At 59.7% G+C, this 57,266-nt stretch carries 51 protein-coding genes and 1 pseudogene (2 of these 52 running past the window's edge); 21 read left to right on the top strand and 31 right to left on the bottom strand.

Annotation, left to right across the window (positions count from 1 at the left end):
* From idnD to BJF97_RS23040, 3 genes are all read right to left on the bottom strand, one after another.
* Window positions 1-827, bottom strand: the 5' portion of a protein-coding gene (gene idnD / locus BJF97_RS23050) for an L-idonate 5-dehydrogenase (RefSeq protein WP_014226557.1). 223 nt of this gene lie to the left of the window's left edge; the window shows 827 of its 1,050 coding nt (coding positions 1-827); its start codon is at window positions 825-827; its stop codon lies beyond the left edge, outside the window.
* 7 nt (window positions 828-834) lie between these two features.
* A complete protein-coding gene (locus BJF97_RS23045; RefSeq protein ID WP_032694642.1) occupies window positions 835-2,199 on the bottom strand; it encodes an MFS transporter in 1,365 nt (454 codons plus the stop codon).
* A gap of 92 nt (window positions 2,200-2,291) precedes the next feature.
* On the bottom strand, window positions 2,292-3,059 hold the full coding sequence (locus BJF97_RS23040) for an SDR family oxidoreductase (RefSeq protein WP_032694641.1): 768 nt from the start codon (window positions 3,057-3,059) through the stop codon (window positions 2,292-2,294).
* Between the two features lie 337 nt (window positions 3,060-3,396).
* Between BJF97_RS23040 and BJF97_RS23035 the strand changes: the two genes are divergently transcribed.
* On the top strand, window positions 3,397-4,650 hold the full coding sequence (locus tag BJF97_RS23035) for an enolase C-terminal domain-like protein (protein WP_014226554.1): 1,254 nt from the start codon (window positions 3,397-3,399) through the stop codon (window positions 4,648-4,650).
* Between the two features lie 191 nt (window positions 4,651-4,841).
* Here BJF97_RS23035 and BJF97_RS23030 read toward each other — a convergent pair whose 3' ends face one another.
* From BJF97_RS23030 to BJF97_RS23010, 5 genes are all read right to left on the bottom strand, one after another.
* On the bottom strand, window positions 4,842-5,621 hold the full coding sequence (locus BJF97_RS23030; protein WP_032694640.1) for a heme ABC transporter ATP-binding protein: 780 nt from the start codon (window positions 5,619-5,621) through the stop codon (window positions 4,842-4,844).
* The gene (locus tag BJF97_RS23025) at window positions 5,614-6,609 is read right to left on the bottom strand and encodes a FecCD family ABC transporter permease (protein WP_032694639.1); all 996 of its coding nucleotides are present in this window, start codon (window positions 6,607-6,609) and stop codon (window positions 5,614-5,616) included. The genes BJF97_RS23030 and BJF97_RS23025 overlap by 8 nt, the downstream gene beginning before the upstream one ends.
* Window positions 6,609-7,427 (bottom strand): heme/hemin ABC transporter substrate-binding protein, encoded by an 819-nt coding sequence (locus BJF97_RS23020; protein ID WP_032694638.1) that lies wholly within the window; start codon window positions 7,425-7,427, stop codon window positions 6,609-6,611. Before BJF97_RS23020 ends, BJF97_RS23025 begins: the two co-directional genes overlap by 1 nt.
* The gene (locus tag BJF97_RS23015) at window positions 7,424-8,464 is read right to left on the bottom strand and encodes a hemin-degrading factor (RefSeq protein WP_014226550.1); all 1,041 of its coding nucleotides are present in this window, start codon (window positions 8,462-8,464) and stop codon (window positions 7,424-7,426) included. Before BJF97_RS23015 ends, BJF97_RS23020 begins: the two co-directional genes overlap by 4 nt.
* A gap of 71 nt (window positions 8,465-8,535) precedes the next feature.
* A complete protein-coding gene (locus tag BJF97_RS23010; protein ID WP_032694637.1) occupies window positions 8,536-10,905 on the bottom strand; it encodes a TonB-dependent receptor domain-containing protein in 2,370 nt (789 codons plus the stop codon).
* Window positions 10,906-11,120: 215 nt separating this feature from the next.
* On the opposite strand from BJF97_RS23010, the gene BJF97_RS23005 reads away from it, so the two are divergent.
* Together BJF97_RS23005 and BJF97_RS23000 are read left to right on the top strand one after the other, a co-directional pair.
* Window positions 11,121-11,405 carry a SelT/SelW/SelH family protein gene (locus BJF97_RS23005; protein WP_004853555.1) on the top strand — a complete coding sequence of 95 codons (285 nt, stop codon included), beginning with the start codon at window positions 11,121-11,123 and terminating at the stop codon, window positions 11,403-11,405.
* A 76-nt stretch (window positions 11,406-11,481) separates the two neighbouring features.
* Window positions 11,482-11,832 carry a nitrous oxide-stimulated promoter family protein gene (locus tag BJF97_RS23000; RefSeq protein ID WP_014226548.1) on the top strand — a complete coding sequence of 117 codons (351 nt, stop codon included), beginning with the start codon at window positions 11,482-11,484 and terminating at the stop codon, window positions 11,830-11,832.
* Window positions 11,833-11,897: 65 nt separating this feature from the next.
* Here BJF97_RS23000 and sitD read toward each other — a convergent pair whose 3' ends face one another.
* The 9 genes from sitD to BJF97_RS22955 all read right to left on the bottom strand — a co-directional run bounded on the left by sitD (window position 11,898) and on the right by BJF97_RS22955 (window position 19,611).
* The gene (sitD, locus tag BJF97_RS22995; RefSeq protein WP_032694636.1) at window positions 11,898-12,752 is read right to left on the bottom strand and encodes an iron/manganese ABC transporter permease subunit SitD; all 855 of its coding nucleotides are present in this window, start codon (window positions 12,750-12,752) and stop codon (window positions 11,898-11,900) included.
* Complete coding sequence (gene sitC / locus BJF97_RS22990; protein WP_014226546.1) at window positions 12,746-13,594, bottom strand: iron/manganese ABC transporter permease subunit SitC; 849 nt, start codon at window positions 13,592-13,594, stop codon at window positions 12,746-12,748. The genes sitD and sitC overlap by 7 nt, the downstream gene beginning before the upstream one ends.
* Window positions 13,591-14,412, bottom strand: a complete 822-nt coding sequence (locus tag BJF97_RS22985) for a manganese/iron ABC transporter ATP-binding protein (RefSeq protein WP_014226545.1) — start codon at window positions 14,410-14,412, stop codon at window positions 13,591-13,593. The genes sitC and BJF97_RS22985 overlap by 4 nt, the downstream gene beginning before the upstream one ends.
* Window positions 14,409-15,326 carry a metal ABC transporter substrate-binding protein gene (locus BJF97_RS22980; protein ID WP_032694635.1) on the bottom strand — a complete coding sequence of 306 codons (918 nt, stop codon included), beginning with the start codon at window positions 15,324-15,326 and terminating at the stop codon, window positions 14,409-14,411. The genes BJF97_RS22985 and BJF97_RS22980 overlap by 4 nt, the downstream gene beginning before the upstream one ends.
* 178 nt (window positions 15,327-15,504) lie before the next feature.
* Entirely contained in the window at window positions 15,505-16,467 is a 963-nt protein-coding gene (locus tag BJF97_RS22975; RefSeq protein WP_004124158.1) for a LacI family DNA-binding transcriptional regulator, read from the bottom strand.
* Window positions 16,468-16,523: 56 nt separating this feature from the next.
* Window positions 16,524-17,438, bottom strand: coding sequence for an ROK family protein (locus BJF97_RS22970; RefSeq protein ID WP_014839329.1), 915 nt, complete (start codon window positions 17,436-17,438; stop codon window positions 16,524-16,526).
* 188 nt (window positions 17,439-17,626) lie between these two features.
* Window positions 17,627-17,941 (bottom strand): PTS lactose/cellobiose transporter subunit IIA, encoded by a 315-nt coding sequence (locus BJF97_RS22965; RefSeq protein ID WP_014226542.1) that lies wholly within the window; start codon window positions 17,939-17,941, stop codon window positions 17,627-17,629.
* 23 nt (window positions 17,942-17,964) lie between these two features.
* A complete protein-coding gene (locus BJF97_RS22960; RefSeq protein WP_004134311.1) occupies window positions 17,965-19,287 on the bottom strand; it encodes a PTS cellobiose transporter subunit IIC in 1,323 nt (440 codons plus the stop codon).
* 9 nt (window positions 19,288-19,296) lie between these two features.
* The gene (locus BJF97_RS22955) at window positions 19,297-19,611 is read right to left on the bottom strand and encodes a PTS sugar transporter subunit IIB (protein WP_004104871.1); all 315 of its coding nucleotides are present in this window, start codon (window positions 19,609-19,611) and stop codon (window positions 19,297-19,299) included.
* 174 nt (window positions 19,612-19,785) lie between these two features.
* Here BJF97_RS22955 and BJF97_RS22950 point away from each other — a divergent pair, with 174 nt between their 5' ends.
* From BJF97_RS22950 to BJF97_RS22935, 4 genes are all read left to right on the top strand, one after another.
* Complete coding sequence (locus BJF97_RS22950; RefSeq protein WP_025106460.1) at window positions 19,786-21,057, top strand: PTS sugar transporter subunit IIC; 1,272 nt, start codon at window positions 19,786-19,788, stop codon at window positions 21,055-21,057.
* A gap of 223 nt (window positions 21,058-21,280) precedes the next feature.
* Window positions 21,281-22,618, top strand: coding sequence for a maltoporin (locus BJF97_RS22945; protein ID WP_004853540.1), 1,338 nt, complete (start codon window positions 21,281-21,283; stop codon window positions 22,616-22,618).
* Window positions 22,619-22,633: 15 nt separating this feature from the next.
* On the top strand, window positions 22,634-24,826 hold the full coding sequence (locus tag BJF97_RS22940; RefSeq protein WP_177341178.1) for a CBM35 domain-containing protein: 2,193 nt from the start codon (window positions 22,634-22,636) through the stop codon (window positions 24,824-24,826).
* 54 nt (window positions 24,827-24,880) lie between these two features.
* A complete protein-coding gene (locus tag BJF97_RS22935) occupies window positions 24,881-26,281 on the top strand; it encodes a glycoside hydrolase family 1 protein (RefSeq protein ID WP_032694631.1) in 1,401 nt (466 codons plus the stop codon).
* 189 nt (window positions 26,282-26,470) lie between these two features.
* Here the strand turns inward: BJF97_RS22935 and BJF97_RS22930 are convergent, their stop codons facing one another.
* The 7 genes from BJF97_RS22930 to hypA all read right to left on the bottom strand — a co-directional run bounded on the left by BJF97_RS22930 (window position 26,471) and on the right by hypA (window position 33,456).
* On the bottom strand, window positions 26,471-27,418 hold the full coding sequence (locus tag BJF97_RS22930) for an alpha/beta hydrolase (protein WP_032694630.1): 948 nt from the start codon (window positions 27,416-27,418) through the stop codon (window positions 26,471-26,473).
* A 117-nt stretch (window positions 27,419-27,535) separates the two neighbouring features.
* Window positions 27,536-29,608 carry a formate hydrogenlyase transcriptional activator FlhA gene (gene flhA / locus BJF97_RS22925; RefSeq protein WP_032694629.1) on the bottom strand — a complete coding sequence of 691 codons (2,073 nt, stop codon included), beginning with the start codon at window positions 29,606-29,608 and terminating at the stop codon, window positions 27,536-27,538.
* 231 nt (window positions 29,609-29,839) lie between these two features.
* Entirely contained in the window at window positions 29,840-30,850 is a 1,011-nt protein-coding gene (hypE, locus tag BJF97_RS22920) for a hydrogenase expression/formation protein HypE (protein WP_014839322.1), read from the bottom strand.
* Window positions 30,847-31,968 carry a hydrogenase formation protein HypD gene (gene hypD / locus BJF97_RS22915; RefSeq protein WP_032694628.1) on the bottom strand — a complete coding sequence of 374 codons (1,122 nt, stop codon included), beginning with the start codon at window positions 31,966-31,968 and terminating at the stop codon, window positions 30,847-30,849. The genes hypE and hypD overlap by 4 nt, the downstream gene beginning before the upstream one ends.
* Entirely contained in the window at window positions 31,969-32,241 is a 273-nt protein-coding gene (locus BJF97_RS22910) for a HypC/HybG/HupF family hydrogenase formation chaperone (RefSeq protein WP_004104861.1), read from the bottom strand.
* Entirely contained in the window at window positions 32,232-33,104 is an 873-nt protein-coding gene (gene hypB, locus BJF97_RS22905) for a hydrogenase nickel incorporation protein HypB (RefSeq protein ID WP_014226534.1), read from the bottom strand. The genes BJF97_RS22910 and hypB overlap by 10 nt, the downstream gene beginning before the upstream one ends.
* A gap of 7 nt (window positions 33,105-33,111) precedes the next feature.
* On the bottom strand, window positions 33,112-33,456 hold the full coding sequence (gene hypA, locus BJF97_RS22900; protein ID WP_004114752.1) for a hydrogenase maturation nickel metallochaperone HypA: 345 nt from the start codon (window positions 33,454-33,456) through the stop codon (window positions 33,112-33,114).
* Between the two features lie 208 nt (window positions 33,457-33,664).
* Here hypA and hycA point away from each other — a divergent pair, with 208 nt between their 5' ends.
* The 9 genes from hycA (at window position 33,665) to hycI (ending at window position 41,485) form a co-directional block, all read left to right on the top strand.
* The gene (gene hycA / locus BJF97_RS22895) at window positions 33,665-34,114 is read left to right on the top strand and encodes a formate hydrogenlyase regulator HycA (protein ID WP_004134329.1); all 450 of its coding nucleotides are present in this window, start codon (window positions 33,665-33,667) and stop codon (window positions 34,112-34,114) included.
* Window positions 34,115-34,196: 82 nt separating this feature from the next.
* A complete protein-coding gene (locus BJF97_RS22890; protein ID WP_014839318.1) occupies window positions 34,197-34,805 on the top strand; it encodes a 4Fe-4S dicluster domain-containing protein in 609 nt (202 codons plus the stop codon).
* Window positions 34,802-36,628: a formate hydrogenlyase subunit 3 gene (hycC, locus tag BJF97_RS22885; protein ID WP_032694627.1), complete on the top strand. Its 1,827-nt coding sequence runs from the start codon at window positions 34,802-34,804 to the stop codon at window positions 36,626-36,628. Before BJF97_RS22890 ends, hycC begins: the two co-directional genes overlap by 4 nt.
* Before the next feature lie 2 nt (window positions 36,629-36,630).
* Window positions 36,631-37,554 (top strand): respiratory chain complex I subunit 1 family protein, encoded by a 924-nt coding sequence (locus BJF97_RS22880; RefSeq protein ID WP_004104852.1) that lies wholly within the window; start codon window positions 36,631-36,633, stop codon window positions 37,552-37,554.
* A gap of 17 nt (window positions 37,555-37,571) precedes the next feature.
* A complete protein-coding gene (hycE, locus tag BJF97_RS22875) occupies window positions 37,572-39,281 on the top strand; it encodes a formate hydrogenlyase subunit HycE (protein WP_014839316.1) in 1,710 nt (569 codons plus the stop codon).
* Window positions 39,282-39,290: 9 nt separating this feature from the next.
* The gene (locus BJF97_RS22870; RefSeq protein ID WP_025107277.1) at window positions 39,291-39,833 is read left to right on the top strand and encodes a formate hydrogenlyase complex iron-sulfur subunit; all 543 of its coding nucleotides are present in this window, start codon (window positions 39,291-39,293) and stop codon (window positions 39,831-39,833) included.
* Window positions 39,833-40,600 (top strand): NADH-quinone oxidoreductase subunit B family protein, encoded by a 768-nt coding sequence (locus tag BJF97_RS22865; protein WP_014226531.1) that lies wholly within the window; start codon window positions 39,833-39,835, stop codon window positions 40,598-40,600. The genes BJF97_RS22870 and BJF97_RS22865 overlap by 1 nt, the downstream gene beginning before the upstream one ends.
* On the top strand, window positions 40,597-41,007 hold the full coding sequence (locus BJF97_RS22860) for a formate hydrogenlyase maturation HycH family protein (RefSeq protein WP_014226530.1): 411 nt from the start codon (window positions 40,597-40,599) through the stop codon (window positions 41,005-41,007). Before BJF97_RS22865 ends, BJF97_RS22860 begins: the two co-directional genes overlap by 4 nt.
* Window positions 41,000-41,485 carry a hydrogenase maturation peptidase HycI gene (gene hycI / locus BJF97_RS22855; RefSeq protein WP_032694626.1) on the top strand — a complete coding sequence of 162 codons (486 nt, stop codon included), beginning with the start codon at window positions 41,000-41,002 and terminating at the stop codon, window positions 41,483-41,485. The genes BJF97_RS22860 and hycI overlap by 8 nt, the downstream gene beginning before the upstream one ends.
* Window positions 41,486-42,003: 518 nt before the next feature.
* Here the strand turns inward: hycI and BJF97_RS22850 are convergent.
* Both BJF97_RS22850 and ascF read right to left on the bottom strand, forming a co-directional pair.
* Window positions 42,004-43,428 carry a 6-phospho-beta-glucosidase gene (locus BJF97_RS22850; RefSeq protein WP_032694625.1) on the bottom strand — a complete coding sequence of 475 codons (1,425 nt, stop codon included), beginning with the start codon at window positions 43,426-43,428 and terminating at the stop codon, window positions 42,004-42,006.
* Between the two features lie 26 nt (window positions 43,429-43,454).
* Window positions 43,455-44,897 carry a PTS cellobiose/arbutin/salicin transporter subunit IIBC gene (gene ascF, locus BJF97_RS22845; protein ID WP_032694624.1) on the bottom strand — a complete coding sequence of 481 codons (1,443 nt, stop codon included), beginning with the start codon at window positions 44,895-44,897 and terminating at the stop codon, window positions 43,455-43,457.
* Between the two features lie 256 nt (window positions 44,898-45,153).
* On the opposite strand from ascF, the gene BJF97_RS22840 reads away from it, so the two are divergent.
* From BJF97_RS22840 to BJF97_RS22825, 4 genes are all read left to right on the top strand, one after another.
* Entirely contained in the window at window positions 45,154-46,167 is a 1,014-nt protein-coding gene (locus BJF97_RS22840) for a LacI family DNA-binding transcriptional regulator (protein ID WP_032694623.1), read from the top strand.
* Between the two features lie 134 nt (window positions 46,168-46,301).
* The gene (gene hydN, locus BJF97_RS22835; RefSeq protein ID WP_014226525.1) at window positions 46,302-46,829 is read left to right on the top strand and encodes an electron transport protein HydN; all 528 of its coding nucleotides are present in this window, start codon (window positions 46,302-46,304) and stop codon (window positions 46,827-46,829) included.
* 12 nt (window positions 46,830-46,841) lie between these two features.
* Window positions 46,842-49,061 (top strand): carbamoyltransferase HypF, encoded by a 2,220-nt coding sequence (hypF, locus tag BJF97_RS22830; RefSeq protein ID WP_032694622.1) that lies wholly within the window; start codon window positions 46,842-46,844, stop codon window positions 49,059-49,061.
* Window positions 49,062-49,072: 11 nt separating this feature from the next.
* Window positions 49,073-50,086, top strand: coding sequence for a HoxN/HupN/NixA family nickel/cobalt transporter (locus BJF97_RS22825; protein ID WP_014226523.1), 1,014 nt, complete (start codon window positions 49,073-49,075; stop codon window positions 50,084-50,086).
* A gap of 185 nt (window positions 50,087-50,271) precedes the next feature.
* Here BJF97_RS22825 and BJF97_RS22820 read toward each other — a convergent pair.
* The 3 genes and pseudogenes from BJF97_RS22820 to norV all read right to left on the bottom strand — a co-directional run bounded on the left by BJF97_RS22820 (window position 50,272) and on the right by norV (window position 54,303).
* Window positions 50,272-51,257 (bottom strand): annotated as a pseudogene (locus tag BJF97_RS22820) (IS110 family transposase).
* Between the two features lie 470 nt (window positions 51,258-51,727).
* Complete coding sequence (gene norW / locus BJF97_RS22815; protein ID WP_032694767.1) at window positions 51,728-52,861, bottom strand: NADH:flavorubredoxin reductase NorW; 1,134 nt, start codon at window positions 52,859-52,861, stop codon at window positions 51,728-51,730.
* Window positions 52,858-54,303, bottom strand: coding sequence for an anaerobic nitric oxide reductase flavorubredoxin (norV, locus tag BJF97_RS22810; protein ID WP_032694768.1), 1,446 nt, complete (start codon window positions 54,301-54,303; stop codon window positions 52,858-52,860). The genes norW and norV overlap by 4 nt, the downstream gene beginning before the upstream one ends.
* 187 nt (window positions 54,304-54,490) lie before the next feature.
* Here norV and norR point away from each other — a divergent pair, with 187 nt between their 5' ends.
* Entirely contained in the window at window positions 54,491-56,035 is a 1,545-nt protein-coding gene (norR, locus tag BJF97_RS22805) for a nitric oxide reductase transcriptional regulator NorR (protein WP_025107285.1), read from the top strand.
* Here the strand turns inward: norR and gutQ are convergent.
* Together gutQ and srlR are read right to left on the bottom strand one after the other, a co-directional pair.
* Entirely contained in the window at window positions 55,998-56,963 is a 966-nt protein-coding gene (gene gutQ, locus BJF97_RS22800; protein ID WP_014226519.1) for an arabinose-5-phosphate isomerase GutQ, read from the bottom strand. The two genes, norR and gutQ, sit on opposite strands and share 38 nt — an antisense overlap.
* Window positions 56,956-57,266: the final stretch of a glucitol operon DNA-binding transcriptional repressor SrlR gene (gene srlR, locus BJF97_RS22795; RefSeq protein ID WP_004104826.1), read on the bottom strand. Its footprint extends 463 nt past the window's final position; the window shows 311 of its 774 coding nt (coding positions 464-774); its start codon lies beyond the right edge, outside the window; it ends in the stop codon at window positions 56,956-56,958. Before srlR ends, gutQ begins: the two co-directional genes overlap by 8 nt.

Raw genomic sequence — 57,266 nt, 5'->3', positions numbered from 1 at the left:
GGGCTTACGCCCATACCCACTTGTACAATCGTTCCGGTTGGGCGGGTGAAATCCACCGTTGATGCTATCGCCGCAGGTGCGCCGGAGGCTTCGAAGACTATGTCGAAGTAGCCTCTGTTTTGCTGATAATACGCGCTGCGCTTTTCATCCCGAGGATCCATCACTGCAGTGGCGCCCATCTGTTGCGCCAGTTCCAGACACCGCGGGCTTAAATCGCAGGCCACCACATCAGAGGCGCCTGCGCTTTTGGCCGCTGCCAGAATCAGGCAGCCGATAGGGCCTGCCCCAATCACCAGTACACGTTTTCCAATTAACTGGCCTGCCATTTTCACCGCGTGAATGGCAACGGCCAGAGGTTCGGAAAAAGCCATGACGTTGGCCGGCACCCGACTATCGTATGCAATACATTGTTCCGGCTTAACCGCTACGTATTCAGAAAAGCCGCCATTCACGTGCGGGTTAAACTGCGCGCTTCCCATAAAGCGCATTGAGCTACACATGTTTTGTTTGCCCGAAAGACACATCTCACATTGGTTACACGGGCAAGAGGGGTTGATAGCAACGGTTTGACCAACCTTTAAACCGCTCTCTGCCGGACATTTTTCCACCACGCCAACAAATTCATGGCCGATGACCATGGGGTGTTTCAAAATCGACATACCCGCGCGACCATGTTGATAATAGTGAATGTCTGAACCGCAGATCCCGCCGTAGGCCACTTTAACCAACACATCATGCTTGCCGTATTCAATATCGCGTGTTGCAAACCGCACGTCTTTTTCAGCATGTGCCAGACAGGCGTTACAGGTTATTTTCTCAGTGTTCATAATTACCTCAGGATTTATTATTTGTTGCCGGGTGCAATGCGTTATTATCGCGGCTATCTGGATTAGCCTCTCCGGGTAAAATAACTTCTATTTTACCTACCAGAAAGATATAGGCCAGCAGACCCAATCCGGCGACGGCGGCGATATACCACATGGCATATTGGAAATTTTGAGTGCGCTCAAGAATGATCCCGATAACAATCGGGCTGACGATCCCGGAAAGATTTCCGCATATATTTAAAAAACCGCCCATGGTTCCGAGGAAATTTCGCGGAATGACATCGCTCCACACTACCCAGCCTAAATTTGAAAAGGCATTGGCGAAAAAAGCAATGGAAAGTATCACAATAGCAATAATCGGCTGGTCTTCAAAAAAGTTAACTAAAGCAATAATCATTGTAACTAATAAACCAGCCATTACTGGTAATTTACGGGCAAAAGTTCTGGATTTTCCTTTTTTCAGCAGTAAATCACTGAGTGTGCCACCGCATAGCACTCCAAACATTGCCATAATATAAGGTAGCATGGCACCAACCCCTGCTTTTGATATGGAAAGGTGCAGCCCTTTTTCCAGATAAACAATAAACCAGGTGAGAAAAAAATAGAGCGTTGAGGAACAGGCAAACTGCGTAATGAACAGGCCCCAGACGGTCTTCCGGCAGAGGAAGAATTTAATATCCTGCCAGCCAATTTTTGTACTGACGGCGGATTGGTTCTCTGAGCCATAGCCGCCTCCAGCCTTGATGTAATCAAGCTCTGCCTGATTCACCGTAGTGCTGTGCTGCGGGTCGCGATAATATATCAGCCAGTATATGCCAAACAGTATTCCCGCGCCGCCGGATAAATAGAATGACATTTCCCAACCATAATTGGCGACGATAAAAGACAACGCTGGAGTCAGTAGAGCCAGACCAATATATTGTGCGCTGGAGTATATGGCGGTAGCTCTTGCTCGTTCATGATCCGGAAACCAGGTAGCAATAATTTTTGTATTAGAGGGGAATGACGGTGCTTCGGCGACACCAATTAACGCCCGGCAAGCTAATAGCATGACGAAGGATGCCGTCGCTGTCGAGAAAAGATGGTGGGACGAAAAGCCCATCATAAAAGTAAATACGCTCCATAAAATAATAGCGCCACCGTACAGAATGCGGGAGCCTATTCTGTCAAGAATATAGCCTACGGGGATCTGGCTAGCTGCATATGCCCAGGTGAACATAGAAAAAAGTAAACCGAGCTGCGTCGGTGATAAACTAAAGTCATCCTGGATATTTGAGCCTGCGACTGCAAGATTGGCGCGATCCATATAGTTAATAGCGGTGACAATAAATAACAATGTGAGAATAAAGAGTCGTGATCTTGAAGCCTTCATAATTATACCTGTGTGATATCGGCAGACCCGTATAGTAAATATTCAGGCACGCCGAAAATTTTAAAGGCAAAAATGCTGAATGCACCGCGATATTACAGAACCGCCAACCAGCCGCCGTCGACGTAAATAATCTGTCCGTTGATATAATCTGAGGCTTTCGAGGACAAGAAAACCGCAGTACCAATCAATTCTTCCGGGCGGCCCCAGCGCTGCGATGGGTTGCTGTTTTTCACCCAGCTATCAAACTGCTTATCTTCGATAAGGGCAGTATTCATATCGGTCAAAATATACCCTGGACCAATGGCGTTGCTCTGTATATTGAACTGTGCCCACTCCGCCGCCATGGAGCAGGTGAGCATTTTGATCCCCCCTTTTGCCGCCGTGTAGGGAGCGACGGTAGGCCGTGCAGCCTGGCTGGTTAGCGAACCAATATTGACAATTTTACCGCCGGACCGGCGGGCGATCATTCGTTTTGCCGCGGCGCGCGAGACCAGAAATGCGCTGGTCAGGTTGGTATCAATCACTTTTTGCCAGTTTTCCAGCTCCAGCTCTACCATCGGCTTGCGGTATTGAATCCCAGCGTTGTTTATCAAAATATCCACGTGAATGCCCTGTGCATCCAGTTTGCTAAAGGCTTTCTCAATCGCATCTTCGCTGGTGACGTCGAACGCCGCGCCGTGCGCGCTGTAGCCTTTACTTGCCAACACATCGACCGACTCTGCCAGCAGCGTTTCGCGAATATCGTTCAGTATCACTCTGGCGCCTGCCGCAGCGAGGCCTTCCGCATAGGCAAACCCCAGACCGCGCGCCGAACCGGTGACCAGAGCCGTTTTTCCCGTTAAATCGAATAATGCGCTCATTTTTATTTCCTCGCTTAATTTTACTTGTATGACGACTGTCTTATTTAAGCTTGATTTTTTGGTGAGGCAAAAGCAATAAGCTAAAAATAAATTTGCAATATAGATCACAAACACAACTCCTGTTTAAATGAGGTGTTTTATATAACTTATTGTATATATTGTTTTTTAATCTTTTTTGTTTGCTGGCATGATCGCGATCACAGAAATAAAGATTGAGGTTACGAGCCGCTAATCGTCGTGTTATAACAACGCAAAGTTGTAGGACAACTTACAAATGTGGCGATGATATTCGCTTACAGCATGGCAGGCAGTTAATTCTGTGAACTGAGGAGTTAAAGTGAGTAACCTGAAAATCACCAACGTGAAAACGATTCTGACGGCGCCCGGCGGCATTGATCTGGCGGTTGTGAAGGTCGAAACCAACGAGCCAGGCCTGTATGGCTTGGGCTGTGCGACGTTTACCCAGCGAATCTTCGCCGTGAAAAGCGCTATAGATGAATACATGGCGCCTTTTCTCATTGGCAAAGATCCCACGCGAATTGAAGATATCTGGCAGTCTGGCGCGGTCAGCGGCTACTGGCGCAGCGGACCGATTATGAACAACGCGCTATCCGGTGTGGATATGGCGCTGTGGGATATTAAAGGTAAGCTGGCGGGCATGCCGGTGTATGATTTGTTAGGCGGTAAATGCCGCGACGGCATTCCGCTGTATTGCCATACCGATGGCGGGGACGAAGTTGAAGTCGAGGACAATATCCGCGCCAGAATGGAAGAGGGATACCAGTACGTACGCTGTCAGATGGGGATGTACGGCGGCGCGGGTACCGACGATCTTAAGCTCATTGCGACCCAACTGGCGCGGGCGAAAAATATCCAACCGAAGCGTTCCCCGCGCAGCAAAACGCCGGGAATCTATTTTGACCCGGACGCTTATGCTAAAAGCGTTCCTCGCCTGTTTGACCATCTGCGCAACAAGCTGGGATTCGGTGTTGAGTTCATTCATGACGTGCATGAGCGCGTGACGCCGGTAACCGCAATTCATCTCGCCAAAACGCTTGAACAATATCAGCTCTTCTACCTTGAAGATCCTGTCGCCCCGGAAAATATCGACTGGCTTAAAATGCTCCGCCAGCAGGCCTCCACGCCGATCTCTATGGGGGAGCTGTTTGTGAATGTGAATGAGTGGAAACCCTTAATCGACAATAAGCTGATCGATTATATCCGCTGCCACGTCAGCACTATCGGCGGGATTACGCCAGCTAAGAAACTGGCGGTGTATAGCGAGTTTAACGGTGTGCGCACCGCATGGCATGGGCCTGGTGATATCTCACCGGTTGGGGTTTGCGCGAACATGCACCTTGATCTTAGCTCGCCCAACTTCGGTATTCAGGAGTACACGCCGATGAATGATGCCTTGCGCGATGTCTTCCCGGGATGCCCGGAGATAGACCACGGTTATGCCTACCTAAATAATAAACCGGGTCTGGGAATTGACCTTGATGAGGCCAAAGCGGCGAAGTATCCGTGCGAAGGTGGCATTCCGTCATGGACGATGGCGCGGACGCCGGATGGCACGGCTTCAAGACCGTAACCGGCTAATCACGAACGGAACGGACGTCAATGCCTTACTGACAACGTGCGCCCTTATGGAGTCCTCCGGGCGCGGCTGACGCCTTCGCCGGGCTACATACCGCACGAATTATAGCCCGACTAAGCGCAGCGCGAGCCGGGAAAGGATTATTGGCTGGCATCGGGCTATTCTGGCGCAACACTGCTATCAGTTCACGGCGCCAGATAGACCTGCGGAACGGCCGTATCGGGATGTTCCCCCATGCTGACCTCCGCGCCGTACCAGCGGCTGATAATCGGCTGCTGGATCACCTCCTGCGGCGTGCCCTCGGCTACCAGCTTCCCCTGATACAGCAGCAGAATCCGGTCGGCCCACAGCGCCGCGAGGTTCAGGTCGTGCAGCACTATGCAGACGTGCAGCCGGCTGCTGCGGGTCAGACGTTTGAGCAGGCGCAACAGGTGCTGCTGGTAATAGAGATCCAGCGCCGAAGTGGGCTCATCGAGAAACAGCCAGCCCTCGGGGGCGCCATCGCGCCACAGCTGTGCCAGACAGCGGGCCAGCTGCACCCGCTGCTGTTCGCCGCCGGAGAGGGAAGGGTAGCGTCTCCCGGCCAGATGATCGCAGCCGGTCTCTTCCATCACCCGGCGGATCATCTCCTCATTTGCTACGCCGCCCCACGGCGAACGGCCCATGGCGATAACCGTCTCAACCGGCCAGTCGGCGTGAAGCTGGGTACGCTGCAGCATCACCGCCCGCCGGCGGGAAAGCGTTTCTGCCGACCAGCTCTCCAGCGGACGGCCTTCCACCACCCGTTCGCCACCGTCGGGCGTTAAATAACCGGTCAACAGGCGCAGCAGGGTTGATTTACCGGCGCCGTTGGGGCCAATCAATGCCGTCATCCCACCGCCGCAGAGCTGGAGCGAAACATCATGAATAATCTGCCGGTTACCCAGACGCAGCGACAGCGAACGCGCGCTATAGCGGTTATCCATGGGGCTCTTTCTCCCGACGAAAAATCAGCCACAGAAACCACGGCGCGCCGAGTACGCTGGTCAACAGCCCGACCGGCATCTCGGCGGGGGCGGCAACGGTACGCGCCAGCGTGTCGGCCAGCAGCAGTAACATCGCGCCGCACAGCAGCGAACCGGGGACCAGGCCGCGATGGTCCGGCCCCAGCCACATCCGCATCAAATGCGGCACGACCAGACCGATAAAGCCGATAATGCCGCTAATAGCCACCGCCGACGCCACCAGCAATGCGCTGCACAGCAGCAGTAGCCGCTGCAGGGCGCGAACGTTGACGCCGAGGTAGTGCGCCTCTTCATCGCCCAGCTGCAGCAGGTTAAGCCGTGAAGCCATCGCCCACACCACGAGAGAGGCCGGGATCATCAGCGTGGCCGCCACCAGCAGCGTCGACCATTCCGCCTGCCCGAGGCTGCCCATCCCCCAAAGCGAAAGCTGGCGCAGCTGGGTATCGTTGCTGATCCACGCCAGTACCCCGACCAGCGCGCCGCACAGGGCGTTAATGGCGATGCCGACCAGCAGCAGGCGCGAAAGCGAGGCGTCTCCCGCCCGGCTGAGGATAAAAATCACCACCATCACCGCCATGCTGCCGATAAACGCCGCCAGCATCGGGGCGTACAGCGCCACGAGCAGCGGCACCGACAGAGGCAGCACCAGCCAGCAGGCGACCGCCAGCGCCGCGCCGCCGCTGATCCCTAACAGCCCCGGATCGGCGAGGGGGTTGCGAAACAGCCCCTGCATCACGCAGCCGGAGAGCGCCAGCGCGGCGCCGACCAGCAGCGCCAGCAGCACTCGCGGCAAACGAATGGTCAGCCAGATGTTTCTCAGGATCTCATCGCCGGAGGGCAGCAGGCTGGCCAACGGCAGACGCATGGCGCCCAGGGTCGTGGCTAACAGCGTCAGGACAATCAGCAGCAGCGTCATTAACCACAGATGACGGGCAGGGCGGGAGCGCATCAGGGCAGCAGCTCCGCTTTTTGCCGCAGCGCGAGCACCGCCTGCGGGGTGCGCGGACCAAAGCCGAGCAGGGCCATATCATCTATCACCAGTACCTGCTTATGGCGTCCCGCAGGCGTCTGCGCCAGCCCCGGCAGCTTCCAGAGCCCGGCTTCGCCGCCCATGCCTTTCAGCCCATCGGCGGAGATCACCACCAGGTCCGGCGTACTGGCGATAACGCCCTCTTGCGACATGCTGCGATAATGGTCGAAGCTCTGCATGGCATTTTGCAGCCCGGCCGCCCTGATTGCGCCATCCGCCGCGGTTTGTTTCCCGGCCACCATGGTATTCATGCCGCCGTGGCTGAGAATAAACAGCACCCGCTTGTTCACGGGCTGCGACGGAATTTGCGCGATCTGCTGATGAACCTTCTGGCGCAGGGCGTTACCTTCGCTCTGCTTACCAAGGGCGTCGGCAATCACGCCAATTTTTGCCTCGATTGCCGGCAGGTCGTAGCCGCCCGGGACGTTGATCACCTTAACCTTATTCTCTTCAACCTTTTTCAGCACCAGCGAGGGCTGCGCCTGGGCGCTGGCCAGCACCAGCGTCGGCCGCAGGGAGAGGATCCCCTCGGCGTTCAGCTGGCGGATATAGCCCACATCCGGCAGGCTCTGCGCGGCGGCAGGCCAGGTGCTGGTACTGTCTTTTGCCACCAGCTGCCGCTGGGCGTCGAGGGCGTAAACCACCTCCGTGACGTCGCCGCCGAGCGACACAATCCGCTCGGCGGCGGCGCTGGCCAACAGCGGAAACGCCGCAAGTAATATCAGCCAGTGCTTCATGCGAGTAGCCCTTCGGTGGTCAAACGATCGACCTGCGCACGCCACTGCGCCTGCTCCGGGTGGCCTTCGCTGCGTTGACCGAACAGCTGTGCGATCTGCGTGCCGTCTTTGGCGAACAGCTCGACGCTGGTGACGTGGCCGTCAGAGGTCGGTTTGCGGGTCACCCAGATCTCATCCACGCTCTCCTCGCGCAGATGCAGGGTAAACGCGGGGTTGAAGATATTCAGCCAGCCGCGCATCGGGGCGACCTTCTCCAGCGCGCCGGTGAAGATCTGCACGCAGCCGCGGTTGCCGACAAAAATCATGATCTCGTTGCCATCCTGGCGGATGGTTTCCAGCAGGCCCGGCAGCGTCTGGGTGTCAATCCGGCAGGCGAGGTCGTCGCTGACCAGACGGAAAGCCTGCTGGCGCGACAGGCTATATTTTCTCAGCAGGCCGAAGAACTGGTGAACGTCGGTCATGGCCCGCCATTCATTTTCCAGCGCCGCCGCGTCGGCGGAGTCGGCATATTTCAGCGGTTCGGCCGGGCGAATCGCCAGCGGGGCAGGCGATTGCTGCGTATGCCCGGCAATCAGCGCATCCCAGGCCGCCATGTCGGTATTGCCGGTGGTGTAAACCTTGAGCAACGCGTCGCCGTGCGGATCGAAGAACTGGATGCTCTGGCGGCCGTTGTCGTTCAGGCGAAAAGCGCTGGCCCACTGGCTGAGAAACAGGCGCAGATCGAGGGCGCGCGGATTAAGCACCAGCCCGGCGTGGCCGCTCAGATGCTGATGGGTAAATTCGCCGACCTGCTCATGCACCGCGTATTCGTTGCGGCAGATGCATTTGGTTTCCCCCACGGTTTCCAGCGCCGTCAGAATGGCGCGGGCGTCGTCCTGCAGACGTACGGCATCGTAGCCCAGGCGGGCTTCGGTCAGCTCGGCTTCGCTAATCCCCATTTCGGCGGCGATATCGCGGGCGTATTTCGCGGAGGATTGCGCTTTCGTGGTCAGATAGCGCTGCCACAGCGGGGTATGTTGCGGTTGGGTGTTTTGCATAATTCACATCCTTCTCTACGATGAGTTTCCCCGGCGCGCGGCCGGGGAGCAGGTTTCTTATTATTGGCCGGTCAGAAATCGACGTTCACGCCCAGCTGCCAGGTGCGGCCAGGCATCACCGCCAGCGCTCTGTCGTTGGCGTCCTGGTTCGTCGCCGTTTCGATATTGCGGCTGCTCAGATAATCCCAGTATTTACGATCGGTAATGTTGTATACGCCGCCGTTCACGCGCACGTTCTTCGCGACCTGCCAGTACGCGGTCCAGTCCAGCATGCCGTAGCCCGGAACGCGCATATATTCGCTGGTCGAATCGGTAATCGCGGAGCCGGAGTTGGTATAGCTTTCGCGGTTGGTGGCGGTGGCGCGCTTGCCCTTAACAAAGGTGGCGGTCAGCGCGGTGCCGTACACTTTTGCCGGATCGTCCCACGCCACGCCGACGATGGCCTTCATTGGCGCGACGCTATCGAGGTCGACGTACTTATCGCCGCTGTAGCTGGATTTCGATTGCCCTTCACTATAGCCGTAAGCGAGGGTGGCGCTCAGGCCGTTAACCTCTTCAAACCAGGTGCCAAAGTTGAATTTAGCGCTGATTTCGCCGCCGTAGATGTACGCTTTATCGCGGTTTTCCGCCTGGTAAATGGTGTAGATGTTCGACGGTACGTTAGTGAACTGCGTCGGATTATTGGCGCGGGTGTAGCGGGTATAGGCGATAAAGTTCTTATAGGTGTTGTAGAACAGCGCGGTGCGCATGGTGATGCCTTCCGCCACTTCGCCCTTCATCCCCCACTCAACGTTATCGCTGGTTTCGGTTTTCAGATCGGTGTTGCCGATCAGCGCATACTGGGCGCGTCCGGCGTAGCTGGAGCCGAGGTTCCACGAACCGTACAGCTGGCTGGCGTTCGGGAACTGCGCGCCGCGCTGATACTGCAGATAAGTCATCAGGCGCGGGGTGATATCGTACTGCAAGACCAGCGACGGCAGCGCCTGGGTATCAGCGTTCTTACCGTACAGATTTGACACGTCGGAACCGGTCAGCACGCTGCTGTTGTTGGCCAGATCGGAGACGTTTTCCGGTTTGGTCGACTGATGCATCACGCGAATGCCCGGGATAACCGCAAAGTTATGGCCGTCGAGGTCGAAGTTAATTTTGTCCTGCAGGAAGCCGGCGACGATATAGCCGCGGCTGTCGGCGTCCGGCTGCATAATCTGGCTATAGGCGCTCGGGGTTGGCGACTGGGTTAACGGCCGCTGGGTTTTCGTCGTGCTGGCGTTAAAACCGGCGCTCAGATCGTGGCGGCCTATCGATTTCGCCAGCGCGCTCTGAATCCCCCAGGTGTCGGTATCGTAGTCGGAGCTCACCGTTTGCATCGCGCGGGTGACGCTGTCCGGCATATATGTCCAGTCATGGGCCTCGGTATGCTGGTAGTAGACTTTGGTCGATACGCTGTCGATATAGTCGTTCATCGGCGTCCAGTCGTCTTTCAGGCTCAGGCCCCAGCGGCGGGTCTGGCTGGTCTGGTTTGACGTACCGATAACGCTGTTGCCGCTGGAGTCCCAGGCGTCGTAATGCGTGTGGTTCGTTTTATGGTAATAATCGAAGGTGCTGGTGAACTTATGTTCGTCATTCGGCTGCCAGATCCCGGAGGCCATAAAGGCGTCCGAGTGCCAGTTTGCCGGATAGGAATCAACGGTCCCGCTGTTATTTTCCGTCTCCTGACCGTCGCGACGGCTGTAGACGAAGATCCCGCGCAGGGTCTCGTCGCCGCCGGCAATGGTGACGCCGTTGTGCCAGCTGCGATCGGACGAGTCGTAGCCGCTGCGGTAGCCGAAGGCGCTGGTTTTGCCCGGATGCAGGTAGTCATCCGCGGATTTCGGGCGGAAAGAGACGTTGCCGCCGATGGCGCTGTTAGCGGTTTCCGTTGATGTCGCCCCGGACTGAATATCGATGCTGCCGTACATATAGGGGTCAATATAGTCGCGGCCCATACCGAAGGTATTAAGGCCCGCGCGGCTGGCGTAGCTGCGCCCGGTGGCGTTCGGCTGGGCGATGCCGTCGACATCGATCCCGACGCGGTTGCTCTCCATGCCGCGTATGTTGTAGCCGGTATAGCCGCCGCGGTCGAAGCCGCTTTTGCCGTTGCCGGAACCGCCGCTGGCGCCGGTGGCGCTAATGAGCGGCTCGTAGCGCATGATCGAGCCAAAGTCGTTGGCCCCTTTATCCTGCAGCTCCTGAGCGCCGATCGAATGTTCGCTGCCCGCTTTCAGCAACGGCGCCGGCGCGGTAACGGTCATCCGTTCCGAGCTGTCATCAGTCGATGCGCTGCTGGTGGTTTTCGCGGTGGTATCAGCCGCCCCGGCGGAAGTCTGATAAATTGCTGTAAGCAAAGAAGTCACCAGCAGGCTTTTCTTGAACCATGCTGTTGATTGAGTGGAGTTATACATAGTAGCCACGCCTTAATCATTATTAGTATTGGCTCACGCGTTACTTCCAGAGTGCAGGTGTGTCCCGTTATTCCGTTACTGGACGTTTTTTCTCCATGCTTGTTGATTGCGAATGGTAATGATAGGTATTATCGTTTGCAACAAAATAATCATGTATTCTTCAATTAATCTGCAAGTTGTTTACAATTTGCCCTTTTACCGACAGCGAGAAGCCGATGAGCCATAAAGCCGCGATTACCATCACCTACTGTTCGCAGTGCAACTGGATGCTGCGCGCCAGCTGGATGGCACAGGAACTGCTGCACAGCTTTAGCACCGATATCGCTTCGGTCACGCTGGTTCCGGGAACCGGCGGGATCTTCGTGGTGGCCGTTGATGATGTGCAAATCTGGGAGCGCAAGCAGGATGGCGGTTTCCCCGACGCGGCGGAGCTCAAGCGCCGGGTGCGCGATGTGTGCTTCCCGGAAAAACCGCTGGGGCACGTGGATAAACCGGCATAATCCTCAGGGAGTATGGGGCTGCATCGTCCTCTCTGAATGTGTATTATGAATGCATCTTTATCGGGGGGAACAGGCGATGGCGGGCAAACGTATTGCGCGGGAAAAAAAGACCATTAGCAGCATGATTGCGCTCTACCAGCGCCGCTGCCCGGATGCCCGCGACGACGCCGAACACTATCAGGCGCTCAACGGCTATGCCGACAAGCGGCTGGATAAGTGCGTATTTGGCGAAGAAAAGCCCGCCTGCAAGCAGTGCCCGGTGCACTGCTATCAGCCCGCGAAACGCGAAGAGATGAAGCAGATTATGCGCTGGGCGGGGCCGCGGATGCTCTGGCGGCACCCGATCCTGACGATTCGCCACCTGATCGATGACAAACGCCCGGTGCCGGAGTTACCGGAAAAGTATCGGCCCAAAAAGCCGCAATAAACTCCCCGGCTCGCGCGGCGCTTAGCCGGGCTACAATTCGTGCGGTCTGTAGCCCGGGTAAGGCGTCAGCCGCGACCCGGGGCTTCGCCGGAACGAGCCGTGGTCTGACTATCGCGAACCGACGTCCAGACAAACGTGATAACGAACAGGACGGTAAACAGCACCACAATGGTCGGCGCCGGGGCGCTGTCGAGATAAAACGACAGCCACACGCCGCCCAGCGAACAGCTTAACGCTATCGCCACCGCCAGCAGCAGGGCGCTGACAAAACGCCGCGTCAGCAGCAGAGCGATCGCCCCCGGCGCTATCAGCAGCGAAATCGACAAAATGATCCCCACCGCTTTCAGCGTCGCCACGATGGTCAGCGCAATCATGCACAGCAGCCCATAATGCAGCAGCCCGCAGCGCAATCCGCTGGCCTTCGCCTGCTGCGGATCAAAGGCGTGCAGCAGAAAATCACGCCACTTAAGCCCGATTATCAGCGCAATCGCCAGCGCGATCAGCGACGTTTGCGCAATATCGCTGGCGGAAATACCCAGCATGTCGCCAAACAGAATATGATCGAGATGGACCTCCGACTGAATCGACACGTACAGCACCAGGCCCGCGCCAAACATCCCGGAAAAGACGATGCCCATGATCGTATCGCGCTTAATGCGGCTGTTATCGTCGAGATAACCGGTGGCGATGGCGCAGAACAACCCGGCGATAAACGCGCCGATGGCGAAGGGGATACCGAGGATATACGCCACCACCACGCCCGGAAAAACCGCGTGGCTCATGGCATCGCCCATCAGCGCCCAGCCCTTGAGCACCAAAAACACCGACAGCAGCGCGCAGGGGACGGCAACGATCGCCGCCACCAGTATGGCGTTGACCATAAAGGAGAACTGGAAAGGTTCAATCAGCGCGCTCAGCATGAGGCCTCCCTGGCGCGGCGACGGCTGGCGAGCAGGCCGTGCTTCGGCGCGAAAACAAAAGCGGCTAAAAACAGCAGCGTCTGGGCGACGACGATAATCCCCCCGGTCGCCCCGTCCAGATAGTAGCTCAGCCACGCGCCGAAAAAGCTGGTCAGGCTGCCAATCGCGACGGCAATCGCCAGCAGGCGCGGGAAGCGGTCGGTCAACAGCCAGGCGGTGGCCCCGGGCGTCACCACCAGGCAAATCACCAGAAACGCGCCGACGGTCTGCAGCGCCGCCACGGTACAGGCCGCCAGCAGGGTAAAGAACAGCAGCTTCAGCGCGGTGGTATTCAGGCCAATGGAACGAGCGTGGTTCTCATCGAAAAAGGTCACCATCAGGTCTTTCCACTTCAGCAGCAGAATCGCCATCGAAATAGAGCCAATCGCCGCCAGCTGGATAATATCCTCCGGGGCGATGGCCAGAATATTGCCGAGAATAATGGTCTGGATATTCACCGAAGTGGGGTTCAGCGACACCATAAACAGGCCAATACCGAAAAAAGAGGAGAAGATCAGGCCGATAATCGCGTCTTCCTTCAGCTTCGAACGCTGGTTAAGAAACAGCATGCTGCCCGCCGCCAGGCCGCCGGAAAGAAACGCCCCCAGCGCGAAGGGCAGACCGAGCATATAAGCGCCCGCCACGCCGGGCACGATGGAGTGGGAGAGGGCGTCGCCAATCAGCGACCAGCCTTTAAGCATCAGGTAGCAGGAGAGAAACGCGCACACCCCGCCCACCAGCGCCGAGACCCACATCGCGTTCAGCATATAGTGATAACCAAACGGCTCCAGTAGCCAGCTCATCTTTCGCCTCCCGCCGCCCGACGGCTGATAAACGGCCGCTCATCGTCGGTGATAATCCGCTCTTCCGCGCCGCTCAGCACCACGTGGCGCAGCACGCCGCTAAACGCCAGTTCGAGGTTTTCGGCGGTAAAGGTGCTTTCCGTCGGGCCGCTGGCCAGCACGGTGCCTTTGACCATCACCGTGTAGTCGCAGAACTCGCTTACCGAGCCGAGGTTATGGGTGGAAACCAGCATGGTGCAGCCTTCGTCGCGCAGTTCCCGCAGCAGCTCGATGATGCGCGCTTCGGTCTGCACGTCGACGCCGGTAAAGGGTTCATCCAGCAGAATGACTTTTCCCTGCTGAGCGATAGCGCGGGCCAGAAACACGCGCTTTTTCTGCCCGCCGGAGAGTTCGCCGATCTGGCGGTGGCGGTACTCGCTCATGCCGACCCGCGCCAGGGCGGCGTCGACAATCTCATGGTCGCGCGGTTTGGCCCGCCGTAGCCAGCCCATATGGCCATAGCGCCCCATCATCACCACATCTTCCACCAGCACCGGGAAGGACCAGTCCACCTCTTCCGCCTGCGGAACGTAGGCGACGAGGTTCTGCCGCAGGGCGCGATTAACCGGCTGACCGAGAATCGCGATATCGCCTTTTCCGACGCGCACAAAGCCCATCAGCGCTTTAAACAGCGTCGATTTTCCCGAGCCGTTCACCCCGACCAGCGCCGCGATGGCGCTGCGCGGGACGCTAAACGAAGCATCGCGCAGCGCGGTATGACCGTTGCGGTAGGTGACGCTGACGTTGTTGACCGCGAGGCCCGGCAGCTCGTGACTCATGCCTGTTTCCTTAGTCCGTCGTTGATGCCCTGGACGATGGTTTGGGTGGTAACGCGCAGCAGGTCGAGATAGGTCGGCACCGGGCCATCGGCGGCGCTCAGAGAGTCGACGTACAGGACGCCGCCGTAGTGGGCGCCGGCCTCCCGGGCCACCTGACGCGCCGGTTTATCAGAGATGGTGCTTTCGCTAAAGATAGTCGGGATCCGCTCTTTCTTCATGGTGTCGATGGTTTTGCGCACCTGCTGCGGGGTGCCCTGCTGGTCGGCGTTTATCGGCCACAGATAGCGCTCCTGGAGGCCGTTATCGCGGGCCAGATAGGAGAACGCGCCCTCGCTGGTCACCAGCCAGCGCTTATCCTGCGGCAGCTTCGCCAGTTCCGCCTTCAGCGGCGCCATGGTCTGGCGGATCTTCTCTTTGTAGGCTTCGGCGTTGTGGCGATAGGCGTCGGCGTTCGCAGGATCGTATTTCACCAGCGCGTCGCGAATATTATCGACGTAGATCAGCGCATTGTCCGCCGACATCCACGCGTGCGGGTTGGGTTTGCCGCTATACGGCCCTTCGCTGATGCCCATCGGCTGAATGCCGTTGCTGACCACCACTTCCGGTACGCCGTTTAAGTGCTGATAAAAGCGGGCGAACCACAGTTCAAGGTTCAGGCCGTTGGCGAGGATCAGCTGCGCGCCCTGCGCGCGTTTGATATCCCCGGGGGTCGGCTGATATTCATGGATCTCGGCCCCCGGTTTGGTGATGGAGCTGACGTCGGCGGCGTCGCCCGCGACGTTTTGCGCCATATCGGCGATCACCGTGAAGGTGGTAATCACTTTAAATTTCTCTTTTGCCTGGACGGGGGCGACGGCCAGCAGCGCCAGCGTGGCGGCAAACATCAGATGCTTCAGGGGTGGCAGGTGCAGCATAAGGTCCCTCACAACGTTGCGGTTAATTAATCATCATTTATAGCCATTGCTATGTTATATAGCACAAGCTATTTATAAATGAAAATAATTCTTATTTAGATGTGAGGCGAATGATTAGCGTGCGAACCCGCGGCGGGAGAGGAAAAGGCCCGGCCACGCGGAAGGCCGGACGCTGAAATCAGGAGAGATCGGCCACCGACTGGCGGGGGATCAGGCGGCCCGCCAGCGTGCGCCCTTCAGGAGAGAAGGTGGGGCGCTCGTCTATCAGGTTGCGGATACGCTGCAGGCAGTTCTCCATCAGCTGCTCCAGCGGCCAGGAGATACAGGTCAGCGGCGGATTGAGCAGCGAGGCGAGGGGAGAATCTTCCAGGCTCAGCAGCGAGACCTCTTGCGGTACGGCAACGTTGAACTCGCGCAGCAGGCGCATCGCTTCGGCGGCGTAGCGGTCCCGTTTCACGATAATCACCGAGTATTTGCTGAAGCTGTTAATCAGCGTCAGCAGCGCCTGTTCAACGTTATCGTTGGCCGCCAGCATCAGCTGCCGGTTAAAAGGGATGGAGTAGTTTTGCAGGACGTTGCGATAGCCTTCGAGCATCTGGCGGCTGGCGTCATCGCTGTCGTTATCAACGAGCAGCGCGATATTGCGATGGCCCTTGCCGATCACGTAGCGGCAGGCGCTTTCGGTGGCAAAAGCGTAGTCGTAGCCCTGATTATTGACCCCGGCAATGCTGAAGCGGTCAAAGGAGATCACGTTGCGCGGCGCATCCGCCGGGACGGCGCCGAGCACCACCACCGCCACGCACTGGCGCTGTAAATCGTCGACGACCGCCGCCTGTTCCGCCGCATCCGTGACGTACTGAACTATCAGGTTTTTATTCAGCCCCTTCAGCGCTAGCGAGAGCATCGGCAGCAGGCGCGCGCCGCTGCTGTCATCGTTCGCCGGGATCACCAGCCCCACGTGATTAGATGTCTGACTGGCGAGGTTTTGCGCGGCAAAGCTCGGGCGGTAGTTAAGTTCCTCTACCGCGCGCAGCACCGCTTCCCGGCTCTCTTCGCGCACGCCCCGCGTGCCGGTCAGCACGCGGGATACCGTCGCTCGGGAGACATTCGCTAATCTTGAAACATCATCAATGGTTGGCATGGCATTTTCTGTCTGAATATTTTCGCCTAGCTTAGCATACCTGCTGAAAAAAGTGTCTACCGCCGACCGGCTTCAGCGTCGGCCAGAACCGGCAGCCAGGCCGCGCCGCGTACGCCGCTGGCGTCGCCGAAGCGGGCCTGTTTGATCTGCGTTCGGCAGCTGTCGGAAAAGAGATACGGGACAATCGCCGACGGCAGCTGCTCATAGATTTGCCCGACGTTGGAGAGCCCGCCGCCCAGTACAATCACCTGCGGATCGAGGATATTGATTACCGACGCCAGGCTACGGCCGAAAGCGTCAATAAAATGCCGCCAGTGGGCCAGCGCCTGCGGTTCGCCGTTTTGCGCGGCGGCGATAATCGCTTCCGCAGGCGCCTGCTCGCCGTAGCGGCGGGCAAAGCCGGTACCGGAGATAAAGCTTTCGATGCAGTTCTCTTTGCCGCAGTAGCAGGGCTGCGCCGGGCCGTCGCGCTCGGGGCAATAGCCCGGCAGAGGATTGTGTCCCCATTCGCCAGCGATGGCGTTAGGCCCGCTGAGCAGCCGTTGGTTCACCGCGACGCCGCCGCCGCAGCCGGTACCGATGATAACGCCGAATACGGTCGTTGCCCCCGCGCCCGCGCCGTCTACCGCCTCAGAGAGGGTGAAGCAGTCGGCATCGTTCGCCATCCATACCGGTTGACCGAGCTCCCGCATCAGGTCATGACGCAGGTCGTGGCCGTTGAGCACCAGACAGTTACAGTTTTTAATCAGGCCGCTTTGCGGGTCGATAGCCCCCGGCAGGCCGATGCCCAGAGTAAACGGCCGTTCGCTCCAGTCGCGGACGGTCGCAATCAGTCCGAGCAGCTGCTGCATAAACGCCTGATAGCTCTCTTTATGCGTCGGACGGCGCTGGCGATAGACGCATTCGCCCGCCGCGTTGAGCAGGACGGCTTCCATTTTGGTGCCGCCAATGTCTAAACCCAGATGTAGCATGGTTGTCCTTAATTGTGGTCGACGGTTTCCCGGGCCGCTACGCGTGCAGTCCAGGTAGCCCGGCTAAGCGCAGCGCGAGCCGGGAAGTCAGTCAGCCAGGTGACATGAGAATCTACCGTTTTCCCGGGTTGCGGCGTCAACGCCTTACCCGGGCTACGTCATCTCCTCTCCCCCGGGGAGGGGGAACTCTACGCGTGCAGCGGTCGCGAGCGGTAAATGGCGATCAGTTCGCCGATCAGCTCTTTCGCCAGAATCGAGGTCATCAGATGATCCTGAGCGTGAACCATCACCAGAGTCATTTTGGTTTTACCCTCGCCTTCGTCGGCCTCAATCAGCTGGGTCTGTACCAAATGCGCCTCGCGGGCAAAATGCGCCGCTTCTTTCATTTTTTCGTCGGCGGCGGCGAAATCACCCGCTTTAGCACAGCTCAGCGCTTCGTAACAGAGACTACGCGACTGCCCGGCGTTGATGATGATACCCATTACCTGTTCTTCTAATTCCATGACAAACCTCTGAATAGTATGAATTATGCGGACTGCGGCGCGCTTTCGGCCTGGGCCGCCGCGTTAGCGTGCTCCTGCTCCAGCAGCTGTTTTTCGTAGGCTTTGAGGAACGGCAGATACATCACCATCGCCGTCGCCATGCAAATCAGGCACATGATCACCGGGCTAAAGCTCCAGTTCGCCGCCCACGAGGCGCCGATAGGGGCCGGCGTCGTCCACGGCGTCATCGACACCACGCGGCTCACCAGGTCCAGCTTCAGCGCAAAGTAGGCCAGGGTTGCGTTGATCATCGGCACCAGCACGAACGGCAGGAAGAACAGCGGATTCATAATGATCGGCGCGCCGAACAGAATCGGTTCGTTGATGTTAAATACGCCCGGCACCACGCCCATCCGGCCAATCGTCCGCAGATGTACCGCCTTACTGCGCAGCAGCATCAAAGCCAGCGGCAGGGTGGAGCCGACGCCGCCGATCAGCAGATAGTGATCCCAGAAGCCCTGGACATAGATATGCGGAATCGCGGTGCCTGCGGCCATCGCCGCCTGGTTGATCGACAGGTTCGCCATCCAGAACGGATTCATAATCCCGGTGACGATCAGCGCCCCGTGAATGCCGGCAAACCACAGCACCTGGCACACCAGCACCGACAGCAGAATCGCCGGTAGGGTATCGGACGCCGCCACCAGCGGTTTCACCAGCGACATGATCGCTTCCGGGATGATCATGCCCAGCTGCGCTTCGATAAACAGATTCAGCGGATGCAGCGTCAGCACGATCGCCAGCACCGGGATCAGGATCTCAAACGAGCGCGCCACGCCCGCCGGCACTTCAGGCGGCAGACGGATCGTAATATTGTGGCGCTTGAGGAAGGCGTACAGCTCGGTAGAGTAAATCGCCACCAGAATTGCGGTGAAGATCCCCTGGCCGGAGAAGTAGGCGGTGGAGATCTGGCCATCTTTCAGCGGCGCGGCCACCAGCAGGAACGACATCAGCGACAGCATCCCGGCGGTCAGCGAGTCCAGATTGTGGTGCTTCGCCAGGCTGGCGGCGATCCCGACGGCGATAAACAGCGTCATCACCCCCATGCTGAAGTTAAACGGCAGCATCAGCGCATCGCGATGATCGAGCGAAAATTGCAGCCAGGCGCGGGCAAAGCCCCACGTCGTATCCGGGGAAAACGGCGGGAAGATAAAGACCAGCAAAAACGAGCCGACGATCATAAAGGGCAGGGCGGTAATAAAACCGTCGCGGATGGAGGTGACGTATTTTTGTTGGCCGATCGCCCCCGCCATAGGCGTGATCTTCTGTTCAATCACGGCGATCAGCTTCGCGTACAGAGAGCTCATGATCTTTCCTTAGTTTTTGTTATCGATAAGGGAAAGCGCGAAATCCAGTACGGCGCCGCCTTTCTGCATGCCGTAATCCATCATGTTGATGGGTTCCACGCGGATACCGTATTTATCAGCCTGCTTTTGCAGATCTTTCTGCATGTATTTCACCTGCGGCCCCAGCAGGACCACCTGGTAATGGCCGACCTGTTGATCGAATTCCGCGACGCCAAAGGCGTTGATCTCCACCGGCAGACCGCGCTGCTCGGCTTCGGCGATCATTTTTTTCACCAGCAGGCTGGTGGACATGCCCGCGGAACAGCACAACATTATCTTTTTCATATATCGCTCCTGATGAGATGGATGCGCCGACTATAGTCATAACGGATATAAAACGGAAAGCGCTTTCCGTTTGTGGATTTATTTATTGTGACCACGATCACCTATGGCGGGCTTTTACTTTACCCGGGAGTGCGCGATCATCCTGGCGACACCTCTATTCTTAAAGGCAGGATTATGAACATTCAGTTGATGAATGTTGCCGTCGATATCATCGAGCAGCGGCTGGCGCCGCTGGCCAACGTTCTGACGCGCAATAACCACATTACGGCGATGCGCGACAGCTTTGCGCTGGCGATGCCGTTTGTGATTGTGGGAAGTTTGCTGGTGCCGATTTTGTTTCCGCCCGTTTCCATTAACGGCGCATCGGCTTTCGGCCAGTTCTATTTCCAGCTGCGGCCCATTCTGCTGCCAACCTTTGAATTGACTATCGGGCTGGTGGCGCTGATTGTGGCCTTCGGCGCCAGCGCCAGCCTTGCCAAGCAGTACCGGCTGCCGGAGCGGCTCTGCGGGCTGACCGGCTGCCTGGCGTTTTTGCTGTTTATCGGCTTTCGCGACAACGGCGCGACCAATATTTTCCTCGGCGGAATGGGGATTTTTACCGCGCTGATTTCAAGCACTTACTCTATTGAAATCGTGCGCTTTTTCTATAAGAAAGGCTGGTGCATCCGCTTGCCGGAAGAGGTGCCGGTGATGACCCGCAACGGCTTTCAGCTGCTGATCCCGCTGCTGGTGGTGATGCTCTCTATTAGCGTCATCAACGCGCTGCTGCTGCAGAGCACCGGGCGCATTTTACCGGAGCTGATTAGCGAAGCGGTGCGGCCGCTGGTGGTGGCCTCCGATACCCTAACTGCGGTATTAATTTCTTTATTTATCTGCAACCTGCTTTGGTTTGTCGGCATTCACGGCGCGCTGATTATCACCGGGATTATGAACCCGTTCTGGATGACCTATCTGTTTGAAAACCAGCAGGCGCTGGCCGCCGGTTCCGCTACGCTGCCGCATATCTACCTGCAGGGATTCTGGGATTTCTACCTGCTGATCGGCGGTATCGGCTCGACGCTGCCGCTGGTGTTTATGGCGATGCGCAGCCGTTCGCGGCAGCTGAAAAGCGTGGGGAAAATTGGCCTGCTGCCCTCGCTGTTTAACATCAATGAGCCGATATTGTTCGGCTTTCCGATTATCATGAACCCGGTTTTCCTGCTGCCGTTTCTTTTTGTGCCGCTGATAAATGCCTGTATCGCCTGGTATTTAACCCATCTTGGGGTTCTCGATCGGGCGGTGGCGATGCTGCCGTGGTCGATGCCGGCGCCGCTCGGCGCGGCGTGGTCAGCCAACGGCAGCTGGAAAAACCTCTGCATGTGCCTGTTCGCCATTTTTAATGCCTGGATGCTCTATCGCCCGTTCTTCAAGGTCTATGAACGGCAGCTCGCCGATGCCGAACGCTAAGCTTTTCGCCTGCCTGCCACAGCCCGCCGCGCGCGGGCTTTTTTATTTCCGCTTAAAGACGTGATCTAAATCACGAATATTTGCCCGCTATCGTTAAATTTGTGAACTCATCCGGCAATTACGGAAAGCGTTTTCCATTAACGGATGTACATTTCCAGTTTTGATCCGTAAATTTCCTCCCGTTCTCAGGCAGTGTTAATAAAAAAATAACCAAGGATAAAAAATGATCAGGCTAAATCATTCAATACCTCTGTCTTTACTCGCCCTCGCGGTGATGAGCGACTGCGCCATCGCCGATCCGAAGTACGATTTTATGCTCCACGGCTATATCCGTTCGGGGATCCTCGCCAACGCCGACGGTAACCGCGCCGACTCCGTTGGCCTGATGCCGGACGGCAAGTGGCGTCTGGGCAACGAAGAGGACACCAAGATCGAACTGATCCCGACGGTGACGTTAACCTCGGACAGCGGCGTGGTGGCTAAAGTCCAGGCCAACATTACCCATCAGTCGAAATGCACCTCAGACTGGAACTGTCAGGATGACGACGGGCATGATGTGCAGTTCCGTGAAGGTTTTGCCGAACTGTCAAACCTCGACTTCGCCCCGGAAATGACCTTCTGGGCCGGTAAGCGCTACAGCAGCTCCAACACCTCCAGCCACCAGTTCGACTGGGAGTACATTCAGTACAACGGTACCGGCGGCGGCTTCGACAACATGGATCTCGGCTTCGCGCGCTTCGATGCCGGGGTTTACGCCTTCTCGCCGACGGATGAAACCAAAGCCTACCCGGTCGATAAAGGCGATCAGGGCTATCCGGATGACTACTCGCTCAACCTGTGGCTGAAAAAGATCGGCGGCACCGGCTTCGATCTTGAGCTGATTGGCCACCACATGAACCGCAACGAGAAGCACCCGACCTCGGCGGAGAAGGGCTACGGCGTGACCGGCGTTTACAACTTTGACGGCTTTTACGGCCTGACCGGCGGCTACTCTCGCGTGGTCTTCCAGTACGGGCGCGGCCTGGCGGCGGGGGACTCGCTGGGTAAAAACGGCTGGGGCTGGGCAAACCTCGACGATACCCAGTCCTGGCGCGTGGTGCTGGATAACATGGCCTCGCTCGGCGACTGGGAAATCTCCACGTTCGCCTACTATCAGAAAGACAAAAACTACCGCTGGTGGACGGAAGACGCCGAAGGCTGGGGGCGCACCAGCTGGGTGGCGGGGATTCGCCCGTACCAGCAGATCACCAAAAACTTCGCCATGCAGTACGAGCTGGGCTACGAATATCTCGACGATAAAAACTACAAAGGCGTGGACGGCAAAGGCAAAGGCGGCCTGACTAAAGTGACCATCGCGCCGACCCTGACCTTTGATTCCGGCTTCTGGACTCGCCCGCAGCTGCGCTTCTTCGTGACTTACGCGAAGTGGGATAAAGGGGTATCCGACGCGCTGGACGGCAACTACGACTGGAGCACCAATACCCTTTCCGCCGGTAGCTACTCGCGCAGCGGCGACACCGATACGCTGAATTTCGGCGTGCAGGCCGAAGTCTGGTTCTAAGGAGAGATAACGATGATTAAGCCGGTGAAAAAACTGATGCTCGTCGCGCTGCTTTCGGCGCTGGGAAGCGCAGGCGCGATGGCCGCGGAGCAGTCGCACTTTGAACACTTTATTACCCGCGACGGCGCAACGTTAAAAGATGGCGACAAGGTGTTCCGCTTTGCGGGCATTCATGCGCCGGAACTGCACCGTATCGAGGACGATGCGCGCGGTACCTGCAAGGCCGACTCGCGCGGCTGGGGGCAATACTTCCGCTGGCCGACGGCGGAGGAACAGGAAAACTGGATTAAAGCGCTCGTGCAAACCGGCGCCAGGGCGCAGCGGGTATACGTGCTCTCGGTGCAGCAGACGTTTGACGAGGCCTGCGGTCGCGAAACCCATATTCTGGCCCCGGAAACCGCCGACGGCATGCCGCGCCTGAACGAAAAGGCGATGCGGGTGTACGACAACATGATCGCCGAGGCGGACAAACAGGGGCTGCGCCTGATTCTGCCGTTTATCGATCACTGGTGGTGGTGGGGCGGTCGCGAGCAGCTGGCGGCGTTCTACCACGAAAAGCCGGAGGATTTTTACCGTACCGACAGTAAAACCTTCAAGGCCTATCTGGACGTGATTCGTCAGGTTATCACCCGTACCAACAGCGTGACCGGGCGCCCTTACTATGACGAAAAAGCGATTATGGCCTGGGAGACCGGCAACGAGCTGGAGGATACCAACGCGGCGTTCCTTCAGCAGACCGCCGCATGGATCAAAGAGTGGGCGCCGCACCAGCTGGTGGTGGATGGCACCTATAAGAAAATTAATGCGTTTGCGCTTAACGATCCCCATGTCGATATCGTCAGCAACCATTACTACACCAATGCCGATAACAACCATCCCGAACAGGTGAAAAAAGACCTGACGGCGGCAGCGGGTAAGAAAGTCTACATGGTGGGCGAATTTGGCCTGCTGGACGCGCAGCAGCTTAACGCCATTATGCAGTCGATCGTCCATAGCGAAGTCAACGGCGCGCAGGCGGCGGGCGGTTTAATCTGGGGCTTCCGCGGTCATCGTCACGACGGCGGCTTCTACTGGCACAAAGAGTCCACCGGCCACTACAGCTACCATCTGCCGGGCTTCCCGGTCGAAGGTAAGGCCAACCAGGAGATGGAGGTGGTCGACCTGGTGCGCACCGCCGCCGCGCAGATGAACGGGCAGGAGAAAGCGCCGCCGCTGCCGAAACCTGACGCGCCGACGCTGCGGCCGACGGACTCACCGTTTGCGATCAACTGGCTGGGGGCGGCGGTAGGGCGCGCCTATGATGTTGAGCGCGCTGATTCGCCATCCGGGCCGTGGAAGGTCGTGGGGCGCGACATTTCCGACGGCGTTAACGAGTGGAACCCGCAGACGATGGATCTGTTCCGCGATGACTATCGCAGTCTGCGGCTGGGGAATACGTACTATTACCGCGTCATCGCTAAAAACGAGAGCGGCAGTTCATCGCCTTCGAACGTGATTAGCGTGAAGCATACTCAGGCGAATCAGGCGCCGGTAGTGGCGCTGGCGGAGACGCTCACCACCAGCCAGGACCAGGGCGTGCAGCTCAGCGCGAGCTGGCGCGATGACGCCCTCCCGGACCGCAACGTGACGGTGAGCTGGAGCAACGGCGGCAGCGCGCAGGCCCACTTCTGCGCGACGGATAAAGCCGAAACCCGCGCCTGGTTCAGCGCCCCCGGTGAATACGCGCTGACTTTTAGCGCCGATGACGGCCTGCTCAAAAGCAGCAAAACCGTTAAGGTCACGGTGACGGAAGCCGTCGGTAAAGTCCCCGCCGACTACTGCCGTTTTGGCGGCGGGGTATTGAACGTGACCGATGGCAAGATTGCGGCGGCGAAAAGCGAAAAAGACGCGCTGGCGATTGGCGACGACGGCTTCCTCGGGCCGTTCGCCAACGACGGGGATAAGGTCAGCTGGCAGGTTTCCGCGCCGTGGGCCGGCAAGTATCAGCTGCGGGTGACGTTCAGCGGCAAATGGGGCGGCAAGAAAAACTCGTTTATCGTCAACGACGGCGCGCCAATCGCGGTTGAATTCCCGCAGACCGATGAGCAGGGCCAGCAGCTGCTGGTGCCGGTTGAGCTGAAGGCCGGCGATAACCGCATCGACTTCGGTAAATTCGCCGGCGACTGGGGCTACATGTTTATCAAATCGATTGAAGTGGTTGCAGAGTAGTGCTTATTGGCTGCGCCCGTTGGGTGCGGCCTTTTTTAACTTACAGGAGGCGTTATGACCCGGTATCAGTTTCCGGAAGGCTTTTTATGGGGCGCGGCGGCATCCGGTCCGCAAACGGAAGGGATAAGCAACAAGCCGCACCGTTCTATTTGGGATAGCTGGTTTGCCGAACAGCCGGAACGTTTTTATCAGCAGATTGGGCCGCAAACCGTTTGCGACACCTATCATCAGTATCCCCAGGACGTGGCGTTGATGAAGCGGACCGGGTTCAACTCCTTCCGCACGTCGATTCAGTGGTCGCGGCTGATTGACGACTTCGAAACCGGCGCGCCCAATGCGGACGCGGTGCGTTTCTATCATGCCTACCTTGATGAGATGATTGAAAACGGCATCGAGCCGATGATCAACCTCTATCATTTTGACATGCCGGAAGCGCTGCAAAAGCAGTACGGCGGCTTTGAGTCGGCGCACGTGACCGATCTCTTCGCGCGTTTTGCCCGTACCGCTTTTGAGCTATTCGGTCACAAGGTGAAATACTGGATTACCTTCAACGAGCCGATTGTGCCGGTTGAGGGCGGCTACCTGTACGACTTCCACTATCCCTGCAAGAAAGACGGCAGGCTGGCGGCGCAGGTGGCGTTTAACATTATGCTGGCCCACGCCAAAGCGGTGCGCGAGTTTCGCGCGCTGGCGCTGGAAAGCGAGATTGGCGTGGTGCTGAATCTGACGCCGTCCTATACCCGCAACGACAGCGCGGAAGACCAAAAAGCGGCGTGGTATGCGGATCTGTTCTTCAACCGCAGCTTCCTCGATCCGCTGGTGAAGCATCAGTTCCCGAAAGCGCTGTGCGAAATTCTGGCCGCGCACGACTGCCTGCCGGAGGTGACAAAAGCCGACGTGGAGCTGATTACCGGATCGCGCGTCGATTTTCTCGGCGTTAACTATTACGTTCCGCGCCGGGTGAAGGCGCGCGAAAGCGACTATACGCTGGACTATTTCACCCCGGAGTTCTATTTCGAAAACTACGTGAATCCGCAAGGGCGCTTTAATCCTTATCGCGATAATAATGAGATTCTGCCGCAGGCGATTTATGACATTGCCGCCAATATTCGCGATAACTACGGCAATATAAAGTGGTTCCTCGCGGAAATCGGTATTGCGATGGATATTGAGTCGGAAGGCGAACCCGGCGCAGACGGGGTGATTGACGATTCGTTCCGCATCGGCCTGATGGAAGAGCATCTGGTGCAGCTGCATCGCGCGATAGCCGACGGCGCGAACTGCTTTGGCGTGCATCAGTGGACCTTTATCGATAACTGGTCGTGGATTAACTCGTTCAAGCGCCGCTACGGTTTCTGGCGGCTCGACCTGCAAACCGGAGAGCGGCAGATAAAGCGCAACGCGCTGTGGTTTGCCGAACTGGCGACCAGCAACGGCTTCAGTTCTGATAAATAGCTCGGCAAAATCCCCCGGAGGCGGCGCTTGACGCGCCTGTCCGGGCTACCAAACCGCACGAACTTGTAGCCCGGACAGATGCGCAGCATCGCCTCCGGGAAACCGTACCTACCGGGGCTTCGAGGTCCCCGCCGTCTGCGGACAGGTAGCCCGGCTAAGGCGTCAGCCGCGAGCCGGGGATTACCGGCGCTATTTTTTCATTTCCGCCAGCGAGCCTATCCAGTTCATCGCCAGCTGCGGCCACTCGGCGGCGGGCAGGCCCCGGGTCCCGCGAATGCCAAATCCGTGTTTCCCCTCGGCGAACAGATGCAGCTCGGTCGGCACCTGCTGCGCGCGCAGGGCGTTAAACATCACCAGCGCGTTATCCACCGGCACGGAAGGATCGTCCACCGCGTGGAAAATAAAGGTCGGCGGCGTTTGCGGCGTGACGTTCTGCTCCGGTGAATAGCGGTGCTGCCGCTCTGCCGTCGCCGTTTCGCCAATCAATGCCTTGCGCGATCCGGGATGGGCAATCGCCGGATCCATGGAAATAACCGGATAGCCGAGCACCGCGAAGTCCGGCCGCGCGCTCTGCTGGTCAACCGCGTCCACGGCGGCGTAAGCCGGTTCGCTATAGCGGGTCTCCAGGCTTGCCGCCACGTGTCCCCCGGCGGAAAAGCCCATAATGCCGATTTTTTGCGGGTCGATATGCCACTCGGCGGCCCGCGCCCGCAGGGTACGCAGCGCGCGCTGCGCATCGGCCAACGGCGCCTCGCTGCCTTCCGCGTGACCGTCCGCCGGCATCCGGTAGGTCATCACAAACAGGGTATAGCCCCGGGCGTTAAATACCGGGGCGAGATCGCTGCCCTCTTTATCCAATACCACTCGCTGGTAAGAGCCGCCCGGCGTCACCAGCAGCGCGATACCGTTGGGCTTCTCCGGCGCGTAAACGGTAATTGTCGGAGCGCGAACGCCGGTGACCGCGCGATCGGGCAGCGAGGGATCTTTGCTGCGCTCCACCAACGATTCGCTCGCCGGGCTGTTTTTCGCGCCGGGCGCTTCACCGCCGGGCCAGACGGAAAAGGTGGGAAGAGAGGAAAATGCAGCCTGAGAAGCCAAAAGCAAAGCGATGGCGGCGGCCAGAGGTAAACGCGTCATAAGCATCTCCATTAAGGAAAAGGCTTATTTATCATTCATCAGGAACGGGTAAAGCGAGTTGTCTCACAGAACGCTGTTTCATTAAAATCAAAATGAAACAGCGTTCTGAAGATGTGCCTACTGCAGCTGGTCTTTATTAATACCCAACCGTTTCATGCGCGAAAGCAGCGTCGTGCGCTTTAATCCCAGACGCTGGGCCGCGCCCTTCGGTCCGGCGACCACGCCGTTGCTCTCTTTCAGCACCCGGACAATCAGCTGGTATTCGTCTTCCCCTTCCTCCGGCAGCACTTCCGCCGCCAGCGGCTCCGTCTCGATACTCATTTCCGGTAAGGAGAGCTGCAGCACGCTGCCGCGGGTCAGCAGCACCGCGCGCTCAATGACGTTCTCCAGTTCGCGCACGTTACCCGGCCACTCCATGCGGCTGAGCAGGCGCAGCGTTTCCGCCGGAATGCTGTCAATGTTGCGCCCGAGACGGCGGGCAATTTTAAAGGTGAAGGCCTTCACCAGCAGGGGAATATCCTCCGGCCGCTCGCGCAGGGGAGGCAGGTGGATCGGGAAGACGTTCAGCCGATAGTAGAGATCGCTGCGAAACTCGCGATCGGCGACCATCTGTTTAAGATCGCGGTTGGTGGCGGCGATCAGGCGCACGTCGGTGTGAATCAGCTTATTGCTGCCGAGACGCTCGAACTCCTGCTCCTGCAACACGCGCAGCAGTTTCGGCTGTAGTTCAATCGGCATATCGCCCACTTCATCGAGAAACAGCGAGCTTTTGTCCGCCAGTTCGAAACGGCCGATACGCTGGGCGCTGGCGCCGGTGAAAGCGCCGCGCTCGTGGCCAAACAGGTCGCTTTCCAGCAGCCCGGCAGGCATCGCCGCGCAGTTCATTTTGACCATCCTGCGGCTATTGCGGCCGCTCAGGTTATGAATAGCGCGGGCAATCAGCTCCTTACCGGTGCCGGTTTCGCCGAGGATCAGCACCGTACTGTCGCTCTGCGCCACCATCTCCACCTGCTTGAGCACGCTGTTCATGGCCTCGCTGCGGCCAATGATTTCGCCAAACTCGCTCTCAACGTTGTTGAGCTGTTCGGTCAGGGCGAGGTTCTCATCGACCAGCCGCTCTTTCAGCCGCTGAATCTCGCGGTAGGCGAGGGCGTTGTCGATGGCGATCGAGACGCGCTCGGCGATTTGCCGCAGCAGCTTGAGGTTGGTGGTGGTGAAGACTTTTTCATCGCACTGCGCCAGCTTCAGCACCCCAAGCAAAGTATTACCGGACATCAACGGCAGCAGGCACAGGGTCTGGATTTTGTTATCCCACATCTCGAAAAGCATTTTTTCGTACGGCGCCAGCGGGTCGTGCTCGTGGAGATTGAGCAGCAGCATCTCTTTGCTTTTGAATACCCGCTCGGTCAGGGTACCGGCTTCGTCCACTTCGCTCTGGTCATGTACCGGGTGGCTGGCGTCGAGGTAGTGGGTGGAGTAGATATTGAGCTTACCTTTGCGGTTGCTGCGCAGTACCACGCTGATGGCGTCGATGCGGAAGTAGCGGTGGATCTCTTTGGCTACTTCGCTGACCAGCTCATCGATATCCAGCCGCGAGAGCACCGCGTTGGTGATCGCCACCAGGATGCGGAAGTTATCGCGTTCCCGGCACAGCAGGTCGTAATCAACGTTGTTGCTGACCCGGCTTTGGATCTGTTCGGTGACCACGGCAACGATTTGCGTAAAGGTGTGCAGCCGCTGGTACTCTTTTTCGGTCCACGGCCGGTTGTCGTCGCGAATAAATTCGCAGCCGCCGAAAATACGCCCTTCCGCCGCCAGCGGCAGCAGGCAGTAATAGCCAAAGGTGGGGTAGAGTCCGCTGCCGGCGAGCTGCGGCCAGGTTTCGGCAAAGGTGGCGCTATCGCAATGCAGCGCATCCGGGCGCGAGAGCAGGCGTCGAACCGGGCCGTTGGCGAGGACGGTTTCATCCTCGTAGCTCACCGGCTGTCCCGCGTCGTCGCAGGCGTGCCGGACCGCGCGATGGTTGCCGGAATGCCACAGAATAATCGCCGCCCGGTCGGCGAGCGCGGACTGCTGCACCAGGCCGGTCAGCGTCTCGCTCAGCGCGGCCAGGTCCGGCTGCTGTAATAAAATGCGGGTGATATCAAACAGACCCTGCTGCCCAAGATCGCCCATCGGTGTATACGACATTGCTTAAGTCCAAAAGCGCCGCAAAGCGGCGCAGAAGAAAGTGATGACACAAATAATAGTCTGTTAATAAAGCGGTTGTGACCGCCATTAACCCATCCGTGGGTGCCCGCTGGTTTGGGCTGGGTAATCATGCTGGCTTTTCCCGGCTCGCGCTGCGCTTAGCCGGGCTACAGGTGGGCGCAGTGTTGTAGCCCGGATAAGGCGTTAGCCGCAATCCGGGGGCCCGCCCCGTTAACAAATTCTCGGCAGCGGCTCGGCGTGAGGAAGATCCAGCGTGCGCTTCACGCCGTACAGACCGACAGAGCGCACGCCCGCGCGCGGCACAACCTCGCCGATTATCGCCGCATCGCGGCCTAATGGATGAGACCGTAAATGCGCAAGTACGCTTTCCGCCGCCTCGCGGGCAACGGCGATCAGCAGCTTGCCCTCGTTGGCGAAATTAAGCGCGTCCAGCCCCAGCAGCTCGCACACGCCGCGTACGGTATCGTTCACCGGCAGCTTATTCTCGTGCAGTTCAATCCCGCAGCCGCTGGCGGCGGCAAACTCATGGGCCACCGCGTTAACGCCGCCGCGGGTGGCATCGCGCAGGGCTTTCACGCCAGCAACGTCGCGCAGCGTCTGAATCAAGGGCGTCAGCACCGCGCAGTCGCTGGACAGCGCGCCGTCAAGCCCCATCTGTTCGCGCAGGTTGAGGATCGTTGCCCCGTGATCGCCAAGCGTGCCGCTGACCAGCAGCACGTCTCCCGCGCTAATCTGCTGCGCCCCCCAGCGAATACCGGTAGGGATGACGCCGATCCCGGCGGTATTGATAAACAGCTTATCCGCCGCCCCGCGCGGCACCACTTTGGTATCGCCGGTGACAATGGCGATGCCGGCCTCCCGCGCGGTCTGCGCCATGCTGTTCACCACCGCTTCGAGGGTGGCCATCTCCAGCCCCTCTTCGAGAATAAACCCGCACGAGAGATAGCGCGGCAGCGCGCCGCTCACCGCCACATCGTTGGCCGTGCCGCAGACCGCCAGCTTGCCGATGTTGCCGCCTGGGAAAAACAGCGGATCGATGACGTAGCTGTCGGTGGAGAAGGCGAGCCTGTCGCCCTGCGCGCTAAGCTGGGCGAGATCGAGACGCGCCTGATCTTCCTGCTCCGCCAGCCAGGGGTTGGCGAAAGCCTGCATAAACAGGTCGCCGATCAGCTGCTGCATCGCCTGACCGCCGCTACCGTGGGCTAACTGAACGCTTTTCATGCTTCGATTTCCTGACTGCGATATTGATACCAGGCGGCGCAGGCGCCTTCCGATGAGACCATCAGCGCGCCGAACGCGCTCTGCGGGTTGCAGGTATTGCCGAATAGCGGGCACTGGTGCGGTTTGCAGCGGCCGGTCAGCACCTCGCCGCAGCGGGCGCGCGGGTCGTCGCAGACCCGCTGCGGCGCCGGGCGGAAATGCGCTTCGGCGTCGAAACGCTGATACGCGGCCGTCAGATGCACGCCGGAGTCGTTAATCACCCCCAGACCGCGCCACTCGCTATCGCCGCTAAGGCAAAACACCTCGGCGATGGCCGACTGCGCCAGCGGGTTGCCCGCATCGGGCACCACCCGGCGATACTGGTTCTCCACGTCGCTGTGCCGCGCTATTGTCTGCTCAACCAGCATCACCGCGCCTTGCAGTAGATCAAGCGGTTCGAATCCTGCCACCACTAAAGGACGATGATAGTCGCTGGCGATAAATCCGTAGGAGTCGGTGCCAATCACCATGCTGACGTGACCGGGGGCGAGAAACGCGTCGATACCGTTATCCGGCTGGTCGAGCAGGCTGCGCAGGGTCGGCAGCAGGGTGATGTGCTGGCAGAAAAAATAGAAGTTGGCGACGCCGCGCTCGCGGGCCTGGCGCAGGGTCAGGGCGGTGGCGGGCATCGTCGTTTCAAAACCAAGGCCGAAGAACACCACTTCACGCTCGGGGTGCTGCTGCGCCAGCTTCAGGGCGTCCATCGGCGAATAGACGATGCGGACGTCGGCGCCGCGCGATTTAGCCTGCAGCAGCGAGCCATTTTTTCCCGGCACGCGCATGGCGTCGCCAAAGGTGCAGAAAATCACCCCCGGACGGCTGGCGATATCGATACAGGCGTCGATGCGCCCCATCGGCAGCACGCACACCGGGCAGCCGGGGCCGTGAATAAACTCGATATTTTCCGGCAGCAGCTGGTCGAGACCAAATTTAAAAATGGCGTGGGTATGACCGCCGCACACTTCCATAATGCGCAGCGGACGTTCGGCGGTATGCGGCAGCAGGCGCGCGCGCTGCCGGAGGTGTTCCACCAGCTGCATCACCTGTTCCGGGGCGCGGTATTCATCGACATAGCGCATTTACCGCTCCTCGCCGTACAGCAGCGCGCCGACGTCCGGCTCGACTTCAAACATATTTTGCAGCGCCTCGAGGGTATCGCGGGCTTCGGCTTCGTTAATCACGCTCATGGCGAAACCCACGTGGACCAGCACCCACTGGCCGAGACGCGGCTGGCCGCGATCGTCAACCGCGCCCACCAGGGTCAGGTCGACTTCGCGCTGAATGCCGCACACTTCGACCTTCGCCAGATTGCCGTCAATGGCGCAGATTTGTCCGGGAATGCCTATGCACATTGTTGCGTCTCCAGCCAGCTAAGCCACTGGTCCATGCCTTCGCCGCTGGTGGCGGAAAGCAGGATGATGTCAATATCCGGGTTCACCTCGCGGGCGCAGGCCAGACACTTTTCCACGTCAAAGTTGAGATACGGCAGCAGGTCGACCTTGTTAAGCAGCATCAGGCTGGCGGCGGCGAACATATGCGGATACTTCAGCGGCTTGTCTTCGCCTTCGGTTACCGACAGCACCGCCACTTTATGACGTTCGCCGAGGTCAAAGCTCGCCGGACACACCAGGTTACCGACGTTTTCGATAAACAGGATCCCGTGGTCATCCAGCGGCAGGCGCGGCGCGGCGTCGGCGATCATCTGCGCGTCGAGATGGCAGCCTTTGCCGGTGTTGACCTGAATCGCCGGGGTGCCGGTGGCGCGGATGCGCGCGGCGTCGTTCACCGTTTGCTGATCGCCTTCAATGACCGCGCAGGCGGTTTTCTCTTTCAGCCGCAGCAGGGTTTCCGTCAGCAGGGTGGTTTTGCCGGAGCCGGGGCTGGAGACCAGATTCAGCACCAGCTGGTTTTTAGCGGCGAAGCGCGCGCGGTTGCGGGCGGCCAGACGGTTGTTTTTATCCAGCACGTCGATTTCCACTTCCAGCATCCGCCGCTGGCTCTGGCCCGGCGCATGGGTACCCGCCTCGCCGTGACCGTAGTGCAGGTCGCCAGCCTCCGAGCGGGTGGGGGAAAAGTTATCGGTTTTCACGCCGGTAATGTTCATCATCTGGCGCGGGGCGGGCGCGAAGGGGGCGCTGCGAAACGCCGAATGCGGGTTATGCTCGTCGCCTTCTATATAAAGGTTGCCTTCACCGCAGCCGCAGGTTGTACACATAATCTTATTACTCCACTTCTAGTCGCTGAATCTGTAAGCCGTCATCCGCCACGATTTGCAGCCGGTCGCTCTGACACTGCGGGCAGCGGCGCACGTGCTGGGAGATGAGATGCACGTACTGCTGGCAGGATTCACACCAGCATTCAGCCTGTTGTTCGGCGATATGCAGTTCGCAGCCCTCCGCCAGCGTGCCGCGGCACACCAGCTCAAAGCAGAAGGTCAGCGCGCTGGCCTCCACGCAGGAAAACGCCCCGACCTTCAGCCACACGCCGGTCACCCGACGCGCGCCGGCCTGCAGCGCCTGCTGTTCGATAATTTCCAGCGCCCGCTGGCTAAGAGTGATTTCGTGCATGGTGCCTCCGTATCGCGATGGTCCTTTAATGCAATAACGATGCCAGGTCATAGGTAATGTCACGAAAATGTCGATGACACGCTGCAGACGTCGTCATCGACATGTCTTTCTACCTCCCGAAATTTTATAAAGATGTTTAAAATCAATTAATTAAATTTTGGCATGAAAAGTGCTTAACCGGTGCATCTCATACAACGGGGGATCCGGGATGACTATTTGGGAATTAAGTGAAAAGGCGGACTACATCGCCGATCGTCACCGCCAGCATCAGGAGCAGTGGCACACCTATTGCAACTCGCTGGTACAGGGAATAACCCTGTCGAAAGCGCGTCTGCATCACGCCATGAGCTGCGCGCCGGATAAAGAGCTGTGCTTCGTACTTTTTGGCCACTTTCAGGTCTACGTGGCGCTGGCGGAGGGCTTTAACAGCCACACCATCGAGTACTACGTCGAAACCAAAAACGGCGACGACAGACGCCTGATTGCCCAGGCCACGCTGGGTTCAGACGGCACCATTGATGGCCGGATCAGCAACCGCGATCGCGAGCAGGTTCTGGAGCACTATCTGGCGACTATCGCCAGCGTTTACGACCGTCTCTACGAGGCAATCGAACAAGACCAGCCGGTGGATTTAAGCCACCTGACGCTGGCCCGTTAATCGTCAGGTGTCGACAAGTGTCGAAGCTGACACCTGCGCAACCTGTTTTCGTCAAAAATGACTTTCACCTGAGGATGACCCGGTGAACCGTTTTGTAATTGCTGACTCCACCGTCTGTATCGGCTGTCGCACCTGCGAAGCCGCCTGCGCTGAGACTCACCGCCAGCAGGGCCTGCAAGCCATGCCCCGGCTGCATTTAATGCGCAATGAAAAAGAATCCGCGCCGCAGATGTGCCACCACTGTGAAGATGCGCCCTGCGCCGCCGTCTGCCCGGTTAACGCCATTAATCGCGTCGATGGCGCGGTGCAGCTCAATGAGAGCCTGTGCGTAAGCTGCAAGCTGTGCGGCATCGCCTGTCCGTTCGGCGCCATTGAGTTTTCCGGCAGCCGTCCGCTGGATATGCCGGCTAACGCCAATACGCCCCTGGCCCCCGCCGCGCCGCCGGCGCCGGCCCGCGTCAGCTCGCTGCTCGACTGGGTGCCGGGCGTGCGCGCCATCGCCGTCAAATGCGACCTGTGCCACTTCGATGAGCAGGGCCCGGCGTGCGTACGCACCTGCCCGACCAAAGCGCTGCTGCTGGTGGATATCCGCGATATCGCCCAGGCCAGCAAGCGTAAGCGGCAGCTGACTTTTAATACCGATCTCGGCGATCTGTCGCTGTTCCAGGCGCAACAAGGGGACGTGAAATGAGTGTGATTTCCTTAGTGAATCAGGCGGTGGCCTGGTACGCCGCCAGCGCGGTGCTGGCGTTTCTGTTCGCCCTGCGCAAACCGCTGAGCGGGGCGATCGCCGGGATTGGCGGAGCGGTCGCCAGCGCGATGCTGGTGCTGGCGGGCGGAACGGCGCTGCTGATGCCGGAGCGCGTTAGCGGCGGCATGCTGCAGATGCTGCATTTGACCCTGCGCGTGGGCGGCGTCAACGCGCTGTGGCTGCTGGCGATCGGCCTGTCGGCGCTGCCGATTTCGCTGTTCAATATTGCCTGGCATCGTCATCCGCAGGTGAAAGCCAACGGCCTGCTGGTGAATCTGCTGCTGGCCGCCGCCGTCTGCGCCGTGGTGGTGACAAACTTCGGAGCGCTGGTGGTGATGGCGGAGATTATGGCCCTTTGCGCCGCGTTTCTTACCGGCTGCGCGCAGTCCGGCAAGCTGTGGTTTGCGCTGGGTCGCCTCGGTACGCTGCTGATGGCGTGGAGCTGCTGGCTGGTCTGGTCGTCCTACGGCACCCTTGAGCTGGCGCAGATTACCCAGCTGGCGCTGGCGGCGCCGCAGAACGCGCTGCTGTGGCTGCCGGGCCTGGTCGGCTTTGCGCTGCTGGCCGGAGTTATTCCGCTGCACGGCTGGGCGCCGCAGGCCCACGCCGGCGCCAGCGCACCGGCCGCCGCGCTGTTTTCCACGGTGGTGATGAAGGTCGGTCTCTACGGCATCCTGACGGTCTCGCTGGCCGGCAGCGTACCGCCGCTGTGGTGGGGCGTGATGCTGCTGGTGCTGGGGATGATCACCGCCTTCGTCGGCGGGCTGTACGCCCTGATGGAGCACAATATTCAGCGCCTGCTGGCGTACCACACCCTGGAAAACATCGGCATTATCCTGCTCGGCCTCGGGGCGTTCGTCACCGGCGTGGCGACCCATAACCCGACCCTGATGGTGCTGGGCTTTATTGGCGGCATGTATCACCTGATCAACCATAGCCTGTTTAAAACCACCCTGTTCCTCGGCGCGGGGGCGGTGTGGTTCCGCACCGGCCATCGCGATATCGAAAAGCTCGGCGGGATCGGCAAGAAAATGCCGCTGATTTCCCTTTCGATGCTGGTGGGTCTGATGGCGATGGCCGCGCTGCCGCCGCTGAACGGCTTTGCCGGGGAGTGGGTTATCTATCAGTCCTTCTTTAAGCTGAGCACCGGCGACGCGTTTGTTGGCCGCCTGCTCGGGCCGCTGCTGGCGGTGGGCCTGGCGATTACCGGCGCGCTGGCGGTGATGTGTATGGCGAAAGTCTACGGCGTCACCTTCCTCGGCGCGCCGCGAAGCACAGAGGCGGAAAACGCCACCTGCGCGCCGGGGCTGATGACCTTTAGCGTGGTGCTGGCCGCCGTCTGCTGCGTGATTGGCGGGGTTGCCGCGCCGTGGCTGCTGCCGCTGGTGAGCGGGGCGTTTCCGGTGCAGGCGGAGGTCTCCAGCGCGGTGTCCCAGCCGATGATCGCCATTCTTCTGATTGCCTGCCCGCTGCTGCCGCTGCTGCTGATGATCTTCTTCAAGGGCGATCGCCTGCCGGCGCGCTCCCGCGGGGCGGCCTGGGTCTGCGGCTACGACCATGAAAAATCCATGGTGGTGACCGCCCACGGTTTCGCCATGCCGGTGAAAGAAGCCTTTGCGCCGATTCTGAAACTGCGCCACTGGCTGAACCCGGTGCGCCTGGTGCCCGGCTGGCAGAACGCTTCCGCGCCCGCGCTATTTCGCGGCGTGGCGCTGGTGGAGCTGGCGGTACTGGTGGTGATTGTTATTTCCCGAGGAGCCTGAGAATGAGCGTATTAATTGCATTGTTGCAGGCGCTGGTGCTGTTCGCCGTCGCGCCGCTGTTGTCCGGGGTGACCCGCGTCGCCCGCGCGCGTCTGCATAATCGCCGCGGTCCGGGCGTGCTGCAGGAGTATCGGGACATTCTGAAACTGCTGGGGCGCCAGAGCGTTGGCCCGGATGCCTCCGGCTGGGTCTTCCGCCTGACGCCGTACGTGATGGTCGGCGTGATGCTAACCATCGCCACCGCGCTGCCGGTGGTGACCGTTGATTCGCCGATGGCGGGGCTGGGCGACCTGATCACCCTGATCTACCTGTTCGCTATCGCCCGCTTCTTCTTTGCTATTTCCGGCCTTGATACCGGCAGCCCGTTTACCGCTATTGGGGCCAGCCGCGAAGCGATGCTTGGCGTGCTGGTGGAGCCCATCCTGCTGCTCGGCCTGTGGGTCGCGGCGCAGGTCGCGGGGTCCACCCATATCAGCAGCATCACCGACACCATTTATCACTGGCCTGTCGCCCGCACTCTTCCGCTGATTCTGGCGCTGTGCGCCTGCGCCTTCGCCACCTTTATCGAAATGGGCAAGCTGCCGTTCGACCTGGCGGAAGCGGAGCAGGAGCTGCAGGAAGGCCCGCTCTCGGAATACAGCGGCAGCGGCTTCGGCGTGCTGAAGTGGGGCATCAGCCTCAAGCAGCTGGTGGTCCTGCAGATGTTCGTCGGCGTATTTATCCCGTGGGGACAGATGACCAGCTTTAGCGTCGGCGGTCTGCTGCTGGCGCTGGTGGTTGCCGTCGTCAAGCTGGTGCTCGGCGTGCTGGTGATTGCGCTGTTCGAAAACAGCATGGCGCGTCTGCGCTTTTGCGCCACCTCCCGCGTCACCTGGGCCGGGTTTGGTTTTGCCTTTTTAGCCTTCGTCTCCTTGCTGGTGGCGTGATTTAAGAGAGTTTGAGCATGTCTGAAGAAAAAATCGGTCAACACTATCTCGCCGCGCTGCATCAGGCCTTTCCGGGCGTGGTGCTGGATGAAGCCTGGCAGACCAAAGACCAGTTGACGGTCACGGTGAAGGTCAACTATCTGCCGGAAGTGGTCGAGTTTCTGTACTACAAGCAGGGCGGCTGGCTGTCGGTGCTGTTCGGCAACGATGAACGCAAGCTGAACGGCCACTACGCCGTCTACTACGTGCTGTCGATGGAGCAGGGCACGAAGTGCTGGATCACCGTGCGCGTGGAAGTGGACGCCAATAAACCCGAGTATCCGTCGGTGACGCCGCGGGTGCCGGCGGCGGTATGGGGCGAGCGCGAAGTGCGCGACATGTACGGCCTGGTGCCGGTGGGGCTGCCGGACGAGCGCCGGCTGGTGCTGCCGGACGACTGGCCGGATGAACTCTATCCGCTGCGTAAAGACAGCATGGACTACCGCCAGCGTCCGGCGCCGACCACCGACGCCGAAACCTACGAGTTTATCAACGAGCTGGGCAGCAAGAAAAACAACGTGGTGCCGATTGGCCCGCTGCACGTCACCTCCGACGAACCGGGCCACTTCCGCCTGTTCGTTGACGGCGAGAATATTATCGACGCCGACTACCGCCTGTTCTACGTGCATCGCGGGATGGAAAAGCTGGCGGAAACCCGGATGGGCTACAACGAAGTCACCTTCCTGTCGGACCGCGTGTGCGGTATCTGCGGTTTCGCCCACAGCACCGCCTACACCACTTCGGTGGAGAACGCGATGGGCATCGTGGTGCCGGAGCGCGCGCAGATGATCCGCGCCATTCTGCTGGAGGTGGAGCGCCTGCACTCGCACCTGCTGAACCTCGGCCTCGCCTGCCACTTTACCGGCTTCGACTCCGGGTTTATGCAGTTCTTCCGCGTGCGCGAAACCTCGATGAAGATGGCGGAAATTCTTACCGGGGCGCGTAAAACCTACGGTCTGAACCTGATTGGCGGCATTCGTCGCGATCTGCTGAAAGAGGACATGATCCAGACCCGCCAGCTGGCGCAGCAGATGCGCCGCGACGTGCAGGAGCTGGTGGATATGCTGCTCAGCACGCCGAATATGGAGCAGCGTACCGTGGGCATTGGTCGTCTCGACCCGCAAATCGCCCGCGACTTCAGCAACGTTGGCCCGATGGTGCGCGCCAGCGGGCACGCCCGCGATACCCGCGCCGATCACCCGTTTGTCGGCTACGGCCTGCTGCCGATGGAAGTGCACAGCGAACAGGGATGCGACGTCATCTCGCGCCTGAAGGTGCGCATCAACGAGGTCTACACCGCGCTGAACATGATCGACTTTGGCCTCGATAACCTGCCGGGCGGCCCGCTGATGGTGGAGGGCTTCACCTATATTCCGCACCGCTTCGCGCTGGGCTTCTCAGAAGCGCCGCGCGGGGATGATATCCACTGGAGTATGACCGGCGATAACCAGAAGCTGTACCGCTGGCGCTGCCGGGCGGCGACCTACGCCAACTGGCCGACCCTGCGCTATATGCTGCGCGGCAATACCGTCTCCGACGCGCCGCTGATTATCGGCAGCCTCGACCCGTGCTACTCCTGCACCGACCGCATGACCGTAGTCGACGTGCGCAAGAAGAAAAGCAAAGTGGTGCCGTACAAAGAGCTGGAGCGCTACAGCATCGAGCGTAAGAACTCGCCGCTGAAATAAGGAATCGCCATGTTTACCTTTATTAAAAAAGTCATCAAAACCGGCACCGCGACGCACTCATACCCGCTGGAGCCGATGCCGGTGGATAAAAACTTCCGCGGCAAACCGGAGCATAACCCGCAGCAGTGCATCGGCTGCGCCGCCTGCGTTAACGCCTGCCCGTCGAACGCCCTGACGGTGGAGACCGATCTGGCCACCAACCAGCTGGCGTGGCAGTTCAACCTCGGACGCTGCATTTTCTGCGGACGCTGCGAAGAGGTTTGCCCGACGGCGGCGATTAGGCTCTCTCAGGAGTACGAGCTGGCGGTGTGGAAAAAAGAGGATTTCCTCCAGCAGTCGCGTTTTGCCATCTGCCACTGTCGGGTATGCGCACGGCCGTTCGCCGTACAGAAAGAGATCGACTACGCCATCGCGCTGCTCAAACACAACGGCGACAGCCGCGCCGAGCTGCATCGCGAAAGCTTTGAGACCTGCCCGGAGTGTAAACGCCAGAAGTGCCTGGTGCCGTCCGACCGTATTGAACTGACTCGCCATATGAGAGAGGCCAGCTGATGAGCAACTTATTAGGCCCGCGCGATGAAAACGGCATTCCGGTGCCGATGACGGTGGATGAGTCCATCGCCAGCATGAAGGCATCGCTGCTGAAGAAAATTAAGCGCTCCGCCTACGTCTACCGGGTGGACTGCGGCGGCTGCAACGGCTGCGAGATCGAGATTTTCGCTACCCTTTCGCCGCTGTTCGACGCCGAGCGTTTTGGGATCAAAGTGGTGCCGTCGCCGCGTCACGCCGATATTCTGCTGTTTACCGGGGCGGTAACCCGGGCGATGCGTTCTCCCGCGCTGCGCGCGTGGCAGTCCGCGCCGGACCCGAAAATCTGTATCTCCTACGGTGCCTGCGGCAACAGTGGCGGCATCTTCCACGACCTCTACTGCGTATGGGGCGGCACCGATAAAATCGTGCCGGTGGATGTCTATATTCCCGGCTGCCCGCCGACCCCCGCCGCGACGCTGTACGGCTTCGCGATGGCGCTGGGCCTGCTGGAACAGAAAATCCACGCCCGCGTGCCGGGCGAACAGGACGAACGGCCGACCGAGCTTCTGCACCCGGATATGGTACAGCCGCTGCGGGTGCGCATCGACCGCGAAGCGCGCCGGCTGGCGGGCTATCGCTACGGTCGCCAGATAGCCGACGACTATATGCGCCTGCTGGGGCAGGGCGATAGCCAGGTGGTGCGCTGGCTGGAGGCGGAAAAAGATCCGCGCCTGACCGAGATCGTCACCCATCTGAACCAGGTGGTCGAGGGAGCGCGTATCCGATGAGCGAGACGGTGGTGTTCAGTCAGCTGAGCCGTAAATTTATTGATGAGAACGATGCGACGCCCGACCAGGCGCAGCAGGTGGTCTATTACAGCCTGGCGATTGGCCACCACCTCGGCGTCATCGACTGCCTTGAGGCGGCGCTGAGCTGCCCGTGGCAGGCGTATCTGGCGTGGATTGCGACCCTCGAAGAGGGCAGCACCGCGCGGCGAAAAATGGAAGGCGTGCCGAAGTACGGCGAGATTGTTATTGACAGCAATCATGTGACGATGCTGGCCAACGCTTTTGATAAAGCGCAGGCCCGGCAGACTCCCGAGCAGCAGGCGTGGAGCAAAACGCTGCTCAGCATGCTGCATGATATTCACCAGGAAAGCGCCATCTACCTGATGGTGAGGAGACTCCGTGACTGACGTTTTACTCTGTGTCGGCAATAGTATGATGGGCGACGACGGCGCAGGTCCGCTGCTGGCGGAGATGTGCGCGGCTAACCCCGTCGGCGAATGGGTGGTGATTGACGGCGGCAGCGCGCCGGAGAACGATATCGTCGCCATTCGCGAGCTGCGCCCCGAGCGCCTGCTGATCGTCGATGCCACCGATATGGGCCTGAATCCCGGCGAGATCCGCATCGTCGATCCGGACGATATCGCCGAGATGTTTATGATGACCACCCACAATATGCCGCTCAACTATCTGATCGATCAGCTAAAAGAGGATATCGGCGAGGTGATTTTCTTAGGCATTCAGCCGGATATCGTCGGCTTTTATTATCCAATGACCCAGCCGATTAAGGACGCGGTCGAGGTGGTGTACGCGCGGCTTGATGGCTGGCAGGGGAATGGCGGTTTTGCGGCACTTGAAGCCGCAGAGGAGCCGGCGTTCCCCGGCTAAGCGCAGCGCGAGCCTGGAGTTCGGCCTGGGGGAGCAAGCGTACTTTTTTCCCGGGTCGCGGCGTAAACGCCTTACCCGGGCTACCGGTCCGCGAGCGTTGATGAACCTGTAGCCGGAAGTTAGGTCAGGGGGAGCAAGTGGACTTTTTCCCGGGTCGCGGCGTAAACGCCTTACCCGGGCTACCGGTCCGCGGGCGTTGATGAACCTGTAGCCGGAAGTTAGGTCAGGGGGAGCAAGTGGACTTTTTTCCCGGGTTGCGGCGTAAACGCCTTACCCGGGCTACCGGTCCGCGGGCGTTGATGAACCTGTAGCCCGGCTAAGCGCAGCGCGAGCCTGGAGTTCGGTCAGGGTGAACAAGTTTACTTTTTCCCCCGGGTCGCGGCGTAAACGCCTTACCCGGGCTACCGGTCCGCGGGCGTTGATGAACCTGTAGCCCGGCTAAGCGTAGCGCAAGCCGGGGAAAATTTCCGTGTTGCAGGTGTTTGCTAAGCTGAGGCTCCCTCAGTCCGCGGGGCACACTACGCCAAATCTTCCCCATTGCTGGCAATCACCTTCTTATACCACCAGAACGACTTTTTGCGTTTTCGCGCCAGCGTGCCGCGTCCGGCATCGTCGCGGTCGACGTAGACAAAGCCGTAGCGCTTGCTCATCTCGCCGGTAGAGGCGGACACCAGATCGATACAGCCCCAGCTGGTATAGCCCATCACCGGAATGCCGTCCTCGATGGCGTCACCCATCGCTTTAATATGCTCGCGCAGATAGCTGATGCGGTAGTCGTCATTAATCTCGCCGTTAGCGTCAATCTCATCCCGCGCGCCGAGACCGTTTTCCACGAGGAACAGCGGTTTCTGGTAGCGGTCATACATCATATTCATGGTGATGCGCAGGCCGAGCGGGTCGATGCCCCAGCCCCATTCGCTGGCCTGAATATGCGGGTTCTTCAGCGATTTAACGATATTGGCGGCGCTGGTGTTGCCGGCGTTCATCTCCGCCGACGCGCAGCGTGAAGCGTAGTAGCTGAAGGAGACGAAATCGACGGTATGGCGCAGGATTTCATCATCGCCCGCTTCTTTGGCGATAGTCACGCCTTTCTCGCGAAATACCCGCGCCGCCCAGACCGGATACGCGCCGCGCGCCTGGACATCGATAAAGAACAGGTTCTCGCGATCTTTCTCCAGCGCCATCCACACGTCTTCCGGCTTACAGGAGTAAGGGTAGAAGTTGCCGCCCGCCAGCATACAGCCGACCTGATTTTGCGGATTCACCTCGTGGGCGATTTTGGTCGCTAAGGCGCTGGCGACCAGTTCGTGATGGGCGGCCTGGTATTTCACCTGCTCCTGATTTTCCCCCTCTTCAAACACCAGACCGGCGCCGGAGAACGGGCTGTGCAGCATGATGTTGATTTCATTGAAGGTAAGCCAGTATTTCACCAAGCCATCAAAGGCTTCAAAGCAGGTGCGGGCGTAGCGGGTGAAGAACTCCACCATTTTTCGATTGCGCCAGGAGCCGTACTCGGTGACCAGGTGCATCGGCACGTCGAAATGGCACAGCGTCACCAGCGGCTCGATGCGATGCTTTTTGCACTCCTCGAACAGCGAGCGATAAAAGGCGATCCCTTCCGGGTTCGGCTCCAGCTCATCGCCCTCAGGAAAGAGGCGGCTCCAGGCGATAGAGGTGCGGAAGACGCTAAAGCCCATCTCCGCCATCAGGGCGATATCTTCTTTATAACGATGATAAAAATCGATCGCCTCGTGGCTGGGGTAGAACTCATCGTCGCGCAGCGCGAAGCGTTTCTCCTGCCCCAGCTTGACCGCCAGGCGGTGCGCGCCGTGGGGAATCATATCGACGGTGGTCAGCCCTTTGCCGCCCTCCAGATATGCCCCTTCGGACTGGTTGGCGGCCAGTGCGCCGCCCCATAAAAATCCCTGTGGAAAAGTCGCCATGCGTTACCTCGTTAACAAAATGGTGTTCAGGCGTGAGAAGCCTGGGTGCCGGCCTGGCGCTGTCTGGCGTCGGCGGCGGCTTCTTCTTGCGGAATATCTTCAAAGCCAAGCATTAGCGTCAGGACAAACGACAGCACTACCGCCAGCGCCATGACGCCGAAGACCCAGACGATGGTCATCGGATTAGCCGGGTCGAAAAACTGGACGCTGGTAAACAACCCCGGCGCCGCCATTGAGTGGCTGGCGAGCCCGGCAATACCGGCCACCGCGCCGCAGATAAAGCCGCTGATCAGGCTGGCGATCAGCGGTCGCTTCAGCCGCACCGCCACGCCGTACAGCGCCGGTTCGGAAATCCCCGCCAGAATCGCGGAAGCCGCGGCCGCCAGCGCCGTCTGGCGCAGCTCCGGGTTTTTGGTTTTCCACGCCACCGCCAGCGACGAACCGCCCAGCGACAGATTCGCGCCGATTTCCGACGGCATTACCATGCCCTCTTTGCCGGTTTCGGCGATGGTCTGAATGATAGTCGGGGTAAAGACCCGGTGCATCCCGGTCATCACCAGCAGCGGCCACAGCGCGCCCATAATCGCCACCGACAGCCAGCCGAGATAGCTGTGGATCGTATAGACCAGCGCGGAAATGGCGCTACCGATCCAGATGCCGAGCGGGCCAATCAGCAGAATCGACAGCGGAGCGGCGATCAGCACGATCAGCATCGGTTTAAGGAAGTTTTTTGTCACCGCCGGGGTGATACGGTCGACCCAGCGTTCGATATAGGAGAGGCACCAGGTCATCACCAGCGCCGGGATCACGGTATAGGTGTATTTCACCGCCGTCACCGGAATAAAGGCAAACTCCACGTGCTCGCCCTGGGCGGCTTTGGCCATCAGTTCGATAAAGCTCGGGTGTACCAGCACCCCGGCAATCGCAATCGCCAGCGACATATTGGTTTTGAACTTCACCGCCGCGGAAGCCGCGACCATCAGCGGCAGGAAGAAGAACGCGCCGTCGCCGATAACCGTCAAAATAGTCAGCGTTGGCGCGCCTTTGGGCAGCACGCCGGTCATCTCGAGGATCATCGCCAGCAGCTTAACCATCGATCCGCCGATAATCGCCGGGATCAGCGGCGACATGGTGCCGATCAGCGCGTCGAGGATCCCGGCGCCAATGCGTTTCAGGGTAATGGGCGGTTTCCCCTGCGGTTCAGCGGGGCGTAGATCCCCCGGCAGCAGCGCGACCACTTCGCGATACGCCTGGGAGACGGTATTGCCCACGATCACCTGGCACTGGTTATCGCTACGTACGACGCCGAGCACGCCTTTCAGCCCTTTGAGGGTGGCGCTGTCGACCCGCTCGTTGTCTTTGACCACGAAACGCAGGCGGGTCATGCAGTGGGTGATGGCGGCAACGTTATCTGCGCCGCCAATTGCCGCGATAATCTGCTGCGCCAGAGCTGCATAATTTTTAGACATCGGATTTTATCCTGTTTATCAATGGGGTACTGGCTTGTCACCGCGCCGGAAAGCGGAGCGGCATCATGCATACATAGGAAACCGGTTCCACAAAATCATGATTAGTTTCATGAATGCATACAAGAAATAAAAAAATAAGATCTCGATTTTGTGATTTTGATCGCTTTGTGCGCATCAGCGCGGGCGACGCGCAAATGCTGAAAAAGCGCTGCGCGTGCAGTACACTGCGGGCAACATTGGCAACAGGAATAACCACATGGCAACGATGCTGGAGGTAGCGAAGCGCGCGGGGGTGTCAAAGGCCACCGTTTCGCGGGTGCTGTCGGGGAACGGCTATGTCAGCCAGGAGACCAAAGATCGCGTCTTCCAGGCGGTGGCCGAAAGCGGTTACCGGCCGAATCTGCTGGCGCGCAACCTGGCGACGAAAAAGACCCAGACCCTCGGGCTGGTGGTGACCAACACCCTTTATCACGGCGTCTATTTCAGCGAACTGCTTTACCACGTGGCGCGGATGACCGAAGACAAAGGGCGGCAGCTGATCCTCGCCGACGGCAAGCACAGCGCCGAGGAGGAGCGCGAGGCGATTCAGTATCTGCTCGATCTGCGCTGCGATGCGATTATTATCTATCCGCGCTTTCTCAGCGTTGATGAGATGGATGAGATTATCGAAAATCATGAGCGGCCGATCATGGTGCTCAACCGCCGCCTGCGCCGCAACGCCAGCCACTGCGTCTGGTCCGATCAAAAGGCCTCGGCGATGATGGCGGTGGAAAAGCTTATCGCGCTGGGCCATCGGGAAATCGCGTTTATTACCGGTTCGCTGGATTCGCCAACCGGCGTAGAGCGCCTCTCGGGCTATAAAGACGCGCTGGCCCGCGGCGGCATTGCCCTGAATAACGATCTGGTCGTCGAAGGCCGCTGGACGCCGGAAACCGGCGCGGCGGGAGTCGAGACGCTGCGCCAGCGCCGCGTCGGCTACAGCGCGCTGGTGGCGAGCAACGACGATATGGCGGTTGGCGCGATGAAGCAGCTGCATCAGATCGGCGTCAAGATCCCGGAGCAGGTCTCGGTCGTGGGGTTTGACGATATCGCGCTGGCGCCGTATATGGTTCCGGCGCTCTCCAGCGTCAAAGTTCCGGTGACGGAGATGATCAAAGAGAGCATCAACCGGCTGATCTTTATGCTCGACGGCGGCGATTTTAAATTTCAGCAAATCTTCCCCGGCGAGCTGATTGAACGCGACTCGATGGTTCCCGGCCCGCACGCCTGACGTCGTCAGCTGTCATCGTCACAACTGACGATGACAGCATCTCCCGTATTTATCTTCTTTAATATCAGTAATATAAAAGTTGGAACGCATTATGCATACTCCGGCGCGTAACCTTCTTACAGCTGGAGAAATGGATGAACCGTTTCATTATCGCCGACGCGAGCAAATGCATCGGCTGCCGCACCTGTGAAGTGGCCTGCGTGGTCTCTCATCAGGAAAATCAGGACTGCGCCGCGCTGACGCCAAAAAGCTTTTTACCGCGTATTCACGTGATCAAAGGCGTCAACGTGTCGACGGCCACCGCCTGCCGTCAGTGCGAGGACGCCCCGTGCGCCAACGTCTGTCCGAACGGCGCGATCAGCCGCGATCGGGGCTTCGTCCACGTGATGCAGGAGCGCTGCATCGGCTGCAAAACCTGCGTGGTGGCCTGTCCCTACGGCGCCATGGAAGTGGTGGTGCGCCCGGTTATCCGCCACAGCGGCGCGGGGCTGAACGTGATGGCGGAAAAAGCCGAAGCCAACAAATGCGACCTTTGCCACCACCGTGAGGAAGGCCCGGCCTGTATGGATGCCTGCCCGACCCACGCGCTGATTTGCGTCGACCGCAATAAGCTCGAACAGATGAATATCGAAAAACGCCGCCGCACCGCGCTGGCCTGGTAAGCCGGTCGCGCAATGAACGGGGTGCAAATCCGCATTCGCGGTAAAGTGCAGGGGGTGGGATTCCGCCCCTTCGTCTGGCAGCTGGCGCAGCAGCTGGAGCTGCGCGGCGACGTGTGCAACGACGGCGACGGCGTGCTGGTGCGCCTTGTCGGCGATGATGCGCCATTTCTCGCCGCGTTAACCCGGCGCTGCCCGCCGCTGGCGCGTATCGAAAGCGCGGCAGCGGCGCCTTTTGTCTGGGCCGCGCCGCCGCCGGGCTTTACCATCCGCCAAAGCGGGGCCGGAAGCATGCGCACGCAGATTGTGCCCGATGCCGCTACCTGCCCGGCATGCCTGGCGGAGATGAACAACCCGCGGGAGCGCCGCTACCGCTATCCGTTTATCAACTGCACCCACTGCGGGCCGCGCTTTACCATTATTCGCGCTATGCCCTACGACCGTCCGCTGACCTCTATGTCGCCGTTTCCTCTTTGCCCCGCCTGCGCGGCGGAGTATGGCGATCCCGCCGATCGCCGCTTTCACGCGCAGCCGGTAGCCTGCGCCGAGTGCGGCCCGCAGCTGGAGTGGCGCGGCCCGCAGGAGCATTTATTTGGCGAGGCCGCCTTAGATGCGACGATTACGCGCCTGCTGGCGGGCGATATTGTGGCGGTGAAGGGGCTGGGCGGTTTCCATCTGCTGTGCGACGCCGGAAACCGCGAGGCCGTGGCGAAGCTGCGGGCGCGTAAGCATCGCCCGGCGAAACCGCTGGCGGTGATGCTGGCGACAACGGCGGGGCTCGATGAACCGGCGCTGACGCTGCTGACCTCTCCCGCCGCGCCGATCGTGCTGCTGGAGAAAACGCAGGTGGCCGGCCTGTGCGACCAGATTGCGCCAGGGCTTGCGGAAGTAGGGGGGATGCTGCCGTCTAATCCACTGCAGCATTTACTTTCGCAGGCGCTGGCGCGCCCATTAGTGATGACCTCCGGCAACCTCAGCGGCCGCCCGCCGGCGTTAACCAACGCCGAGGCGCTGGCGGATTTAGCCGGAATTGCCGACGGATTTCTGCTGCATAATCGCGAGATTGTGCAGCGGATGGATGATTCCGTGGTGCGGCAAAGCGGCGAGATGCTGCGCCGTGCCCGCGGCTACGTTCCGGACGCGCTGGCGCTGCCGCCGGGTTTCCACGACGTACCGCCGCTGCTGGCTCTCGGCGCGGATATGAAAAATACGTTCTGCCTGCTGCGCGGCGATGAAGCGGTGCTCAGCCAGCATTTTGGCGATCTCGATGAGGAGGGCGTCGAGGCGCAGTGGCGGCAGGCGCTGCGTCTGATGCAGGAGATTTACGCTTTTACCCCGCAGCGGGTGGTTGCCGACGCCCATCCCGGCTACCGCGCTTCGCGGTGGGCGGCGTCGCTTATGCTGCCGGTGGACCGCGTGTTGCATCATCATGCCCACGCAGCCGCCTGCCTGGCCGAGCACCGCTGGCCGCGGGAGGGCGGCGACGTGATTGCCCTGATCCTCGACGGTATCGGGATGGGGGAAAACGGCGAGCTGTGGGGCGGCGAGTGCCTGCGGGTCAACTATCGCGAGTGCGAGCATCTCGGCGGTCTGCCGGCGGTGGCGCTGCCCGGCGGCGACCTCGCGGCGCGTCAGCCGTGGCGCAATCTGCTCGCCCACTGCCTGGCCTTCGTCCCCGAGTGGCAGAATTATGCCGACACCGCCGCGCTGCGCCAGCAAAGCTGGCCGCTGCTGGCGCGGGCAATCGAGCGCGGTATTAATGCGCCGCAGGCATCGTCGTGCGGCCGTCTGTTTGACGCCGTCGCCTGCGCGCTGGAGTGCGCGCCGCTAACTCTGAGCTATGAGGGGGAAGCGGCGTGCCGTCTGGAGGCGCTGGCGGCGACCTGCGAAGGCGTGGATCATCCGGCGACGCTGCCGTGGCGCGATGGAAAACTGGATCTGGCGACGTTCTGGCAGCAGTGGCTGAGCTGGCAGGCGAGCCCGGCGCAAAAAGCGTGGGCCTTTCATGATGCGCTGGCCCGCGGGCTGGCGGCGATGATGCGCGATTGCGCGAACGCGCGGAATATTCACACGCTGGCCTTCGGCGGCGGGGTACTGCACAACCGCCTGCTGACGGCGCGATTGACCTTTTATCTGGCCGATTTTACTCTGCTCTTTCCGCAGCAGCTGCCCGCAGGCGATGGCGCGATTGCCCTCGGCCAGGCGGTTATCGCTGCGGCCCGCCTGCAGGCTTAAAGGACACCGATATGATAGTGACGATTTTGCGTCAGCAGCCGCGCGCAGCGGCGCTGGTGCTGGCATTGATTGCCGCCAATTTGCTGACCTGGGGCTGGGCGTTTACGGCGTTCGGCGGCAGCGGCGCGCTGATGGCCGCCAGCCTGCTGGCCTGGGGTTATGGTCTGCGCCACGCGGTGGACGCCGACCATATCGCGGCCATCGACAACGTGACCCGCAAAATGATGCAGCAGGGGAAGCGGCCTTTTGCCGTTGGCGCGTGGTTCTCGCTGGGGCATTCGTCGATTGTGGTGCTGGCTTCGGCGGCGATTGCCGCGACCGCCACCGCGTTTGGCCAGCAGATGAGCTGGTTTCACGAGACCGGCAGCGTTATCGGCACCGCCGTGTCGGCGCTGTTTCTGCTGGTGATGGCCTTTATCAACCTGGTCATTTTGCGCAGCGTCTGGCGCAGCTTTCGGGCGTGGAAGCAGGGCGAAAAGGTGAGCGATGAGGTCATGACCGGCGGCGGCATGATGAGCTGGTTGTTCGGTAAAACCTTCCGCCTGATTAGCCGCAGCTGGCAGATGTATCTGGTGGGCTTTCTGTTTGGCCTCGGCTTTGATACGGCGACGGAAATCGGCGTGCTGGGGATCTCCGCCGCCAGCGCCTCGAGCGGGGTGTCGATTTGGTCGATTATGGTTTTTCCGGCGCTGTTTGCCAGCGGGATGGCGCTGGTGGATACGCTCGATAACGTGCTGATGGTCGGCGCCTACGGCTGGGCGTTCAGCAAGCCGCAGCGCAAGCTCTATTACAATATGACCATTACCGGCACCTCGGTGGTGGTGGCGCTGTTTATCGGCGGTCTGGAAGCGCTGGGGCTGTTGATGGATAAGTTCTCTCTGAGCGGCGGCCTCTGGCGCTGGGTTGGCGCATTGAACGACCATCTCGGCGACGCCGGTTTTGTGGTGGTCGGGCTGTTCGTGGCCTGCTGGGTGCTGTCGGTGCTCAACTACCGCTGGCGCGGGTACGATAATCTGGCGCGGTAGGTTGGGCATTTCCCCGGCTCGCGCTGCGCTTAGCCGGGCTACAGGTTAATGGCCGTCTGCTGGCGGTAGCCCGGACAGATGCGCAAGCATCGCCTCCGGGAAATTATGCCACTCTGCGCGCTGCTCCCGGGGGCGGCGCAAGGCGCCTGCCCGGGCTACTGCCGTCTGGGATCCGGTAGATACTGTTATGCCATGCAAGCATTTTTCGAATGCAGTGTGGCATCGAACGGGCGTCCTGATTTCAGGACGCCGTATGCGACCTGCGCCAGCTTCCTCATCATCGCCCCGATTATCAGCTTTGCATTTTTTCCGTTCTTCTCCAGCCGTTCCCTGAACTCCCTGCCCCATTCTGTTTTATACAGCGTCACCATCGCCGGCATATACAACGCCCGACGCAGCGATACATGGCCCATTTTACTCATCCTGCTTACCCGCCTGATACTGCTGCCTGATTCATGTTGCCGGGGCGTCAGACCCGCATACGCCGCGAACTGCCTCGCCTCCCTGAACCTCTCTTTCAGCCCCACATAAGCCAGCAGCACCGCTGAAGTTTTCGGGCCAATGCCCGGGATACTGTCCAGCAGTTTGCGCCGGTGTTTCATATCCGGGTCATCATCCGTCAGGTCTTTTATCTGCTTTCAAGACGTTTCAGTTCCGTATCCAGCCACAGCAGATGCATGTCTATGCTCGGCAACTGAACATCACGCGCGCTTTCACGCCGGTTCTGCTCCTGAACATGCATCTCTGTCAGCGCCTGATGCCGCAGAACCAGCGCCCGCAGGGCACGTTCAACCGGATGTGGCGCTTCCCATATCGCCGGACGTTTCTCCCGGCAAAAATACGCCAGCTGGCGGGCATCCACCGTATCAGTTTTGCTGCGTATTCCCTGACTCTGGACGAACGCTTTGCTGAGCATCGGATTGATAACAGAGACCTGATACCCTGCGTCAGAGAGATGAGCGGCGACATCTTCCATATACGTCCCGGTCGCTTCCATGCAGATATGGGCATGGATGACCTGATGTCCCCGCAACCAGTTGACGAGCTCGTCATGACCTCCGGGGGTGTTGGCAAATTTCTTGCTGCGGTGACGGCCATCAGGCCGCAACATATTGACATCGAGTTTAGCTTTGGCAACATCAATGCCAATAAAGTGAATTTCGTTTTCCATGGTGTAACCATCCTTGCAAATACGGGGTACCGGGTGAACCGGTCCATGATACTGTTCGGTTTATCACTTGTGGATAACGGTGGTCTGGTGCGGGATCTACCAAACAGACTAAAAGTCTGAGCCCGGACACGGCATCCGGACCACCACCAAAGGGAACTGGCCGGTTCTCTCTGGATTTTTTAATAATACAAGCCCGGACAGATGCGCAGCATCGCCTCCGGGAAACTCTGCCACTCTGCGCGCTGCCGCCGGGGGCGGCGCAAGGCGCCTGCCCGGGCTACAGGTTAATGGCCGTCTGCTGGCCGGTAGCTTGGACAGATGCGCAGCATCGCCTCCGGGAAATTATGCCACTCTGCGCGCTGCTCCCGGGGGCGGCGCAAGGCGCCTGCCCGGGCTACTGCCGTCTGAGATCCGGTAGCCCGGGTAAGGCGTTTACGCCGCGACCCGGGGATAACATTATTTCATCGAGGTTAACTCACCAGCTGCTTGAGCAGGGCAAAAGCATCTTTCATGCGATCCTCGCTGACCACAAAAGCGCGCAGCTGGTTCTCGGCGTCAACGCCTTTCGCGACCAGGCCGTCTTTGGCGGCAACGATATTCCACGTCAGATCCTCGCGCCGGGTATCGCCCGCCAGGTGCAGCGGTAAATCCGGCGTTTTGACCTTCACCAGCATCGGCGGCAGCTTCAGTTCTCCCTGCTGGGCCAGCAGATTTTTACTCAGGCACATGGCGCTTAGCAGAATCGGCTGCAGAAAAGGCAGGACCATGCCGTTGATTTCCGCGCAGTCGCCGAGGGCGTAAATCGCCGGATGGCTGGTTTGCAGCTGGCTGTTCACCACCACGCCGCGGTGAGTTTTCAACCCCGCATGCCGCGCCAGCGCCGTTTCCGGGCGTAAACCGGCGGCGGCCACCACCGCATCCACCGTCATCGTACGCTGGCGGTCAAGGGTGACGCGAATCCCGTCGGCGCTCTGCGTCAGGCTTTCCAGCTGGGACTTCAGCATCAGATCCACGCCCATGTCGGTCAGACGATGCTGCAGTCGGCTGCTGGCCTCGGGCGGCATCAGGGCCGACAGTACGCTGGCGGAGTTATCCACCACCGTCACCGCTTTGCCGGCGCGGCAGAAATCCATCGCCAGCTCGCAGCCAATCAGCCCGCCGCCGACGATCAGCACCCTTTTTGCATCGCGCAGATGGCTTTGCGCCGCACCGTATTCCCGCTGGCTGTTCAGGGTCAGCATCAGCTCGCGGCCCGGCACCGGTGGGATAAACGGCGTCGCGCCGGTGGCCAGCACCAGTTTGTCATAGCGCCACTCGCGGTCCTGGCTCTTCACCAGGTGCTGCTCGGCGTCGATATCGCTGACCCAGGTATGCGGAAACAGGCGCAGATTGTACTGCTCGGCAAACTCGCCCGCCGTTTGCAGGGTCAGGTCGTCGGCGTTCTGCCCGCGGCTGACCACATGGCTGAGATCCGGTTTGTTGTACTCATCCATGCTGTCGGCGGCGATCAGGGTCAGCGGGATATTCGGGTCCTGCTTGCGAATATTTTTCACCAGCTGACGGGCCGCGAAGCCCGAGCCGATGATGACGATGCCATCACTCATTTTGCCTCCGATGCCAGAACGTCAAACACATCTTTACCCAGCGAACACTCAGGGCAGAGGAAGTTATCCGGGACTTCGCTCCACGGCGTACCCGGCTGGACGTCCTGGTTCGGTTCGCCCTGTTCGGGGTCGTAAATCCACTGGCAAACGCTGCACTGCATTTTCGGGCCGAGATCGGCTGCCGCTGGCGCTGCGCAGGGCGTTGCCTCAGGCGCGGCGTGTTTGGCCTGGCTCGCCGGCAGCGGGGAGAGGGCCCACTGGCGGGCGATTTCTCGGCCGTGCTCGCGGCACACTTCCAGCGCGTCGAGATCCGGGCGCCATTTGGCCTTCAGGCTCAGGGACATTTCAAAGCCCGCATCCTGTAAACGCGTGGACAGGCGGTCAACCGCGCCGCCGCTCCAGCCGTGGGAGCCGAAGGCGCTGGCGCGCTTGTTACGGAAACGCAGGCCGGTCATCTCCTCCACCAGCCCGGCGATTTTCGGCATCATCACGTTATTCATGGTTGAGGTGCCGACCAGCACGCCCTTCGAGCGGAACACGTTGGTCAGGATTTCATTTTTATCGCTGCGGGCGACGTTGAAAATTTTCACCGCCACCCGCGGATCCTCGTCGGTAATGCCCTGGGCTATCGCGTCGGCCATCATGCGGGTGTTGTTGGACATGGTGTCGTAGAAAATCGTGATGCGGTCTTCCTGATAATCGGCCGCCCACTCGAGATATTTTTCGACGATCTGCGTCGGGTTATCGCGCCAGACCACGCCGTGGGAGGTGGCAATCATATCCACCGGCAGGTTAAAGCCGAGGATTTCGGTAATTTTCGGCGTCACCAGGCGGCTGAACGGGGTCAGAATATTGGCATAGTAGCGCTGGCACTGCTCATAAAGCTCAACCTGGTCAACTTCATCATTAAACAGATGTTCATCGCAGTAGTGCTGGCCGAAGGCGTCGTTGCTGAACAGCACCGCGTCGCCGGTCATATAGGTCATCATGCTATCCGGCCAGTGCAGCATCGGGGTTTCGACAAAAATCAGCTGCTTGCCGTTGCCGATATCCAGGCTGTTGCCGGTTTTCACCACCTTAAAATTCCACTCCGGGTGATGATGGTGTCCGGTGATGGAGTCGATGGCGTTGGCGGTACAGTAAATCGGCGTGTCCGGGATCTGGGTCATCAGCTCGGTCAGCGCGCCGGCATGGTCCTCCTCAGCATGGTTGATAATGATGTAATCAATATCGGCGAGGTCGATTTCACCGCGCAGGTTCTGCACGAATTCACGGCTGAATTTATGATCGACGGTATCGATCAGCACATTTTTTTCTTCCCGGATGAGATAGCTGTTGTAGCTGCTGCCGCGCAGCGTTTTGTATTCAGTCCCGTGGAAATCACGCACTTCCCAGTCGCGTTGGCCAACCCAATGAATGTTATTTTTAACCAGAATAGACATAGCAACCTCAATTAATTCAGCAGTGTTCAAATAAGATGTTTTGCTTATATCAAGTTGCGTGCCAACTTTTTAATTAATTGAATTTTAAGTGTTTTATGTTTTTTATTAAATCTGTTGATGTCAAAATGACAATGGTTAAAATAGTCGATATGACTACGTTTGGTGTCAAAATGACTATGAGGCGACAATGAGTTTCTCCGTCGAGGCCCTGGCGAAAATCGCCATTGATTTACAAAGCGATCTCGGCCATGCCGACCGTTTTTCGCGTTTGATTACCACCCTGCGGCAGATACTCGGCTGCGATGCTTCGGCGCTGCTGCGCTACGAGGCGCACCAGTTTGTGCCGCTGGCGATTGATGGCCTGGCCCAGGACGTGCTTGGCCGACGCTTTGCCCTTGAAGGCCACCCGCGGCTGGAGGCGATTGCCCGGGCGGGGGACGTGGTGCGCTTCCCGGCGGATAGCGATCTGCCGGACCCTTACGATGGCCTGATCCCCGGGCAGGAAAGCCTGAAGGTGCACGCCTGCGTCGGCCTGCCGCTGTTTGCCGGGCAAACCCTGATCGGCGCGCTCACCCTCGACGGCATGGATGCGGACCGTTTTGACAGCTTCAGCGACGAGGAGCTGCGCCTGATTGCCGCCCTGGTGGCCGGGGCGCTCAATAACGCGCTGCTGATCGCCCGGCTGGAGAATCAAAACGTGCTGCCGGAGCAGGCTATCGTGTATCCGGCAGCCGAACGTCAGGAGATAATTGGCCTGTCGGCGCCGATGCTGCAGCTGAAAAAAGAGATCGATATCGTCGCGGCTTCTGACTTAAACGTGCTGATTAGCGGCGAGACCGGCACCGGCAAAGAGCTGGTGGCGAAAGCGGTGCATCAGGGGTCGCCGCGGGCGGCCAATCCGCTGGTCTATCTCAACTGCGCGGCCCTGCCGGAGAGCGTGGCGGAGAGCGAGCTGTTTGGCCACGTCAAAGGGGCGTTTACCGGGGCGATCAGCAACCGCAGCGGTAAATTTGAAATGGCGGACAACGGGACGCTGTTCCTCGATGAAATTGGCGAGCTTTCGCTGGCGCTCCAGGCCAAGCTGCTGCGGGTGCTGCAGTATGGCGATATTCAGCGCGTCGGCGACGATCGCAGCCTGCGGGTTGATGTGCGGGTGCTGGCGGCCACCAACCGCGACCTGCGTCAGGAGGTGGTGGAGGGGCGCTTTCGCGCCGACCTGTATCATCGCCTGAGCGTGTTTCCGCTGTCGGTTCCGGCGCTGCGCGAGCGGGAAAGTGATGTGGTGCTGCTGGCCGGCTATTTTTGCGAACAGTGCCGTTTGCGCATGGGGCTGGCGCAGGTGATTTTAAGCGAAGCGACGCGGGCCAGGCTGCTCGCCTGGTCATGGCCGGGCAACGTACGCGAACTGGAGCACGCGATTCATCGGGCGGTGGTGCTGGCGCGGGCGACGCAGGCGGGTAATGATATCGTGCTGGAGCCGCAGCATTTTCAGCTGGCCGGGGAAGCGCCAGCCTTGCCGACCGTCAGCCCGCAGCCGGCGGCGGAAGCGGTGAGCCTGCGCGAGGCGACGGAGGCGTTCCAGCGCGAAGCGATCGCCAGCGCGCTGGCTGCTAATGGCCGCAGCTGGGCCGCCGCCGCCCGCGCGCTGGGGCTCGACGTCGCCAACCTGCACCGGCTGGCGAAGCGTCTGGGGCTTAAAGGATCCCGGCCTGATAAAAATTCTGCAGGTTAATCGCGCCGACCAGCTGGCCGCTTTCATCCACCACCGGAGCGGCGCTGATTTTATGCTTCATCAGGCGCTCTTTGGCTTCTATCGCGCGGCTTTCCGCTTGCAGAGTGACGCCGTTGCGGGTCATCGCCTGGCTGACGATATCCTGTAAGCTGCCGCCGCCCACCAGCCAGCGGCGCAGGTCGCCGTCGGTAAAGACGCCCTGCACGTGATTGCGCTCATCGCAGACCGCCACCAGCCCCAGGCCGGTGCGGCTGAGTTCGAGCATCGCGTCCATGACGCTGGTGTCGTTGGCGACGCGCGGCACGTCGCCGTCGCGGCGCATCAGATGGTGAACTTTGTTCAGCAGCCGTGCGCCCAGCGCGCCGGCCGGGTGCGAACGGGCGAAATCTTCTTCGTTAAAGCCGCGGGCCTGCATGACCGCCATGGCCAGCGCGTCGCCGAGCATCAGGGTATTGACGGTGCTGGAGGTGGGCGCGAGGTGCATCGGGCAGGCTTCACGCTCTACGGCAATATCAAGCACCGCTTTGGCCGCCAGCGCCAGCGGTGAAGTGGATTTACCGGTCATCGCCAGCAGCGGAATGGATTTTTCCTCCAGGCGCGGAACGATAAGATCCAGCTCTTTAGCGCTGCCGGAGTAAGAGATAAACAGCATCACGTCGCGGCTGTCGAGCATGCCGAGGTCGCCGTGCAGCGCTTCCGCCGGGTGAACAAAAAATGCCGGGGTGCCGGTGCTGGCGAAGGTGGCGGCCAGCTTTTTACCAATATGACCCGATTTACCGATACCGGAGACGACCAGTTTGCCCTCGCAGTGGATAATGGTTTCCGCCGCGCGGATGAAGTCGTCGCCCAGGCGTTCAGGCAGGCGGCTCGCCTCCTGAAGCTCCAGCATCAGGGTCTGGCGTCCGGCTTCTAACAGAAAGTTACTCATGATGTTCTCCAGTAATAATGACTTCGATGCCTTTGTCTTCCAGCGCCCGCTTAAATTCCGGGCTGATATCGGCATCGGTAATCAGTTTGTCTACGCTCTCCAGGCCGCAGACGATATTGGGACTTTTGCGGCCAAACTTCGACGAGTCGGCCATCAGGATAACTTCGCGGGCGGCATTGCACATCGCTTTGCTGACCGTATAAACCTCATTAAAGGTGGTGACGCCGGCGATTAAATCAATGCCGTCGGTGCCCATAAACAGTCGATCGAAGCTGAAGTGTTCGAAGGCGTTTTCCGCCAGCT

Source organism: Klebsiella sp. LTGPAF-6F, assembly GCF_001753185.1.
GTDB classification, from domain to species: domain Bacteria; phylum Pseudomonadota; class Gammaproteobacteria; order Enterobacterales; family Enterobacteriaceae; genus Klebsiella; species Klebsiella michiganensis.
This window is presented reverse-complemented; position numbering and strand designations above follow the sequence as displayed.

Bases quoted from the DNA above. Each gene is read 5' to 3' on its own strand.
- BJF97_RS23045 (WP_032694642.1), bottom strand. From the start codon at position 2,199: ATGAAGGCTTCAAGATCACGACTCTTTATTCTCACATTGTTATTTATT.
- BJF97_RS23040 (WP_032694641.1), bottom strand. From the start codon at position 3,059: ATGAGCGCATTATTCGATTTAACGGGAAAAACGGCTCTGGTCACCGGT.
- BJF97_RS23030 (WP_032694640.1), bottom strand. From the start codon at position 5,621: ATGGATAACCGCTATAGCGCGCGTTCGCTGTCGCTGCGTCTGGGTAAC.
- BJF97_RS23025 (WP_032694639.1), bottom strand. From the start codon at position 6,609: ATGCGCTCCCGCCCTGCCCGTCATCTGTGGTTAATGACGCTGCTGCTG.
- BJF97_RS23020 (WP_032694638.1), bottom strand. From the start codon at position 7,427: ATGAAGCACTGGCTGATATTACTTGCGGCGTTTCCGCTGTTGGCCAGC.
- BJF97_RS23015 (WP_014226550.1), bottom strand. From the start codon at position 8,464: ATGCAAAACACCCAACCGCAACATACCCCGCTGTGGCAGCGCTATCTG.
- BJF97_RS23010 (WP_032694637.1), bottom strand. From the start codon at position 10,905: ATGTATAACTCCACTCAATCAACAGCATGGTTCAAGAAAAGCCTGCTG.
- BJF97_RS23005 (WP_004853555.1), top strand. From the start codon at position 11,121: ATGAGCCATAAAGCCGCGATTACCATCACCTACTGTTCGCAGTGCAAC.
- BJF97_RS23000 (WP_014226548.1), top strand. From the start codon at position 11,482: ATGGCGGGCAAACGTATTGCGCGGGAAAAAAAGACCATTAGCAGCATG.
- sitD (WP_032694636.1), bottom strand. From the start codon at position 12,752: ATGCTGAGCGCGCTGATTGAACCTTTCCAGTTCTCCTTTATGGTCAAC.
- sitC (WP_014226546.1), bottom strand. From the start codon at position 13,594: ATGAGCTGGCTACTGGAGCCGTTTGGTTATCACTATATGCTGAACGCG.
- BJF97_RS22985 (WP_014226545.1), bottom strand. From the start codon at position 14,412: ATGAGTCACGAGCTGCCGGGCCTCGCGGTCAACAACGTCAGCGTCACC.
- BJF97_RS22980 (WP_032694635.1), bottom strand. From the start codon at position 15,326: ATGCTGCACCTGCCACCCCTGAAGCATCTGATGTTTGCCGCCACGCTG.
- BJF97_RS22975 (WP_004124158.1), bottom strand. From the start codon at position 16,467: ATGCCAACCATTGATGATGTTTCAAGATTAGCGAATGTCTCCCGAGCG.
- BJF97_RS22970 (WP_014839329.1), bottom strand. From the start codon at position 17,438: ATGCTACATCTGGGTTTAGACATTGGCGGCACCAAAATGGAAGCCGTC.
- BJF97_RS22965 (WP_014226542.1), bottom strand. From the start codon at position 17,941: ATGGAATTAGAAGAACAGGTAATGGGTATCATCATCAACGCCGGGCAG.
- BJF97_RS22960 (WP_004134311.1), bottom strand. From the start codon at position 19,287: ATGAGCTCTCTGTACGCGAAGCTGATCGCCGTGATTGAACAGAAGATC.
- BJF97_RS22955 (WP_004104871.1), bottom strand. From the start codon at position 19,611: ATGAAAAAGATAATGTTGTGCTGTTCCGCGGGCATGTCCACCAGCCTG.
- BJF97_RS22950 (WP_025106460.1), top strand. From the start codon at position 19,786: ATGAACATTCAGTTGATGAATGTTGCCGTCGATATCATCGAGCAGCGG.
- BJF97_RS22945 (WP_004853540.1), top strand. From the start codon at position 21,281: ATGATCAGGCTAAATCATTCAATACCTCTGTCTTTACTCGCCCTCGCG.
- BJF97_RS22935 (WP_032694631.1), top strand. From the start codon at position 24,881: ATGACCCGGTATCAGTTTCCGGAAGGCTTTTTATGGGGCGCGGCGGCA.
- BJF97_RS22930 (WP_032694630.1), bottom strand. From the start codon at position 27,418: ATGACGCGTTTACCTCTGGCCGCCGCCATCGCTTTGCTTTTGGCTTCT.
- flhA (WP_032694629.1), bottom strand. From the start codon at position 29,608: ATGTCGTATACACCGATGGGCGATCTTGGGCAGCAGGGTCTGTTTGAT.
- hypE (WP_014839322.1), bottom strand. From the start codon at position 30,850: ATGAAAAGCGTTCAGTTAGCCCACGGTAGCGGCGGTCAGGCGATGCAG.
- hypD (WP_032694628.1), bottom strand. From the start codon at position 31,968: ATGCGCTATGTCGATGAATACCGCGCCCCGGAACAGGTGATGCAGCTG.
- BJF97_RS22910 (WP_004104861.1), bottom strand. From the start codon at position 32,241: ATGTGCATAGGCATTCCCGGACAAATCTGCGCCATTGACGGCAATCTG.
- hypB (WP_014226534.1), bottom strand. From the start codon at position 33,104: ATGTGTACAACCTGCGGCTGCGGTGAAGGCAACCTTTATATAGAAGGC.
- hypA (WP_004114752.1), bottom strand. From the start codon at position 33,456: ATGCACGAAATCACTCTTAGCCAGCGGGCGCTGGAAATTATCGAACAG.
- hycA (WP_004134329.1), top strand. From the start codon at position 33,665: ATGACTATTTGGGAATTAAGTGAAAAGGCGGACTACATCGCCGATCGT.
- hycC (WP_032694627.1), top strand. From the start codon at position 34,802: ATGAGTGTGATTTCCTTAGTGAATCAGGCGGTGGCCTGGTACGCCGCC.
- BJF97_RS22880 (WP_004104852.1), top strand. From the start codon at position 36,631: ATGAGCGTATTAATTGCATTGTTGCAGGCGCTGGTGCTGTTCGCCGTC.
- hycE (WP_014839316.1), top strand. From the start codon at position 37,572: ATGTCTGAAGAAAAAATCGGTCAACACTATCTCGCCGCGCTGCATCAG.
- BJF97_RS22870 (WP_025107277.1), top strand. From the start codon at position 39,291: ATGTTTACCTTTATTAAAAAAGTCATCAAAACCGGCACCGCGACGCAC.
- BJF97_RS22865 (WP_014226531.1), top strand. From the start codon at position 39,833: ATGAGCAACTTATTAGGCCCGCGCGATGAAAACGGCATTCCGGTGCCG.
- BJF97_RS22860 (WP_014226530.1), top strand. From the start codon at position 40,597: ATGAGCGAGACGGTGGTGTTCAGTCAGCTGAGCCGTAAATTTATTGAT.
- BJF97_RS22850 (WP_032694625.1), bottom strand. From the start codon at position 43,428: ATGGCGACTTTTCCACAGGGATTTTTATGGGGCGGCGCACTGGCCGCC.
- ascF (WP_032694624.1), bottom strand. From the start codon at position 44,897: ATGTCTAAAAATTATGCAGCTCTGGCGCAGCAGATTATCGCGGCAATT.
- BJF97_RS22840 (WP_032694623.1), top strand. From the start codon at position 45,154: ATGGCAACGATGCTGGAGGTAGCGAAGCGCGCGGGGGTGTCAAAGGCC.
- hydN (WP_014226525.1), top strand. From the start codon at position 46,302: ATGAACCGTTTCATTATCGCCGACGCGAGCAAATGCATCGGCTGCCGC.
- hypF (WP_032694622.1), top strand. From the start codon at position 46,842: ATGAACGGGGTGCAAATCCGCATTCGCGGTAAAGTGCAGGGGGTGGGA.
- BJF97_RS22825 (WP_014226523.1), top strand. From the start codon at position 49,073: ATGATAGTGACGATTTTGCGTCAGCAGCCGCGCGCAGCGGCGCTGGTG.
- norW (WP_032694767.1), bottom strand. From the start codon at position 52,861: ATGAGTGATGGCATCGTCATCATCGGCTCGGGCTTCGCGGCCCGTCAG.
- norV (WP_032694768.1), bottom strand. From the start codon at position 54,303: ATGTCTATTCTGGTTAAAAATAACATTCATTGGGTTGGCCAACGCGAC.
- norR (WP_025107285.1), top strand. From the start codon at position 54,491: ATGAGTTTCTCCGTCGAGGCCCTGGCGAAAATCGCCATTGATTTACAA.
- gutQ (WP_014226519.1), bottom strand. From the start codon at position 56,963: ATGAGTAACTTTCTGTTAGAAGCCGGACGCCAGACCCTGATGCTGGAG.